A 57,671-nucleotide genomic window follows, 5' to 3' on the forward strand; every position below is an offset into this window, starting at 1 on the left:
CGTAACTTGCGAAGCCTTCCGTTAATTTGAATTCAGCACTACCGGTAGCCGAGAATTTTTGTTGATTGTTTTCACCAGAAGCGGCAAACGTTGCCGTTGTCCATGTATCAACGGCAAACTCAGAAAGATTCAAAGACACATCGTATAGCTTAGTGAATGAACCCGTTTGTTTGTCATCCATTTCAAACCGTGCATTCGAGACAGTGACACCTGCCAGGTTGATCGTCCAGCCAGATGCGTCTTTAGTCGCTGGCTCTTGAGGCGCAGGAGCAGATTCAGAACTTGCATCTTCAGCAGGTTCTTGAGGCGCAGACGATTGCGTGAGTGCATCAATGTTCTTACGACCATTTTTAAGCGTTTCTACATAAAATTCCGCACCGTCTAGAGTGATGTTGCCGATCTCTAGTTGGTTGCTAAATAGTGGAACAACCGAAACATCAACGCCAACCGTCTCAACCTTGAATAGGTTCGGCTGAGTAAAACCTTCGGGGTTGCGCAGTTCAGTTTGACCAAGCTCGAAACCAATAGATGGGAAAAATTGCCAATTGATATCACCCTCAATCACCAGGTCTAGGCCGGTCTGTTTTTGGGCTTGTTCGACAATTAATGGCTTAAATTGGTTAGGATTAACTAACAGCACCAGTGCCAGAATGGCTGCAATAACAACAAACACTGGTACAGCTATGAAAATGAGTAGTTTCTTCATTCGCATATTCCTTGCTTAGATTCCAAAAGAAAGTGGCACTATAAAAGTGCCACTAATTCGGTAAAAAATAAAGCTAAGTGAATCACTTAGGCAAAATTCTATTCGATTAAGACTTCAACAACTTAGCAATGTGTGCTTTGAGAACATCAATTGCAATACGGTTTTTACCACCACGAGGTACGATGATATCTGCATGTTGTTTTGAAGGCTCAATAAACTGCATAAACATTGGACGTACTGTCTGTTGATATTGCTTGAGTACGCTGTCCATTGTACGACCTCGTTCTTCTACATCACGCTTAACACGACGTAGTAAACAGATATCTAGTGGTGTATCCATAAACACGCTTGCATGCATAAGATTACGTAGACGTGGGTCTGTTAGTAGCAGAATACCTTCTAAAATAATCACTTTCTTAGGGGTAAGTGTAGTCGTTTCAGAAGTGCGTGTATGCTCGGTATAGCTGTATTCAGGAACTTCTACCGCTTTACCACTCATCAATTGCTGTAGATGTTCACATAATAGATCGTGATCTAGTGCATTTGGGTGATCGTAGTTAGTTTTAACACGCTCTTCCATACTCAAGTGGCTTTGGTCGCTGTAGTAGCAATCTTCCGTGATAACACCAATTTGATGGTCGCCCACTTTCTCGCGCAGTTCATTATAGATTGTACTCGCAATCAGACTTTTTCCTGATGCTGAAGCGCCAGCGATACCTACGATGACACATTGATTATTATCAGACATTAATTTTGCACCCGATATGGTTTAGTGGTGGGAAGAGATAAACCGCCTGATTATAGGGGCTAAACAACATAGATTCTAGTCGCCATTCCTGCTAATTGCAGTCAAATTGGTGTTCTCTCTATTTTTAATGAAGACAAACGTTTGCTTTCGAATGACGACGCTACAACCATGTGCTCAACGCAATAGCGCTTTGGTCCTAAATGGCAATTTTTCCCAATATCAGGCTATGTATTCTAAACCAAACACTGTTGACGAGATTTGAAGGCTTACTTACTCTATTCCACCATAGAAAAACGGATCGCTTCCGGTCTTGCTTTTCCCGTCCAAAACATTTTCGCCGCCACATTCTCTGCAAGCTCTAGATAGTGCCGCGTGTGTTCGCTTTCAGGTCTGCGTATCACGGTTGGGCACCCCACATCGATGTCTTCTCGCACATCAATATGCAGAGGGATCTGTGCCAAGATATCGAGATAAAACTCTTCTGACATGGCTTCTGCACCACCAGCACCAAAGATATGCTCTTTCTCGCCACAGTGACTGCAAATATGGTAGCTCATGTTTTCAACTAAACCTGCCACTGGCACGTTTACTTTATCGAACATCGCCACACCTTTACGTGCATCGGCTAACGCTAAATCTTGAGGCGTGGTCACCACAATCGCCCCGGTCACTGGAATCTGTTGCGACAACGTCAGTTGAATGTCCCCGGTGCCCGGCGGCATATCGATAACAAGATAATCCAACTCAGGCCATACCGTTTCATTAACTAGCTGCCCTAAAGCCTTCGCTGCCATAGGGCCGCGCCAGATTGCTGCATCGTCTTTCGACACAAGATAGCCAATAGAGTGAGTGAAAATGCCATGTGCCTCGATGGGCATCATCCACTTATTGTTCTGTACTTCTGGTTTTGCATCTAGTTGACCGAGCATCATAGGCACTGATGGGCCGTAGATATCCGCATCCAACAAACCCACTTTTGAACCTGACTGAGATAGCGCAAGCGCAAGGTTAACTGAAGTCGTCGATTTACCCACCCCACCCTTTGCCGACGTCACGGCGATAATATTCTTAACACCCTTCAATGGTGTCGCGACGGCAGTTTCCAGCGCAGACGGCTTCACTTTTACTTCAAACTGAAAAGCGCTAACCCGCTGTTGTTTAATCTGAGAGTGGATCCACTGTTCCAACTCAACCGCGAGCTGATTAGCCGCAAAAGGTAAAGTAATAACAAATGATCCACGCGGATCAACCGATACAATATTTTGGTGTAACGCCCACTCGGGGATGAGGATTGGTGACTCGAACTCATTCAACCATGAACAGAAGTCTTGCTTAGAAGTAAAGTTACGCATTGAAGCTCCTTTTTTATTTATGCTATCACCCACGAGAGGAAGACAGAACCCCTAAAAAACTAAGGGAATCCTTTGTCTGATACCTTGGCGTATCACACGTTATAAAGTAGTATTACCTCTCAAATTTATACCTATCAACAAAAAGCGAATTATTAAGTATGGCGACTGACCCAAGAAACGTTTCCTCAAGGAAATTACTGGTAACTTGTGCGCTTCCGTACGCTAACGGCTCTATTCACCTTGGCCATATGCTTGAGCATATCCAAGCGGATATCTGGGTTCGATACCAGCGTCTACGTGGCAACACTGTAAACTTCATCTGTGCTGACGATGCTCACGGCACGCCAATTATGCTTAAAGCTCAACAGATGGGTATCACGCCAGAAGAGATGATCGCGGCTGTTAGTGAAGAGCACCAAAAAGACTTCGCTGGCTTTGATATCAGCTTTGATAACTACCACAGCACACATAGCGAAGAGAACCGTGAACTGGCTTCTCACATCTACCTAGAACTTAAAAAGAACGGCTTCATTTCTAGCCGTACTATTTCTCAGCTTTTCGACCCTGAGAAAGAGATGTTTCTACCAGACCGCTTTGTAAAAGGTACTTGCCCTAAGTGTAAGTCAGAAGACCAGTATGGTGATAACTGTGACAACTGTGGTGAGACATACAGCCCAACTGAACTGATTAACCCTAAATCAGCGGTTTCTGGTGCAACTCCAGTAATGAAAGACTCTGAGCACTTCTTCTTCGACCTACCTCAGTTCGAAAGCATGCTTAAAGAGTGGACTCGTTCTGGCTCTCTACAGAATGAAACTGCAAACAAAATGCAGGAATGGTTTGAGTCTGGTCTGCAACAGTGGGATATCTCACGTGATGCCCCTTACTTTGGCTTTGAAATCCCAGGCGAAAAAGACAAGTTCTTCTACGTATGGCTAGACGCACCGGTTGGCTACATGGCTTCTTTCAAGAACCTATGTGACAAGCGTGACGATCTAAACTTCGATGAATACTGGAAGAAAGACAGCACAACGGAACTTTACCACTTCATCGGTAAAGACATCGTTTACTTCCACAGCCTATTCTGGCCAGCAATGCTAGACGGCGCAGGTTTCCGTAAGCCAAACAACGTATTCGTACACGGCTACGTAACCGTGAACGGTGCGAAGATGTCTAAGTCGAAAGGCACATTCATCAAAGCAAGCACGTACCTAAACCACCTAGACCCTGAGTGTCTACGTTACTACTACGCTGCGAAACTAAACAGCCGCATCGATGACTTAGATCTTAACCTCGAAGACTTCACTCAACGTGTAAACGCTGACGTAGTAAACAAGATTGTTAACCTAGCTTCTCGTAACGCTGGCTTCATCACAAAACGTTTTGAAGGCAAGCTAGCGGCTGAATTTGCAGAGCCTGAGCTATATAACGAATTCGTTGCTGCTGCTGAGCGTATCGGTGAGCTATACGAAACTCGAGAGTTCAGCCGCGCTATCCGTGAAATCACGGCACTAGCAGACAAAGCGAACCAGTACATCGACGAAAAAGCACCTTGGGTTCTTGCAAAAGAAGAAGGCAAAGAAGCTGAGCTTCAAGAAGTTTCTTCTGTCGGTATTAACCTATTCCGCGTACTGATGGCTTACCTGAAACCAGTGATGCCAGAGCTTGCAGCTCGCACTGAAGCTTTCCTAAACGAAGAGCTAACGTGGGAAGCGATTGCGACTCCGCTAACTGATCACGAGATCACTCAGTTCAAAGCGCTATTCAACCGTATTGATCCTAAGAAAGTGGAAGCAATGGTTGAGTCTTCTAAAGAAGATGCAGCCGCTGAAGCAGCAGCGAAAGAAAAAGCAGAAGCTGAAAAAGAGCAAGCAAGCCAAACTGAGCTAGACAAAGAGCCAATCGCAGACGAGATTGAGTTCGATGCCTTTGCAGCAGTAGACATGCGTATTGCTCGTATCATCTCTTGTGAAGAAGTACCAAAAGCGAACAAACTACTGAAGTTCCAACTGGACATCGGTGGTGAGACTCGCCAAGTATTCTCTGGTATCAAATCAGCATACAAACCTGAAGAGCTAGAAGGCAAGCTAACGGTAATGGTAGCCAACCTAAAACCTCGTAAGATGAAGTTTGGTATGTCTGAAGGCATGATCCTAGCAGCGGGCCCTGGCGGCAGCGACCTATGGATCCTTGAGCCACACGAAGGTGCTCAACCTGGTATGCGTGTAATGTAATTCTGACTCCAGTCAGATAACAAGCACCCATCACGAAATCCCTAATGCATTTTTGACTTGAAAGAGTTAATCAGCATTGGGGATTTTTTATATCTACCGAAAATTAACGTTCTCTGTTAGAGTCGCCGTCAACTATGCTATGTAGAGTAGAAATGAGTTCGTCGACGCTGATGGGCTAACCAACACCTCTTTACTCTAAAACCTTTTTTAGGAATCTCCTGTGACTAACAACGAAATCTTGCGTCGTATTCAACACGCACTAAACCTTAAAAATGCACAAATCATCAAAGCTATCGAACAAGCTGATGTGACCGTTGCTCATGATCAAGTGATTGACTGGCTAAAAGACGACAACGACAAGTCATGCTCTAAGATGAAAGATAAAGAGTTAGCGGTATTCCTAAATGGTTTCATCAACCTTAAGCGTGGCAAAAAAGAAGGTGAGCAACCTAAACCTGAAGTCGCACTGACGAACAACATGATCTTCATGAAGCTGCGTATCGCATTAAACATGAAAGCAGAAGATGTTTTGGACGTACTAGAAGTGGTTGGCATTAGCTTGAGCAAGTACGAAATCGGCGCTTACTTCCGCAAGCCAGAAAACAAAAACTACAAAGTGTGTGAAGACCAACTACTTTGCGATTTTCTAAACGGCGTGCAATTTACCAACCGTCCAGACTCAGAAGAGTTTGCGGGTTAAGTCGCTACTCCTCGATAAATGTTAAGTTACTACACATAGATAAATTACTCGTCATAGGTAAGTAACTGACCCACCGATAATTTTCTAGTAACGACAGATAAATAAAAAGCGGCGCGATAATTCAATTATCGCGCCGCTTTTTCATTTTCTTTACGTCACGGGCTCAATAAGAACAACAATAGTAAGCCTATGGACTAGCTGTCGTCTTCAGTGAAATTCGTTGGTAATGTCGTTTTCATTTCATTCCAGATTTGAGCACTTGCAATGCCGTAATTACGGATCACTAATGGCAAATTTTCACGTTGGCCGCTCTCACAAATAACAAACAACTCTTTATAAAACTCCATCGCTAAACGGCGGGCTTCTGGATTAGAGAAGTAATAGCTACCAACACGGTCATACAGTTTACGTACACCGTTAAAAATCAGGCCGTAAATTTGGTTGCCTGAATGGAACGCCAAACGTTGAAATAGCATATAATCATAAAAGTTAAATGTCTTCGCAATTAGGATTGTTTGACGTTTCTCTTCGTCTTTTTCTACGTTTTCTTTAACGGCTTGCTTAATCTTATCTGCATAAGGCGATGAGGCTAGAAAGTCATCCCATGTTGGTGCCGCAAGTAAAGCTTCACAAGATTCAATCACGTTAGTTATCGTACGCTCAGAGGCTTCTTTATTTGCTTTGAAAGCATAACGCATAAAGATCGGGCTGATATTCGTCCGAGCGGCCAGTAAGTCTTCTACCATTTTACTGGCATTATCAACATCCAACGTCATTAGTGTATCGAGAATATGAAGACCTGAAGTCTCCATAAATTGGTTCACTTTGGTTGGTTTGCCGTGTTGTATTGTCAACCAACCGTCACGAGCGAGACGCTGGAGTACTTCTCGAAGCGTCGTACGTGTAACACCAATCAGCTCAGAAAGCTCACGCTCTGCGGGCAAGATAGAACCTGGAGGGAAACGGCCATTCCAAATACTTTCAATGATATACTTTTCTGCAAATCCTGCCGGGCTCTTCGCCTTAATGACCATCTACACTTCAATCCAATTATTCTATTCTAATTACTCATCATACCACTAGTCGAACCGAGCGGAAACACCCTCAAAAACTTTACTCACCTCGAATAAGTTAGAGTTAAAACTCTAAAGTTAATCAAAAGTTTACATCTCGAGCTGAGAAAGCAAGCGACTATAAACAACCATCCCTAATAATCGCCCGATATAAAATTACATTGAAAGTCAATAACATAAATCACAATAACGGAGTAAATAAATTGCAAAATAACATTGCAATAAACACCTATAAAGCCTAGTTATCCCTGCGACTTTTAATCATTTCGCTGAAATATTGATTCTAGTCGGTTTTTATCACATTTTAAGTGGTATGCTTGCGCTACTTTGATCGCGTTTCTCAACAAAAAGCAGGTGTTTTTAGTACGACAAGGCTTTTCTTGTTGACTAAATGTTATCTAATAGTAAAGTTTCGCTCAAAAATAAGCACTGCTTGAGTTTCTAAGGGAGTGACTTGGCAAGACCACAGAACATTACATGGAATGTAGTTTTTCTAACTCACTGTTAGTTATAGCTTTTTTTAAAATATTTATAGCTCGATTCTCAAATGTTGTATTGCTTGCCTGTTTATCATCAACATAAAAGAGTATTAACATGCCGATGTCTCTCGGAAATGCTTTTATCAAGAACTTCCTTGGAAAAGCTCCTGATTGGTACAAACTTGCCATCATTTCCTTTTTAATCATCAATCCATTTATTTTCTTCCTCGTTGACCCATTTGTTGCGGGCTGGCTATTGGTGGTAGAATTTATTTTCACTCTCGCTATGGCGCTAAAATGTTACCCTCTTCAACCGGGGGGCTTATTGGCAATCCAAGCTGTCGCGATTGGCATGACCAAACCAGAAATGGTGTATCACGAGCTGCAAGCAAACCTCCCAGTATTACTCTTACTGATATTTATGGTTGCTGGCATCTACTTCATGAAAGAACTCCTTCTGTTCATATTCACGAAGATCTTGCTCGGTATCCAATCTAAAATTTTACTCTCTGTCGCTTTTTGTGTCGCAGCCGCTTTCTTATCAGCATTCCTCGACGCACTAACGGTCATTGCTGTTGTTATTAGCGTCGCGGTTGGCTTCTACTCGATCTACCATAAAGTAGCATCGGGGAAAGGCACTACGTCCGCACATGATCATACTCACGATGAAGAGATTTCTGAACTAACACGTGACGATTTGGAAAATTACCGCGCTTTCCTACGCTCACTACTTATGCATGCTGGTGTAGGGACGGCACTTGGTGGTGTGATGACCATGGTCGGTGAGCCACAGAACTTAGTGATTGCGAAACAAGCAGGCTGGGAATTCGGTGAGTTCATTATTCGTATGCTTCCAGTAACCCTGCCGGTCTTCTTTTGCGGTATTCTAACGTGTGCTCTCGTTGAAAAACTTAAAGTGTTTGGTTACGGCGCAGAGCTGCCAAATAATGTTCGTCAAATCTTAGTCGAATTCGATAACAAAGAACGCGCAAGCCGCACTAAGCAAGATATAGCAAGACTTTGGATTCAAGGCGCAATCGCCGTTTGGCTCATCGTGGGTCTTGCGCTTCACGTGGCTGAAGTCGGCTTGATCGGTCTATCCGTTATCATCTTAGCAACGGCTTTTACCGGCGTAATCGAAGAGCACTCTATGGGTAAAGCCTTTGAAGAGGCGCTACCATTCACCGCTCTGCTCGCGGTTTTCTTCTGTATTGTTGCTGTCATAATCGACCAGTCATTATTCAAGCCCGTTATCGATGCTGTACTTCACGTTGAAGATAAGGGCGTTCAGCTTGCACTGTTTTATGTCGCCAATGGAATCTTATCGATGGTGTCAGATAACGTGTTCGTCGGCACGGTGTACATTAACGAAGTGAAAACGGCACTGGTTGAGGGCATCATCAATCGTGACCAATTCGATCTTCTTGCTGTTGCAATAAACACAGGAACGAACCTTCCTTCTGTAGCAACACCCAACGGGCAAGCTGCATTTCTATTCTTATTAACATCGGCACTCGCTCCATTAATTCGACTATCTTACGGCCGTATGGTGTTCATGGCACTGCCATATACCGTGGTATTAGCGCTTGTCGGCCTTGTTGGCATCGTGTTCTTCGTAGAGCCGATGACAGCATGGTTTTATGACTTAGGTTGGATCGTTCAACGCACTGGTGAAGTGGTTGCTCCTATCTTGTCAGGAGAACATTGATATAACTTTATATGTACTTTTACGACGAACACTCTAACTAATCAAAAATATTAGTTGATCCGGAAACTTATCCAAGATAAAAAGCTCTGAGTAAACAGGGCTTTTTATTTTATAAACAGGATTAAATTCGTGAATTTTTTTGTCATTCTTAAAGACTTCTCTAAGCGACGTCTCTCTTGGCTTTTGCTACTGGCTTTTATTCTGTTTTTTGAGGCGTGTGCACTCTTCTTTCAGCATGTGGTGATGCTTGCGCCTTGTGTGATGTGTATCTATGAACGCGTCGCGATGCTGACTATCGGCGGCGCAGCAATCGTTGGTGCAATTGCCCCTAACAATCCAATATCACGTTGGCTTGGCCTTGTGGGTTGGGGATTTGGTGCTTACAAAGGTTTAACGTTAGCGTTGCAGCATGTCGACTACCAGTTCAATCCTTCCCCCTTCGCAACTTGTGATTTATTTGTCACTTTCCCTAGCTGGGCGCCTCTAAATCAATGGGCTCCATGGATGTTTGAGGCTTACGGAGACTGCAGTAAGATCGTGTGGCAGTTCTTGAACCTATCCATGCCGCAATGGTTAGTGATTATCTTTGCCGGAAATCTAATTGCTTTTGGATTGATTGTTATTGCTCAATTTGTTAAATCAAAAAAAGACTAACGATACACCATTAAAATTTGAACAATAAAAAAGTCGATCATGAGATCGACTTTTTTATTGCTTAAACTCTAAGGCTCACTCTAGCTAATACCAATCACAGTAAGTAAGTAAGTGATCAGAAATAGCGTAGAGAGAAAGATTAAGAACAAGGCCGCTCTTTTCGATAAGAAGTTTCGATAAGTAGTTATTCTACATCAAAAATTCTAACGAAGTTATCGAGCTTTTTAACAAGCTAGGGTGACCAGTTATTTACTACGATTGGTATAAGTATCTCACAAGCCGACATTAGGCGCTTTTTCCACAGCATTGCTTAAACTTTTTACCACTTTCACATGGGCAACTGTCATTACGGCCGATGCCTTTGAATGGGTTAACGCTTTGTGACTTATTACCAAGCATGACTTCGTCTGCCGCCAACGCCACTTCAGCAATCATCAGATCGACCTGACCCACTAGGTCTTCAAGTCCCGGGGGATTTTCAAACCCAGCGGCAATCATCTGCTGCTGAGTCAACTCTTCATCAATCCCTAACATGAGTGTTGTCAGAAGCGCTTGCAACATACGCAGCGTACCATCTGCCATCGTCACGGTTTGCCACTGTTCTTCTACTGTCGGCCAAACCATCATAAAGCCTTCTGCGAAATCGGCGAATTGCTCATTGAAGTCACCGTCAGCAAATACCTCTGTCAGTAAAAATTCACTCCGCTGAATCAAGTTATGCTGACGATTGATTTGCTCAGTTACAGCTGACACCAATTCGGGTGGCGCATCAGGAACAATAACAGCAAGCCAAGCTTGAGGATCTAATGGTTTAGTTGCTAAGTTCGACGCCAAAATAGCACCTTCAATAAATTGAGGCGTGCTCTCTTCAGTTAATACTGTTTGATCCAATAATTGATATTTCATGAAAACTCGAGTGTTTAAATCATTTTGCTCATTATAGCGTTATCAAGCCCAACCGTCGCCATTAACCGCTCAAGCAAGCGGATAACAAGAACACCATACTCATAGTGACAATCCAGTGTTCAAACCGTACAATCACGCCTCCTAATTTTAGGGTGACAACTTTGGAAAAAACATGCGCGTAATACTTGGCCCTATGGAGGGCGTTCTAGACCACCTAATGCGTGAAATTCTCACAGAGATTAATGATTACGATCTCTGTGTGACAGAGTTTGTGCGCGTCGTGGACCAACGTCTTCCTCCGCATGTGTTCCACCGTATTTGCCCAGAGCTACATCAAGGGTCTCAAACCCTTGCGGGTGTGCCGATCCATCTCCAACTACTCGGACAGCACCCAAATTGGATGGCAGAAAATGCCTTCCAAGCCGCCGACCTAGGCGCGAAAGGCATTGATCTAAACTTTGGGTGTCCTGCGAAAGCGGTCAATAAAAGTAATGGTGGAGCTTCACTACTCAAAGAGCCCGAGCTGATCTATCAAGTGGTGAAGTCTTGTCGAGAAGCGGTACCTGCGCACATTCCTGTGTCCGCAAAGATTCGATTAGGTTGGGAGCATCCGGAAGAGTGCTTTGAAATCGTCGATGCCATCGAGCAAGCCAAAGCTGACGAACTCACCGTGCATGCAAGAACCAAAGTGGGCGGCTATAAAGCCAGCGAAATAAAATGGGATTACATCAATCAAATAAGAGAAAAAACCTCTCTGCCGTTGATTGCTAATGGGGAGATCTGGAACTATCAAGATGGTCAAGATTGCATAGAAGCAACTGGCGTCGATTCATTGATGGTCTGCCGCGGTGCTTTTAACATTCCAAACCTAGGCAATGTCGTTAAGCACAACCACCCGAAAATGCCGTGGGAGAAAGTAATCGCACTTTTGCTACGCTACTCCGAATTTCAAATTAAAGGGGATAAAGGCATGTACTACCCCAATAGAGTAAAGCAGTGGTTTGTCTATTTAAGTAAAGGCTACCCTGAAGCGAACGAACTATTTAAAGAAATTCGAACTTTCAAGAAAGCGCCGCCTATCGTAGAACGCCTACAACGTTATCAACAGGAGCATTTCCGTTGAGCTTAACTATCCTTACCCCTGTAGAGTCCCCCCTCTCTCCATTGCATCATGAGATCTAAGAGATCTCAAAACGTGGTTAAAACTCGATTCGGTCTTTACCCATGCTCTTAGCCACGTACAGTTTCTCATCGGCGTACTTAAATATCTCTGTAAAACTAAGCTTCCGCCCGCCCGCTTCAACAATACACACACCGCCAGAGACGGTAAAGCCAGTCGGGATAATATCGACTGATCTTGTGCAAATGGTCTCTTTGACGCGGTGTAGGGTCTCAACCAAAGATGTACGATCATCGCCTTTTATATAAACAACAAACTCTTCACCGCCAAACCTTGCAACGACGTCACTGCTTCGAATACTACTATTGAGTTGTTGCGCCATATAACGAATAACATCATCACCAATATCATGACCATAGGTATCATTAATCAACTTGAAATTGTCGATATCAAATATCGTCAAAGCAAACAATTTGTCGTGTTCTACTCGGCGCCAAAAAGCTTCTAAACCACGTCGATTCAATAGGTTTGTCATTGGGTCCTTGGCTGCAAGATCTTTAAAATAACCACGTTCAATATTTGAATTGACGTAAAAGAAGATAGTTACAGAGAACAAATAGACAATAATGGCGACAATTAAACCGTCTTTTTCATAAATAAAGAAATTCTCGATTTCCTTCGTCAGATCCAACTCATAGTAAATAGCATGATGTGATGTGACACCCTCTAGATGAATTTCCTCGTAAAAAATACTGGTATCACTTGGAGTCACTAATGTTGTATCAATGATGTCCACTTTTCCGGCTAAAAGGGGATTGGAAACCTCAAGCAATTTGTCCACGTTAATGTCGACCGAGAGTATGCCTTGGTATACCCCTTGGTGAAACACAGGGCTTGTCATGCTAATAATACGATCTAGTGAATCAAATCGGTGCATGGGCCCATTTAATGTCAGTTGTTCTGGGCTATTCGCCGTTGCTTGCCAATAAGGGCGACTCTTGATAGTCGAAAGCTGTTCTTTACTTAAGCCTTTAGCAAAACTTTCTGGTGATGAAATAACATAACCATGTCGGTCTATAAAGTGTACACCGTTGTGAAATTCATCCAGTTGCGATAAGAATGAAAGGATCGGTGCTAAAGATATCTTCTCTGATGCACCTTTGTATTCATCGCTGGTTTCAGAACAAAGCGACTCTTCACCGACCAACATATAATCAATATCCACAGATGGAATATCCGCTATTTTGCTATCCGCAAGAAGCTTGGCCTCGATAGGCCAAATTCGACATAAGCCGTTAATAACCTGCTTATTATGGTCAAGAGTCAGCGTGCTACCTGATCGATAGTAATTAGTAAAACTATAATCCAAGGCAGTGACAACTTTAGTGGTTCGGTTAAATGCCTCTTCAACACGATGAAATTCGGTTTCGATGTCTTTCTTTACTGCATCCAAATGGTTCTTTGCAATTAGGCCAATCAGTATCACACCAATCACAGCAGGAAAGCCAAAAACAAAGGTGAGACTAAAATGCCTGTTTACTTTCATATTTGTCTGATCTTAGCAATTTCTTACATACACTGTTCATATTATGACATCATTTGCATTATTTTTCGACATAAAATACTGTAAGTCGGCATAAAGTTCATATGGTTGTTTAACCGCATAATCATTCATTGCAAACCCATACCCCCAAAAAATGGGGGCCGTAAATAACCTCGTTTCAGCCATTACTGCAACAGATAAACACCCTATGTTTCGTAGAAGTCATTCAGGATGAGAGATAAAAAGAAAGGGCGCCAACACGATAATAAAAACCATTGAGCGTGAAGTTTTTCGATCAATGAATGATTATCGCACGGTCAACCACCGACTGAGGCAATGTAACTCCTAGCTTACGAGCCGCAACCAAATTGACCACAAGGTGAGAACTCTTCGCTGTTTTTACGCTCAACTCTCCCGGTTTTTGTCCATTAAGAATGGCTACGACATAATCAGCTGTTTGCAATCCAACATCATAATAATCTAGACCAATGCCTGCGATAGCGCCTTTCCCAATATAAGATGTTGTACCAGCAACCACAGGTATGCCCGCTTGGTTAGCCGCTTCTATAAGTCCTTCAATACCGCTTGCAACTGTGTTGTCAGTCAACGCATAGATAACATCAGATTTTTTAGCCACAGACTCTGCTTTCGACTCAATATCATCGATAGTGAGCGCTTTTTCAGTATACAGACTGAGCCCAAGTTCTTGTGTAGCCTTCTTCAACAACCTAACTAAAGCAACCGAGTTTGCCTCTGCTGGGTTGTAAACCACACCGATAGACGTTGCCTGAGGAAGAAGCTCTTTAATTAACTTCACATGTTGGGATATCGGGGATAAATCAGAAAGGCCCGTAACATTTCTCTCAGGTTTATCCAGGTGTTTAACCAGTCTGGCACCGATAGGGTCAGTAACCGCGGTAAAAACAATAGGTATTGAGCGAGTCGCTGAGACCAAAGCTTGCGAAGTTGGTGTAGCAATGCCGACCAATACATGAGGATTTTCGCTAACCAACTTTCTGGCGATTCTTGCTGCTTTGGCTGGACTTCCATCCGCCATCGCGTAAGAAAACTCTAGGTTTTTACCGATTTCAAAACCTTTCGCGCGTAATCCGTCTATAAGCCCAGCACGTGTCGCGTTTAAATCTGGATGGTCGACAACTTGTGAAACTGACACCTTGGCCATATTGGCCATGGCATTGCCAGTCCATAGCAATAGAAAAACACTCAAAATAGCTGTGTATCGTTTTATTATAGAACCCATCAATAATCCCTTAATCAAGCTCCCATCGTTATTGCTCGATCAAAGAGAACAACATCAAAATACTGTTGACATTAATACCAGTAACGGTTCAGAAGTTGAAGTAATATATAACAAAAAAACAACATCTCTCTAATTGTGCGAGGAAAGGCAAATTTGTGTGTCGGGAGAAAGTAAGAAACTGAATGAATAAGTGATATCAATGAATCTGAGAGCAAGCGAATAGTGTATGGCAGCTCTCAGGTTATAGGGGAAAAACAAGGGATGATCTCGAAATTGTGCTTCTTTCGTTAAAACCAACGTTCCATGGAAGACTTGTCGAGCTGGCGAAATGCGCGATTTAAGATTATCGCTAATTCTTTATAGCGGGGGCGCGACTTCATAGGCTCTAACGCAAAACCCGTTTCAGTGATCTTTTCATGCAGTTCGCGGTACCACGAAACCAACGCGGGTGGAAGTTGAGTCTTTGAGCGGTTACCCAACCACCACATGCCTTGAAGCGGCAAACTTAAAGCGAACAAAGCCATAACTACGGCTTGCGGTATCGCTTGATAATTATTAAAGACCATTTGTGTCAAGACACTAATCGCAGCTATCGCTGGCATCACTTTCACACCAAAACGGGTCGCTTTAATAATGCGCTGCTCAGGGAAAATAGCGTTTAACTCTTTTCGAACAGGCCAGAGATCCATGTACTTTTGACCATCTTTTAAACTGCTCGCTAAACCAACTCTATTACTCATATGAGCCTCCCATTAAAAAAAAGTTGAAACCATCAACTAAAAACACAAAAAATTGACGAAAAATAATATTCTTTCAAATTTTTTTGTTATATTTGTACAATATCGCTATTATTTGCAGACCTCAATCTCATTGTTGCCCTTATTTACAATTTAAGCAACTTTGTGACGACTTCTGCAGGGAATGCATAGGCCTCTTTCTTAAAAAAGTGCGCTTTCACTTTAAATACGGAAATTAACGTTTTTTTGACCAAGGTTAGTGCGTAAGCCGCGATGCTTCGTCTATTCTTGAGATTAATTTTCATTCTAAACTGATTTCGATCAGAAAAATAAACAGGTAGTCATTAATGTCTAAGCTAGTTTTAGTTTTAAACTGTGGTAGTTCTTCTCTTAAATTTGCTGTTGTTGATGCAGAAACAGGTGCAGAGCACCTAACTGGTCTTGCTGAGTGTCTAAGTCTTCCAGAAGCTCGTATTAAGTGGAAACTTGACGGCAAGCACGAAGCACAACTAGGCGCAGGCGCAGCTCACGTTGAAGCACTATCTTTCATGGTAGAAACTATTCTTGCATCTAAGCCTGAGCTTAAAGCTAACCTTGGCGCTATCGGTCACCGTATCGTACACGGCGGCGAGCAGTTCACTCAATCTGCACTGATCACGGATGAAGTACTTAAGGGCATTCAAGACGCTGCGACTTTCGCACCTCTTCACAACCCAGCTCACCTAATCGGTATCGAAGCGGCTAAAGTAAACTTCCCTGGTCTACAAAACGTTGCTGTATTTGACACGGCGTTCCACCAAACAATGCCTTCTGAGTCTTACCTATATGCTCTACCGTACAACCTGTACAAAGAGCACGGTATCCGTCGTTACGGCATGCATGGTACTTCTCACCTATTCATCACTCGTGAAGTGGCAGGCCTACTAAACAAGCCAGTTGAAGAAGTTAACATCATCAACTGTCACCTAGGTAACGGCGCTTCTGTATGTGCAATCAAGAACGGTCAATCTGTAGATACTTCTATGGGTCTTACTCCTCTTGAAGGTCTTGTAATGGGTACTCGTTGTGGTGACCTAGATCCTGCAATCATCTTCCACCTGCATGACGCTCTTGGTTACTCTGTTGAAGAAATCAACAACATGCTAACTAAAGAATCAGGTCTTGCTGGTCTGACTGAAGTGACTTCTGACTGTCGTTTCGTTGAAGACAACTACGGTGAGAAAGAAGAAGCAACTCGTGCAATGGACGTATTCTGTCACCGTCTAGCTAAGTACGTTGCTGGTTACACTGCAACTCTAGAAGGTCGTCTAGACGCAATCACTTTCACTGGCGGTATCGGCGAAAACTCTGGTCCTATCCGTGAAATGGTTCTAAACCGCCTAGGTATCTTCGGCATCGAAGTTGACGGTGAAGCGAACCTTAAAGCACGTTTCGGCGGCGAAGGCACTATCACGACTGCAAACAGCCGTATCCCAGCAATGGTTATCTCTACTAACGAAGAGCTAGTTATCGCTGAAGACACTGCACGTCTAGCAGGTCTTTAATTGATTTTCCTGACTGGCTTCACTCGAAGCCAGTCAGTTTGTCATATCAAGAAAATGGGGCTCAACTTCTATTCCTACCCCAATTTAGATATCGGTAGGAATAGCGGTTGAGCTTTTTTATATCCAATAGTTAAAGGTGTTCATCAATGTCACGTACTATTATGCTTATCCCTACAAGCGCTGGTGTTGGTCTTACTAGTGTTAGCATGGGTGTTCTTCGCGCGATGGAGCGCAAGGGCGTAAGTGTTTCTTTCTATAAGCCGATCGCTCAACCTCGTAGCGGTGGTGATCAACCCGATCTAACGTCTACTATTATCAGCGCAAACAGCGATATTATGATTGGCGAGCCAATCGCAATGACTAAAGCTGAAGCTTTGATTGGTAGCGAGAAAATGGACGAGCTTCTTGAGTCTGTTGTTGAGCAATACAACAAAATCAACAAAGACGCTGAAGTCACGCTAATCGAAGGCCTAGTCCCTACTCGTAAGCACCCATTTGCGAACCAAGTAAACGCGGAAATCGCGAAAACACTCGGCGCAGAGATCGTATTCGTTGCGACTCCTGGTACTGACAACCCTACGCAACTTAAAGAACGTATCGAAGTAGCATGTTCTAACTTCGGCGGAACTAAAAACAAGAACATCAAAGGCGTAATCATCAACAAGCTTAACGCTCCTGTTGATGAAGCTGGCCGTACTCGCCCTGACCTATCTGAAATCTTTGATGATGCAGACAGCGCTCAGCAAGCGAACCTTGAAGTGATGCAAATCTTCAACTCTAGCCCTATCCGTGTCCTTGGCTGTGTGCCATGGAGCATCGACCTAATCTCAACGCGTGCGGTTGATATGGCTAAGCACCTTAACGCTGAAATCGTTAACGAAGGTGAAATCTCAACGCGTCGTATTAAGAGCATCACTTTCTGTGCACGTTCTCTACCGCACATGATTGAGCACTTCAAACCAGGTTCACTGCTAGTAACTTCTGCAGACCGTCCTGACGTTATCGTTGCTGCGGCTCTTGCGGCGAAAAACGGTGTTGAGATTGGCGCAATCCTACTGACTGGCGGTTACGACATTCCAGAAAGCATTGCTAACCTTTGTGCACCAGCATTCGCTTCAGGTCTACCGATCTTCAAGGCTCAAGGTAACACTTGGCAGACGTCTCTAAATCTACAGAGCTTCAACCTAGAAGTACCTGCAGACGATAAAGAGCGTATCGAGTTCGTTAACGATCACGTTGCAAGCCACATTGATGGCCCTTGGATTGATTCTCTATCTGAAGGTACTCAAGGCATCCGTCGTCTAAGCCCACCAGCATTCCGTTACCAGCTAACTGAATTTGCTCGTAAAGCGGCTAAGCGCATCGTTCTTCCTGAAGGTGATGAGCCACGTACAGTGAAAGCTGCGGCTATCTGTGCTGAGCGCGGTATCGCAACGTGTGTACTTCTAGGTAACCCTGAAGAAATCCGTCGCGTTGCTGCACAGCAAGGTGTTGAGCTTGGCGCTGGCGTTGAGATCATCGATTCTGCATCCGTTCGCGAAAACTACGTCGCTCGTCTAGTCGAACTTCGTGGCGCGAAAGGTATGACTGAAGTTGTTGCTCGTGAGAAGCTAGAAGATTCCGTATTCCTAGGCACTATGATGCTTGAAGCTGGCGAAGTTGACGGCCTAGTTTCTGGTGCTGTTCACACAACGGCGAACACAATCGTTCCTCCGTTCCAGATCATCAAGACTGCACCTGATGCTTCTATCGTATCTTCAATCTTCTTCATGCTTCTGCCTGATCAAGTTCTTGTATACGGTGACTGTGCGATCAACCCAGATCCAACAGCAGAACAGCTTGCTGAAATCGCTATCCAATCTGCAGATTCTGCTGCGGCATTCGGTATCGACCCACGCGTTGCTATGATCTCTTACTCTACGGGTGAATCTGGTAAAGGTGCAGACGTAGATAAAGTACGTGAAGCAACGAAACTTGCTCAAGAGAAACGTCCTGATCTCGTGATCGACGGTCCTCTACAGTACGATGCTGCAATCATGGAAAACGTAGCCGCTTCTAAAGCGCCTAACTCTCCAGTTGCAGGTAAAGCGACAGTATTCGTATTCCCAGACTTAAACACGGGTAACACGACTTACAAAGCGGTACAGCGTTCAGCAGATCTAGTCTCTATCGGTCCAATGCTTCAAGGTATGCGCAAGCCAGTAAATGACTTGTCTCGTGGCGCTCTAGTAGACGACATCGTTTACACAGTCGCTCTAACGGCTATCCAAGCAGACCAAGCGGCTCAAGCGGAAGAAAAAGTAATTAACTAATTTTTCTTTTGTAGAAAGCAAAAACCCTAGATTTTTATCTAGGGTTTTTTTATATCTGACCGATATCTTTGTTTTGATTTACGCAGGTTTGGTCATCGTAAAATTAACCCAAGTTTTCTCGACCGTGTGCTGATTCGAGATCTAACTCAGGCCCTTTGGGTACCACTTGAGTCGGATTGATACCGGTGTGGCTGTAGTAGTAGTGACGCTTGATATGATAGAAATCGGTCGTCTCTTTAATACCCTCTATTTGATACAACTCTTTTAAGTAACCTTGAATGTGTGGGTAGTCAGCAATTCGCTGCTTATTACACTTAAAGTGCCCAACATAAACCGCATCAAATCGAACCAGAGTGGTAAACAAACGCCAATCCGCTTCTGTAATCTCGTTACCCGCTAAATAGCGATGTTCGCTAAGGTGAGCATCGACTTTGTCTAACGCCTCAAACAACGCGTCATACGCTTCTTCGTACGCTTCTTGTGTTGTCGCAAAGCCAGTTCGATAAACGCCGTTGTTGATGTTCGGGTAAATATAATCATTCCACTCATCAATTTTGTTCGCTAATTCCCACGGATAGTAATCATCGGTGTTGCCTGTTAACTCATTAAATTCTGAATTAAACATACGGATAATCTCAGACGACTCGTTACTCACGATGGTGTTGGTTTTCTTATCCCACAATACAGGCACCGTTACTCGGCCCGAGTAATCAGGCTTGGCTTGGGTGTAGAGTTGATGCATTCGCGTATGACCGAATAGGGGTTCAGGTAACCCCATTTGCCAACCTTCACTCATCATATCTGGGCAAACAATGGTCACATCAATGTGATCGGTTAAGTCTTTCAGCTCACGGAAGATAAGGGTTCGGTGCGCCCAAGGGCAAGCTAACGATACGTATAAGTGGTAACGGCCACTTTCTGGCTCAAACTTCGCGCTCGGTTTGTTCTCTACCCAGTGACGAAAGCCAGCATCTTCGCGAATGAACTTACCTCCGTTTACTTTGGTGTCGTACCACACATCGTGCCAAATACCTTCAACTAACTTACCCATATCCAAACCTCTGTCATCTATACTTTTCTCTAGTATAAAAAAAGCCAACTTTTTCAAAACTAGAAGAAGTTGGCTTAGTTATTCGAATTATTTGAAGAATGTTATTTTAGCTGGACCTTTGAATAGAAAAAAAGCGCAACTCATAACAAGTTGCGCTTAAGCCTGTCACAGGCCGAACTGGTGTAAATCAGGCCTAGGCTTGCACGTGCAAGCAAGATACGGCGTGTACCTCATTACCTTGAATCGTTGGTCTAGTTTGCGCGCATGCCTCTGTCGCTTGAGGGCAACGAGTACGGAATACACAACCTGATGGTGGATTAATTGGTGATGGTAGATCACCTTCCAGCATTTGTATGGTTTTACTACGCTCTAAACGAGGATCTGGAATTGGTACAGCCGACATCAACGCTTTGGTGTATGGATGCTTAGGCTCTGAGAACAAGGCATCAGACTCCCCAAGCTCAACTGCGTTACCTAAGTACATGACCAAGACTCGATCAGAAATGTGTTTCACAACCGACAAATCGTGGGCAATGAAGACCAAAGACAAACCTAATTCTTTTTGTAGTTCCTTAAGAAGGTTAACGACTTGAGCTTGGATAGACACATCCAGCGCCGATACGGGTTCATCACAAATGATCATCTTAGGTTTCAAGATAAGCGCACGTGCGATACCAATACGTTGACACTGCCCACCCGAGAATTCATGTGGATAACGGTTAATTACGTTTGGTAGTAGACCTACCTTCGCCATCATCTCTTTGACTCGGTCTTTCACTTCCTGTTTAGAAAGCTCTGGATAAAAAGTTTGCAAAGGTTCAGCAATGATGTCACCGACGGACATACGCGGGTTGAGCGATGCCAATGGGTCTTGGAAGATCATCTGGATCTCTTTACGAGTCTCACGACGTTTAACTTCCGACATTTTAGTCAGGTCTTGACCTAACCACATCACTTCCCCTTCAGTCGCTTCAACCAAACCGATAATCGCGCGTGCGAACGTCGATTTGCCACAACCAGACTCACCAACAACACCTAGCGTTTCGCCTTCATAAAGGCGTACATCAACACCATCAACCGCTTTGAGGTTTGATGGCTTCGCCCAAGGCCAAGCAGACTTAGCCGCGATGCTAAAGTGAACTTTTAAGTTTTTAATATCTAATAGTAATTCTTTGCTCATTTTGTCCAAGTCTCCCAATCTGAAAAACAAGCACGCTGACGATCTTGACCAAATGGCTGCAAAATCGGTGCTTCTTGCTTACAACGGTCCATTACACGGTGACAACGGTCTTGGTAAGGACAACCCGGCGGTAGGCGAAGTAAGTTAGGTGGGTTACCTGGAATCGTCGGTAGAATTTCACCTTCAGTATCCAAACGAGGGATCGCTTTAAGCAAGCCTTCCGCATAAGGGTGGCTTGGCTCGTAGAAGATTTCATTAACGGAGCCATACTCCATGGTACGACCCGCGTACATCACGAGTACTTTGTCACATGAACCAGCAACCACACCCAAATCGTGAGTGATCATAATGATCGCTGTGTTGAACTCATCTTTCAACTCGTTGAGCAGATCCATGATTTGCGCTTGAATGGTTACATCCAGTGCCGTGGTTGGTTCATCAGCAATCAGCAATTTAGGACGACATAGCAGAGCCATTGCAATCATTACACGCTGACGCATACCGCCAGAGAATTCGTGTGGATACATGGTAATACGCTTACGGGCCTCAGGGATTTTAACTGCTTCAAGCATGCGTACTGATTCTTCAAACGCTTCAGCTTTACCCATGCCTTTATGCAGCATAAGTACTTCCATCAACTGATCACTAACTTTCATGTAAGGGTTCAGTGAGGTCATTGGGTCTTGGAAGATCATTGCGATCTGTTCAGCTCGCACCTTGTTCAGCGCTTTTTCAGGCAGATTGAGGATCTCATTGCCTTCAAATTTTGCACTGCCCGAAATAATGCCATTCTTAGCCAACAGCCCCATCAGCGCGAATACCGTTTGAGATTTACCTGAACCTGACTCACCAACAATACCAAGCGTTTCGCCTTGGCTAAGTGAGAAGTTCAGGTCATTAACTGCGGTAACAATACCATCTTGTGTGGTGAATTCGACACGCAGATCTTTGACATCTAATAAGCTCATTATTACTTCCTTAATCTTTTATAGCTTTTATTGCTATTTCGTTATCTGTCTTTTGGATCAAGCGCGTCGCGCAGACCATCACCTACATAGTTAAAGCAGAACAGCGTAACAACCATGAATGCCGCAGGGAATGCCAGTTGCCAGATTGCAACTTCCATTGTTTGCGAACCTTCTTGAAGCAATGCGCCCCAGCTCGTCATAGGCTCTTGAACACCAAGACCAAGGAAAGATAAGAATGATTCAGTCAGGATCATGCTTGGAATAAGTAACGTTGAGTAAACTGCAACAATACCCAATACGTTCGGTACGATGTGACGAGTGATAATTTTCCATTTGCTTACGCCACAAACATGTGCCGCCTCAATGAATTCTTTACTACGTAAACTCAATGTTTGACCACGTACAATCCGCGCCATATCTAACCAAGCAATCGCACCGATAGCGACAAAGATGAGTATGATATTTCGACCAAAGAATGTCACTAATACGATAACGAGGAACATAAAAGGAACCGCGTACAAAATCTCGAGAATGCGCATCATCACTCGGTCAGTGCGTCCGCCAATAAAGCCAGAAGCTGCACCGTAAAGCGTACCAATTAGCACGGCTACGAATGCACCCATCACACCGACCATGAGAGAGATACGGCCGCCAATCATCGTACGTACGTAAAGGTCACGACCTAAACTATCAGTGCCAAACCAGTGATCCGCATTGGGTGCAGCGTGCATTGCATACCAATCCGTATCATCGTATGTGTACTGCGCTATCATCGGCAAGAAAATCACCGCCAGTACCATAACCGTCAGAATACACAAGCTGACCATTGCTGCTCTGTTTCGCATGAAACGAATTCGTGCATCCTGCCACAAACTGCGACCTTCAATTTCCAGATTCTCTGAGAATTTTTCGATCGCTTCTAAGTTTTCTTTTTTCTTCAACATAACCATGCGTCCCTGTTAGTAGCGAATTTTCGGGTCAATCAGCGCTAGCAAAATATCAACGATCGCGTTGAACAAGATAAATAGGAAACCAATCAAAATGGTCACACCCATAACTAACGAGTAATCACGGTTAAACGCGGCGTTCACAAACAACTTACCGATACCAGGCAGGCCGAAGATGGTTTCAACAACAACAGAGCCTGTAATGATACCGACAAACGCAGGCCCCATATAAGAAACAACAGGTAGCATTGCTGGTTTAAGAGCATGTTTAAGCACAATGTAACGATAACTTAAGCCTTTTGCGCGAGCCGTACGAATAAAGTTACTATTGAGAGTTTCGATCATGCTACCGCGAGTGATACGAGCAAACGTTGCTACATATAATAAAGACATCGCAATAACGGGGAGGACAACGTATATGTACGTTCCTCCGTGCCAACCGCCCGCTGGGAATATATGCCAATGCAACGAGAAGAGATAAATGAGTGCTGGGGCCAATACGAAGGAGGGCATGACTACCCCGATCATGGCGGTCGACATTATGGTGTAGTCGACCCATGTGTTGTGCTTCAAGGCGGCAATGGTTCCGACCGATACCCCCATAATCAAAGTAAAGATAAAGGCAATAACCCCTACCTTAGCAGAAACTGGAAGCGCAACTGCGATCAACTCATTCACCGTATAATCTTGATACTTGAATGATGGGCCAAAGTCACCCTGAAGTATGTTTGTTAGATACGTGGTGTACTGTTCAAATACAGGTTTATCTAAGCCGTATTTAGCTTCGATGTTAGCCATAACTTCTGGCGGTAGCGGACGCTCGCTTGAAAACGGGTTACCCGGAGCGAAACGCATAAGAAAGAAAGATATTGTAATCAATACCAACATGGTTGGAATTGCTTCAAATACCCTTTTCATTATGAATTTAAGCATAAACTCACTCTTTCAGTCTGTGACAATTAAGAATAAAAATAGACACTGCGCGCGCTATACCGCGCACGCAGGCCTGAGGTGGTTATTTTTTTTATAGGTGGTTATTTTGCTTTGATATAAAGATCTTTTGAATAGATCTTATCTTCTGCATTACCAGATGGGTAACCACCGAGTTGAGGTGATACTAGACGAGCTGTAACGTACTGATAAAGTGGTGCTATCGGCATATCTTTCGCCAACAACTTCTCGGCATCAGTATAGAGCTGAGTACGCTCTTTTTCTGAAGTCGAGTGTAGCGCTTTATCAATGATTTGGTCGTACTCTGCACTCTTATAGTGTTGACCACCCGTTGTATTTTTGCTGACCATCAACGTTAGGAATGAAGACGCTTCATTGTAGTCACCACACCAACCAGCACGAGCAACATCGAAGTCGCCAGCATCTTTACTGTCTAGGTATGATTTCCACTCTTGGTTTTCAAGTTTCACGTTCACACCAAGCTCTTTTTTCCACATAGATGCGATTGCTACCGCAAGCTTCTTGTGATTTTCAGAGGTGTTGTAAAGTAGACTGAACTCTAGAGGATGTTCCTTAGTGTAACCTGCTTCTTTAAGAAGGCGCTTCGCTTCAGCAACTCGCTCTTTTTGGGATAGTTTACCGTACGCTGGAACCTCTGGATTGAAGCCCGCTGTAATTTCAGGAGTCAAGAAGTAAGCCGGTTTTTGACCTTGCCCAAGAATGGCTTTAGTCAAGACATCACGGTCTACCGCGTAAGACATCGCTTTACGTAGTCGTACGTCGTTAAAAGGCGCTTTCTGTGCGTTAAACTGATAGTAATAAGTACACAAGTTACCCTTAACGGCAACATCTTGCGGGTACTCTTTTTGTAGACGACGGAAGTGCTCATTTGATACTTCATACGTGAAGTCTAGCTCACCAGATAGGAAGCGGTTCATTTCAGCCACTTGGTTCTCGATAGGTAAGAACGTGACTTTATTAAGAACGGTATGGTCGTTATCCCAGTAGTTTTTATTACGTACAAGCTCAAGACGCTCGTTAACTACCCATTTATTTGGAACAAACGCACCGTTACCGACAAAGTGCTCTGGCTTCGTCCATTGTTCACCGTACTTCTCAACCGTTGCCTTGTGCACAGGCATCATAGTTGTGTGACCCATCATCATGACGAAATAAGGTACAGGTGCATCCAATGTAACAACAAGAGTATGTGCATCTACGGCTTTAACGCCTAGTTCACTCTTATCTTTCTTACCCTCGACGATGTCTTTCGCGTTCGCCATCTTGGTGTATTCTACGTACCAAGAATATGGAGAACCTGTCGCAGGATCGACGGCACGTTGCCAGCTGTAAACGAAATCCTCAGCAGTGACAGGATCGCCGTTAGACCATTTTGCGTCTTCACGTAGGTGGAAAGTGTATGTTTGGTTGTCTGTCGTTTCCCAGCTTTTCGCAACACCAGGGACAGTGTTACCGTCAGCATCTTGGTTTACTAAGCCTTCTAGCAGATCACGAATTACATTTGACTCGGGAACGCCTTGAGATTTGTGAGGGTCAAGCGTTGCTACTTCAGTACCGTTACCACGAACAAGTTCCTGAACTTTGGCTAGTTCCGTACCAGCAGGAACTTGAGCAGCGATAGAAAGAGTAGAAGTGGCAGCCAATGCCAAACCAGCACCTAGAAGAAGGGCCTGAGTGATTTTATTCTTATACATTCAATAAACTCCAAGTTTTTTTGTTGCATCCATGACTTCTTTGTTAAGTTCACTGAACGGCAGTGATTTAGATTTATTTAGCTAGGAAGTTAAGCATAAAAACCTAAAACCTTACAAAGATTGAGGCACACACTATCAACCATTGAAGTAATTTTCCATAAACAAGTCACAAAAAATCGAATAATTCTTCGAAACAATCAAGGTATCAGTGTAATACTCTATTAAAAAACCAATAAGCAGTGGGTTACACATAAGGAGTCACACAAATGCAGCCTTTAGTGTTGACACGTCTTTACTGAAACTTTTTTTTAGCATCTTATGCTAAAATACGGCGACCAAGTTAACATTACCGACACATCAAATCTAATTACACGTCACATATCGTCTAAATAGACCGCTCTATTCGTGATCACTATCACCTTATATAGAGCAGCATAATACTCTGCAGTAAAGTGGACAATTCATAACATTAATACACGCTCGACAGCGGCTGAAATGAACATTCACCACAGTGATTAACGGTCCGTTAAAAATCCTTTTTCCTCAATACCTTTTTATCGCAGACATAAAAAAGCCGACTTTAAAAGTCAGCTTTTTATGTTTGATATAGGGTCACGACTTTACAGCGAAGTGAAATATTGGATAGATTATTCTCCCCAACGCTCCGCTGCCTTATTATCTGAATCTCGAGAATCTACCCACCGAGTTTCCTTAGTTGTCCTTTCCTTTTTCCAAAACGGTGCTTTGGTTTTCAAAAAATCCATAACAAACTCGCAGGCCTCAAAAGCAGCGCCTCGGTGTGCACTGGATACACCAACGTAGACAATCTGGTCACCAGTATCGAGATCACCAACGCGGTGGATCACTCGCATCTTCTGGATTGGCCAACGCGCCTCTGCTTGATCACAGATCTCGCTCAGAGACTTCTCTGTCATACCCGGGTAATGCTCTAAAGACAAACCAATCACGTTGTCACCAAGGTTCATGTCGCGAACTTTACCAACAAACGTTACAACCGCTCCCGCCGCGGTACCTTGGGCTAAATAATCGTATTCGTCAGCCACAGAAAAATCTTCAGCAGTAACGAATACTCTTGAATCAATAGCTCGAGAGTCACTCATTGCTAGCCTCCAGTAACGGGTGGGAAGAAAGCCACTTCGTCGCCGTCTTTCACTTCAGTCGTCAAAGGTACGATTGATTGGTTAAGTGCTGCCAGAAGCTTCCCCTCTTCCAATGCAATATCCCATTTGCCTTCTTGTGTTACAAGGTGGCTGCGAATCGCTTCGATGGTACTGAAGTGCGCGTCGACTTCTAGGCTGTCAACACCGACAAGTTCGCGAGTTTGAGCAAAGAAAAGTACCGTAATCATGATTCCACCTTAAAGTGTCCTGATTTACCACCCGTCTTCTCTAACAGGCGTACGTTCTCGATAACAATATCTTTCTGAACAGCTTTACACATATCGTAAATCGTCAGTGCAGCAACAGAAGCCGCCGTGAGCGCTTCCATCTCTACGCCTGTCTTACCAGCAAGCTTACATACCGACTCGATACGTACCTTGTTTTCAGACTCGATCGCTTCAAGCTGCACTTCTACTTTCGTCAGTAGTAGAGGATGACACAGTGGAATCAGATCCCAAGTCTTCTTAGCCGCTTGGATACCCGCAATACGTGCCGTTGCGAAAACGTCGCCTTTATGGTGACTACCAGAAACAATTAGCTCAAGTGTTTCTGCCGACATTTGAATGAATGCTTCCGCTCTCGCTTCGCGTACCGTTTCCGCTTTAGCCGATACATCGACCATGTTCGCTTCGCCCGACGCGTTAATGTGTGTAAATTGGCTCATACTCAAACCACCTTATACCGAAAGATGTGGCATGAAGTTACAAGGACGGTGGCTCGCATCCATCTGTTGCTTGATGATCTTAGTCCAACCGGTACGGCAAGCGCCTGTCGAGCCTGGCATCGCAAAGATAACGGTATGGTTAGCAAAACCCGCAATCGCACGCGATTGAATCGTCGAAGTACCAATCTCTTCGTAAGACACTTGGCGGAATAGCTCACCAAAGCCTTCAACTTCTTTGTCGAACAGTGGCTTAAGCGCTTCTGGCGTGCTGTCACGAGAAGTGAAACCCGTACCACCAGTGATCATGATAGCTTGTACGCCCTCATCAGCGATCCATTTAGAGACGATCGCACGGATCTTGTACATGTCATCGATAACAATTTGTTTATCAACCACGTTGTGACCCGCTTCTTTAGCATGCTCTGCGAGGTAACCGCCTGACGTATCGTTTTCTTCTGTACGAGTATCTGAAACGGTTAGAACTGCGATGTTTGCTGCTTGAAATTTGCTTTCTGCGTGACCCATTTGTTCACCTATATAAATGTTTCATTAGACTGATTCGCCCAACCTAAATAGGCTGAGCGATAAAATGCTTTAGAGTGTGTAGCGGGTTAACCGCCGATTGACGCCAAGTTTGGAGTCATGCCGCTGTTGCCATCATGTAAGAAGTGACTAACGGACTTGGTTTGAAGCTGAGCCTGAATTCGATCAATGAGCTCTTGCTCTTGGTGATCTTCTTGAATCAGATCTCTCAGTTCGACACCACGGTCGCCAAACAGACATAGATGAAGTTTTCCGGTTGCAGAAACACGCAGTCGGTTGCAACTCTCACAAAAGTCTTTCTCGTAAGGCATGATCAAACCAATTTCACCCTTGTAGTTTGGGTGGACAAACACTTGCGCAGGACCATCATTAATGGCTTTGACTTTTAACAGCCAACCATTAGCAATCAGCTGGTTGCGAATCGCAACACCCGATACGTGATGTTTATCGAACAACTCGTCCATCTCGCCGGTTTTCATCAGCTCGATAAAACGCAATTGAATGGGCTTGTCTTGAATCCAATTAAGGAAGGCTGGTAATTCCTGACTGTTGAGGTCTTTCATCAATACGACATTAACTTTGACTTGTTCAAAGCCAACCTCAAACGCTTTATCAATACCTCGCATAACCTCAGTAAACTTGTTCTCACCAGTGATCTGATGAAACATACGTGAGTCTAAACTATCTACGCTAACGTTTATGTGGGTTAAACCAGCATCACGCCATTGCCCTACTTGTTTCTCCATGCGATAGCCATTCGTTGTCGTGGCTACTTTTTTGATGCCTGGAGTAGAAGCAACAGTATGGATGATTTCAGGAAAGTCTTTACGTAGGCTCGGCTCTCCGCCAGTAATACGGATCTTAGAGGTACCACAATCGGCAAACGCTTTAACAATACGTTTGATCTCGGGAACACTTAAAAAAGACGAGTTTTTTTGGCCAGACGGTCTATAGCCATCTGGCAAGCAGTAAGTACATTTAAAGTTACAGACGTCTGTAACCGACAATCGCAAATAATAAAATTTGCGATTGAATCTATCTTCGAATTGTTGCGCCACGGAACACCTTTCCAAACACGGGAGGCATAATCATTTCCAATTAAGCCCTTGTGACAACATGTCACTGGCTCTTGATGCGTATCGGTACAGCAAATTCCACTGTGCGACTTAGCATGCGAGAGCTCGGAGTTATGGCAACTGCACGTTATATTTACACGCGCAGTAGCTGAGTAATAAAATACTTAATATTCGTACGTGAATCTAGCATGGATGACCAAAAACAGGTCACATAGGCAAAAAAAACGCATCAACGCCTCAAATTAACGCTTATTGAGTATCTGATGAGAAGCATTTGACCTAGATTATAGTCGGCAATAACCTAACAAGAAAATAAAGATGAATATTTACTCTTCAAAGAAAGTCGTAGCAGTCGGTGGTGGTCATGGTTTAGGTCGTATGCTAGCAGCACTAAAAGACTTTGGCAGCAACGCCACAGGCATCGTTGCGACTACAGATAACGGTGGTTCAACGGGTCGAATTCGTGATTGCCAAGGCGGTATTGCTTGGGGCGATACTCGCAACTGTATCAACCAGTTGATTACCGAGCCTTCGATCAGTTCTATGATGTTTGAATATCGCTTTCGCGGGCAAGGTGAACTCGATGGACATAACTTAGGTAATCTAATGCTCACGGCGCTAGATAACCTCTCCGTTCGCCCATTGGAAGCAATTAATCTGATTCGAAACATGCTGAAAGTTGATGTGAATATCGTCCCGATGACAGAGCATCCTTCAGACCTCACTGCACTATCGATGGATGGGTGCTGGGTAACCGGTGAAACCAACGTTGATGATATGACAGAAAAGCTACGTATGATGGACTTGTCACCGGAAGTACCGGCCACCAAAGAAGCCGTTGCGGCCGTTGAGCAAGCCGACTGTATCATCCTTGGTCCAGGAAGCTTTTTGACCAGCGTTATGCCTCCGTTGCTACTTCCTGAAATTGGCAAAGCCATCGCTGAGAACACTAAGGCCAAGGTCATCTTTGTCGAAAATCTTTCACCCGAGCATGGCCCGGCAGGCAAAATGACGCTTCAAGAACAATTGGAATGGTGTGAACGAACCTGTAAAGCAAGAAAGATCGACATTGTGTTAGGCAACGCACCACACCCCGAACTTGAGGGAAAATGGAACTGTGTAACCAGGGATCTTGCCTCGCCAAACCGTGATTGGCGTCACGACCGCGTGAAGCTTCAGCAAGCGATTGAAGCGCAACTGGCCTAACTAGCAAACTCTCTGAATTGAGTAAAAAAGGAGTACCATACTCCTTTTTTGCTATCGCTCGACACCTGCTGTTTTAGAGCTGTGTCAACAACCGCTGATATTCTTGGTAAGTTGATAGCAGAAGCTCCTGCATGCTTTGAAAATCAAGCTCTGTCACCGGTAACGGTTGTTTCACTTTAGCGTCCAAGCTAATGGCAAAACAACACAAAGAATCGGCTCCAAAGCTGGCGGCACTGCTCTTAAGGGCATGACTGATATAAGCCAAATACTGAGAGGTATCGGTATCTTTGTTTTGTTCTAGGTGCTCGTAATATCCTTTCAATTCACCTAAAAAAATCTCCAGTAATACAGGGACATTCTCTTGCCCTATTTCACAGGCAAGTTGATCCACTTTTTGTTGATTGAGTACTTTCATCATGGCGCTTTTCTTATTGTTAAGTCGTTACGGCTTTGCATTCCACACTTGCAACTTGCGGTATATTGTTGATGGGCTGACATCCAAAAACCCCGCTGCGCGAGGAATGTTACCATCACATGCTTTTATGGCCTGTTCGATAGCTGTTTTCTCCGTGATCCATAATGGAAAAATATCTTTTACTGTAATCTCTTCATCCCGTTTTTCTGCCGTTCGTAAGCGGCTTTCAATCGGCTGATTCAATGGCGGTGGAAGCATGTTCAGCGTAATTTCTTTACCATTATTTAACACCACTACATTGCGTAATACGTTTTGTAGTTGACGCACGTTACCTGGCCACTCGTATTGATTGAATCGGTCAAGCACTTCTTGAGCAAAATGAACAAACGCTTTGCCTTCTTCAACAGACATGTAACCCAGTAGCGAATATGCGATTTCAATAACATCTTCACCACGCTCACGCAGTGGCGGCAAGTGCAAAGGAATCACATATAAACGGTAGTATAAATCTTCTCTAAAACGGCCTTCTTGTACCTCTTTCCATGGATCACGGTTAGTCGCACATACGAAGCGAACATCCACACTCTTCATCTTCGAAGAACCCACTTTTTGAAAAGTACCGGTTTGGATAAAGCGCAAAAGCTTGGTTTGCAACTCCAAATCCATCTCACACAACTCATCGAGGAACAGTGTGCCACCATCAGCAAGTTCCGCCGCACCTTGACGATCGGTTGCAGCACCGGTGAAAGCCCCTTTTACGTGACCAAACAGTTCGCTTTCGATGAGATCTTTCGGAATGGCTGCACAGTTAATCGCAATGAATGGCTTGTCACCACGTTTACTCGCGGCATGAATAGCTTCTGCGCACACCTCTTTACCTGTGCCGCTTTCACCTGTGATGAAGATACTCGCTTTACTCGATGCCGCAGAATCGATAATTCGATAAACCTGCTGCATGGTTTGGCTACTACCAATGAATCCTTGGTAGTTTTGATTTCCCGGATGTTCTGCGCTGTTCTTTAATTTAGTCGCTTTACGTATCGCATTATTCACCGTAATACGGAGTCGATCGGCTTCACACGGTTTGATAAGGAAATCTTGAGAACCATGACGCATTGCTTCTACGGCCGTATCGATAGAGCCGTGAGCCGTCATGAAAATAACGGGAACTTCAGGGTATTTTTGTTTTACAGCAAACAGAACGTCCATGCCCGTCATATCGGGTAAACGCAGATCCAATAAAATAAGATCGGGAATTCGATGATTCAAACTCTCAATGGCATCACGACCTGTGCCGACAATATTAATATCAATTTCAAGCGGTGTAAGATACGAGCGATATAAAGCCGCTACCGAAGCCGTATCCTCCACCATTAACAAATACTTTGATTTGTTATCTAGTGTTTTTGATTGCATATTCTAACCATTTACAATTTGCATATCTCATTATAGTTGCATTCCGCCTTGCATTATGCAAATTAACCCCACTATTTACATCACCCCTCCGTATCTGTTGCAAAGAATCAATGCATTAACGATATGGCACGAACGATGCAATATTATGTTTGACCTTCGGGTCACCTAGCCAACTGACGTTGTTAGTGGACTTGGTGTTCACAAACGTAGGCCAGTAGAACGTTTACTACTGGCTGTTTTTTTGTCTTAAACACTCCCAATTCTTGTATTGAAGGGAACAATTTTTTGAGTGCAAAGTGAGATTAGCTGTTGGTAATAAACTGCTTTCTCAATTGCTCTATCTCATCCCGCTTTTGCGCCGCTAATTCAAACTCAAGATTTTGAGCATGTTGATACATCGCAGCTTCTAGCTTGCTGATCTCTTTATCAAGCTGTTGCGGCGTAAGTACTACATAACTTTCAGAAGGCTCAGCCACCTTAGACAGTGGAACTTGTTTCGATTGGCGCTGCTGCTTCGACTTGGTTAGATCACCCAGTTCCATAATGTCTTTGATATTGCGTTTCAACGCTTGCGGCGTGATACCTTGCTCTTCGTTGTAGGCTTGCTGTTTCTCGCGACGACGATCGGTTTCATCAATCGCTTTTCTCATCGACTTAGTAATCGAATCACCATAAAGGATCGCTCGACCTTCCAAGTTACGCGCAGCACGACCAATGGTTTGGATCAGAGAACGCTCAGAACGCAAGAAGCCCTCTTTATCTGCATCAAGAATCGCCACCAGCGACACTTCAGGCATATCCAAACCTTCACGAAGTAAGTTAATGCCCACTAACACATCAAACTCGCCCAAACGTAGGTCTCGGATGATCTCTACACGCTCAACGGTATCAATATCCGAATGCAAGTAACGCACTTTAACGCCGTGCTCACTTAGGTATTCGGTTAAGTCTTCCGCCATTCTCTTCGTTAATGTAGTGACCAACACGCGCTCTTCTTTGACTGAACGGATTCTGATTTCAGACAGTAAATCATCAACCTGAGTTGCGACAGGCCTAACTTCAATAATAGGATCAAGCAAACCCGTTGGACGAACCACTTGATCCGCTATTTCACCGTCTGATTTTTCAATCTCGTAATTCCCCGGGGTTGCTGATACAAAAATCGTTTGCGGAGCGATCGATTCAAACTCTTCAAACTTCATTGGTCGGTTATCCAACGCAGAAGGTAATCTAAAACCAAACTCAACCAAGGTCTCTTTTCGAGAACGGTCACCTTTATACATCGCCCCTATCTGAGGAACCGTCACGTGCGACTCATCGATAATCAGCAAGCCGTCATCCGGAAGATAGTCAAACAAGGTTGGCGGCGCTTCCCCTTCCGCACGGCCACTCAAGTACCGTGAATAGTTTTCGATACCCGAACAGAAGCCAAGCTCAGTCATCATCTCGATATCAAATTGCGTTCTCTGAGAAATACGTTGCTCTTCCAACAACTTATTGTGGTCTTGCAGGTATTGCGCACGTTCTCGTAGCTCAACCTTAATTTTTTCAATGGCCTCAAGGATTTTTTCTCTTGGCGTGACATAGTGAGTTTTGGGATAAACCGTAAAACGTGGCAAATCCCTTTGTTTAATGGCTCCAGTCAACGGGTCGAAGATACTGATGCAGTCCACCTCATCATCGAACATCTCAAGTCGCACCGCATCTTGGTCAGATTCAGCAGGGAAAATGTCAATCACTTCACCACGAACCCGAAACTGACCTCGTTCAAAGGCGACGTCGTTTCTCGAATATTGCAGCTCAGCCAAGCGGCGTAAGATGTCGCGCTGATCCATCACCTCACCGCGACTCAAGTGAAGCATCATTTTCAAATATGATTTAGGATCACCAAGACCGTAGATAGCCGATACCGAAGCGACAATGATGGCGTCTTTTCGTTCGAGTAAGGCTTTGGTTGCCGAAAGTCTCATCTGTTCAATATGGGCATTCACAGATGCGTCTTTCTCGATGAACGTATCCGTGGTTGGCACGTAGGCTTCAGGTTGGTAGTAATCGTAGTAAGACACAAAATACTCAACAGCATTATTCGGAAAGAAAGATTTCATCTCACCATAAAGTTGAGCTGCTAATGTCTTGTTCGGCGCCAACAGAATAGTCGGCCTTTGTGATTGAGAAATGACATTGGCAAGAGTAAAAGTTTTACCCGACCCCGTTACCCCGAGTAAAGTTTGATGCGCCAAACCAGAATCAAGTCCATCTAATAATTTGGTGATCGCCGTCGGCTGATCACCGGACGGGCTGTAGTCCGATACCAAGTCAAAAAGTTTACTCATAGGTCGCCATTTCCATACTGTGTTTTTAATCAGGTCATTGTCACTCTAGGTGCCATCTCGTTGCAACTACTATCGGGAGAAACACGCCTTAATATTGAAGAGCTGTGATAGCTTTTATGGTTAGAACTTGATATTATTCGTGCCCGTGTAATATTCCCCCTGTGATATGACTCGAACTTTAATCCACGACTTTTCCCCAAAAAGTCTAAAAATAGCACTTTTTCTACTATTTTCAGTATAACCACAAAAAATCACATCATCGTAAAATATCAGCACTTTTCCTTTGAATACATCGTTTTAGATATAAATAAAGCATTTTGAAATTCACCTCAACTCTTGTTGTTAAAGTTTCGAACACAAACTTATCCACAAATTTGGTGGATAACTAAAGCAAAAGCAAATCGGATAAGGTGTTCGAGAAAGTAAAGTTTTTTATCTTACTTTTTTCTACTATTTTTTATTGACAGAAAATCGGACTATTATTAAAATCTGCGTCGCTAACAAGCAATTCCCCTTTAGTTCAGTTGGTAGAACGGCGGACTGTTAATCCGTATGTCGCAAGTTCAAGTCTTGCAAGGGGAGCCAAATTTAAAAAAGCCGCATCACTCGATGCGGCTTTTTGCGTTTTGGCTACAACAGAAATCAATAAGCTCGTTGTTCATCGACCAAGACCCATAAAAAACGCCTCACAAGGAGGCGTTTAGGCTGAGTGACTAAACTGAGCTTTACTCTAGGTTAAACGTCGCTTTAGCGGTTATGCTTCTGCTGTAACGACATTTGTTTGAGTCCCTTTACCCGCTTGATCTTTATCAAACCCTTCATGCAAGTGGTAGTAACGCTTATAAACAAGAGCACTTACCGTCATTAAAATTGCGGGAACTCCAACCATCATAAACTGCAGTCCCATGATAGTGCTGTCAGACTGTGCCACGTTTGGCACGTAGCCCACAACCGTTAAGCCAATACCGACAATGAAACCACCTGCCGCACCTGCAAACTTAACAAGCATAGTCTGAACAGAGAAGATCACACTCTCACTGCGACGACCTGTTTTATGCTCACCGTAATCCACGACATCAGCCAACATAACGGTTTGTAGTGCGTTTGCGATACCGACACCAAACTTGATTGCTGCACCTGCGATACCGATTAGAATCGCGTCACCTGGGGCGATAAAGCCCATGATAAGTAGCGTGATACAAGACAGCACAGGGAAACCACAAGCGATAACCCATAGATGCTTACGTGGCAACGCTGAAGCGATACGAGGGAATAAGAATACACCAGCAACTTCAGCAACACCTGCCACCATCATATATACTGGGAACAAGTCAGCATTGCCTAATGCGTAAGAGAAGTAGTAAATCGCAAAACCACCCACCAGCAAGTTAGCAATTTGGAACGACAATACCGTACCAATCAATGCTTTTAGTTGGTCATTTTTACCAATGATAACCAACACATCTTTAAAGCTGAAACGTTCCGCTGGTTTAGCATTCGCGGGTGCAGCTTTTTCTTTTACATTACGAGCAATCAAAAACGCGCTCATCACGAACAGTACTGCAATCAACATAGCGACGTTGAAGAAGCCTTGTCCTTGGTCACCGTCACCCAATTTACCCACAATGTGTAAGCCATAAGTACCAGTAACAAACCAAGCTAAACTAGCAAACAATCGAGGCCAAACAACCAGCTTTTCACGTTCTTGACGAGAACTAGATAGCGCAGGAATCATAGACCAGTATGGAATATCCATAATGGTGTAAGTAAGGCCCCATAAAATATAAGCTGCTGCGGCATAAATGTATAACGTCGTGCCTTCAAACATGTGTGTACTGAAAAGACCAACTAACACCACCGCATTTAACAGGGTACCAATCACAATCCAAGGTCGGAACTTACCAAACTTAGAGCGGGTGTTATCTACGATGACCCCCATCATTGGATCGGTAACCGCATCGATAATACGCGCAGCTAAAAAAATAGTCCCCACGAACGCGGCAGAAAGCCCAGCGACATCAGTAAAGTAAAACATCAAGAAGATGTAGATTGGAGCACAGGCAAAATCTTTTCCAAGAGCGCCGAGCCCATAGGATAATTTGGTTTGTAGCGTAATTTTATCAGACATAATATTTCCTTAAGGCGCATAACTTCATCTCCTAACAGACGTTGAAACGCTCACCTTTTATTTATAATAATTCATCCACTTAAGCTCTATTTGGGAGTGACTCTGTGGTCATTTCTTAAAACGCTCAAGTATCAAGTCCGACGCTAATGTAACCATTCATGTTAACGGATGCTGTGATCACCGATCACTTTATGGAAACGTTTTCACTTCAACTTTAAAAGTGAGAACTTGAACAATAAAAATCAGCTACATTCGGGGGAAAACCTCGATTTAACGGATTAAAAGCCTATGCCCCATCACTATTTAGTTGGTAACGATTACAGAGACTCCGTATTCAACACCATTATTAGCGTTCGTCATCAATCCAAAAAACGTATTGCCGTTTATAAACACAATGACCGGGCTAAAGACCATAAAAAAAACCGCGTCAGTCTCCTTACGCGGTTCACTCAATTCCAATATCAATACAAAAGCTTAACCAAGGCGCTCAAACTTAATCAACATCGCAGTTTCAGCATCGAGTATCGGCATTGTTAAACCCACCTCCGCGCACCAAGAACCCGAAAGATCGCAACCCGATTCCGTCCAAGGTGGTTGATAGTTCACAATATCATCGTAATTGGCCGGCTTATCGATCACAGAGACCTTGTATAGGCTTTGTGGATCGAGTCCAGGTATACGTAAATGACCACTCAACGAATTTGTTGGCATCTTCAGTTGTGCCACGATAACAACAGCCTCGGATTTATCTTCTGACACCACTGCATGTATTTGATGAGCGTTGTCCTCTGTCGGAATTCGCCATGTTCGTCCTGAGTGCAACAATGGACGTAACGTCTTATGCAGACGTATATAGCGTTCAAAGCCCAGTTTCTCTTCTTGAACTTCTTTCACTGGGTCTAATTCAATCCCCATATGGCCAAACAATGCGGTTAAACCTCGAAACTCAATACTATGACGGCGACGAGTACTGTGGCAGTGACTCGCACCAATATGGCTTCCCATGACCTCAGGAGGGAAGAAGTAACTCATCCCACGCTGGATAGTTTGCCTTTCCAGAGCATCATTGTTATCAGAAGCCCAAAAACGCTGCGTTCGCTTAAGTACTTCAAAGTCAATACGTCCACCACCCGCCGCACAAGATTCAATATCCACGGTTGGATGCTTCTCGCGTACTTTATCAACTAACTCATAATAGCGAACAGTTTGTTGATAAGCCGCTGCCCTGCCTAAATGCGCGGGTTGTACAACTTCTCGGTTCATGTCCCACTTGATGTACGCGATATTATATTGGGTCAAAAAGTGATCGAGACGCTCAAATAAGAAATCGAATGCCTGTTGATTCTGAAGATCGATAACATATTGGTTGCGGCCAGTAGGTTGGTCATAACCGTCCACCGCGAGCAACCAGTCAGGATGAGCTCGGTACAAGTCGGAATCCTTATTGATCATCTCTGGCTCAAACCACAACCCAAATTCCATGCCCAACTGATTGACGTGTTCAACAATAGGTTCTAAACCATTGGGATATTTTTCTTCATCCAAGAACCAATCGCCTAATGCCGCCTTATCTCCGCCACGTCCTTTAAACCAACCATCATCAATGATAAAGCGCTCTACACCCATGCCAGCGGCTTGACTGGCCATCGATATAATATAATCAGGATCATGGTCAAAATAGATGCCTTCCCAAGTATTAAGATGAATAGGTCGAGGCTTTTGTACGAAAGACTCTGGCAAGATGCAATGGCGCACATGAGAGTGGAATTGGTGACTCATCCCATTTAGACCTTGCGAACTGAAGCTTGCATATAACCAAGGTGTCGTTATGCTTTCACCTTCATCCAACGCAACCTCACCCGGTAGATAAATCACTTCCGCTTGCACGTAGCGACGACCGTCTGCTTTTACATCCGCGCGCAGTCTGTGGTTACCACTCCAAGCGAAGTGAATACCCCATACATCACCTGACATTTCATTAAAGTTAGCCGTACCGACAACCATCGCAGGATAGTGTTCATGAGACGTTCGTCCACGACGGTTTTCTTGTTGATAGCCTCCTTGCAGTAAAGATTGACGTACGGTTTGGAACTCATGCACCCAACGACCGTAGTACGTCATCAACTCATTGGCTCTTGCGGGTAACGGTAAGGTATTCGCCAAACGATTCACCTGATAAAGACCAGATTTAATATTGGTTAAGGTGTGACGAGATTTCACAACATCATGTTTATCAAGGCACAACTCGGTGGTTAAACGTAAGCCTGCACGTACATCTTCACTCTCAATGAGTAAACTCGATGGGGTTTGTTGCACATCCGTTATCGAAAAAACAGGCGCCCAGCCCAATCCATTTCGGTGCCCTTCCAATGCTGGGCTGCTGAAAAGCCCCCGCCCGAGTTCAGGGCTCAGCGACAGAGCAACATCATTATCAAGACGCCCGTAAGGAACGGGTCTTTGAAGAGATACACGAAAGTTGGCTAGTTCGCCACGAACGGGCACTCCCCAATGCAAAATTTCGGCGAAATCACCAAGTTCAACGATCAGTTGCGAGTCGGTACCCGTAATTTCTACTAGGGATTTATTCGTCATTTTATTTAACCTTAACGCTTTTAATTACCCCTTATCATAATTATTGAGCTGAGAGTTTCTGTGATCAAACCCAAACCATGAAAACGTTTCCAATAAATGTTTTTAGATTCAACGATGACTCCCTAATCCAAGATTTACACCTACAGCCATAGAATCCAACAACGAAAAAATCGAACTATCGTACATAAAATGAAGCGCCATAACGTGATAAAAACAGAAGACAAAAAGATAATAAAAATATAAAATTCAATAAATTACATAAAATCTGCACTTTAGAAATGCGTTCAAGCATATTTCCCCTTGAACTCACCACACCACACTCGTATTCTTAGCCTTTAGAGTACAATTATGAAGTGTCTCCTGGGTCCTAACTTTTACACTCCAGCTTGACGGTATAGAACGCAATGCTTTTAGCCTAGCTTCGCATTGACGTTAATACTTACTTCCTTGTCTCACATGCCCAGTTATCCTTTTAACTGGGCTATTTTTACCTGCAGAAATCACCTCAAATCCCGTCAGGGCATAGCCTCGCGCCACCATTAACTCTATTCAACCACTAACACCAAAAGCTAACATAATACCAACAATAGTAAATAACGAGTCATCCTCTTCAACATCCCCAAAATAGAAAACGATTCCATTCAAAACCCACCTAAAACCACGACAACGCCTTCAATAATCAGATCAAAATCACACAAAACAACCGTACACTCACCAGAAACACAAAAATGCCAACTCCATCATGGAAACGTTTCCATGATTTATTTACACTCTCGATCGAGTTAGGACTCAAGCATAGAAATAACTCATCGGTAAAAAATAGAGGCACTTCATAAAGCAAGACACGAGTAACAAGATTCGCTGTCACAGCTTAAAAAACCGATGACTTACTAGAATTATGACCAATATTGAACACTTTAAGAGTAGGAATACCATGAAGGCATTTTCAAACATCATCCAAAGACGCGATTGGGAAAACCCACAGTCTGTGAATATCCACTGCCTTAATGCGCACAGCCCATTATCAAGCTACCGCAACCTCAAGCACGCTCGCGACGGCAGTGAATCACAACGTAAATCTCTTAATGGACAATGGAAGTTCAAATACTTTGATGCACCTGAACAAGTTGACGGTGAATTTATCGAAACAAGTTTCAATGACTCACAATGGGACGAGATTACCGTACCATCGAACTGGCAAATGCAAGGCTACGATAAACCTATCTACGCCAACGTAAAATACCCATTTGAAGTGAACCCTCCGTTTGTACCGGCAGAAAACCCAACCGGTTGTTACCGCACTCAAATTACGTTGACTAAAAATGACCTAAAGAACACCCAGCGTATTATCTTTGATGGCGTCAATTCCGCTTTTCATCTTTGGTGTAATGGCAATTGGGTTGGATACAGCCAAGATAGCCGCTTACCTGCCGAGTTCGACTTAACTCAGTATCTAACTGTTGGCGATAATACGCTGTCTGTTATGGTGATACGTTGGTGTGATGGTAGCTATTTAGAAGACCAAGATATGTGGTGGCTAAGCGGTATTTTCCGTGATGTGACCTTACTAGCCAAACCAAAGCAGTGTATTGAAGATGTGTTCGTTACGCCTGATTTAGACGCATGCTATCGCGATGGTTCACTGTCTATTGTCACCAAAATTACGGCACCAGACACTTACCAAGTTCAGGTTCAACTGTTTGACGGTGAAAACGCGGTGACTGAACCGCTTATCGATCGCCCTCATAATCGCCGCATTGACGAGCGTGGCACCTACGATGATGTGGTATTCCAAACTCTTCATGTTCGAGAGCCAAAGAAATGGAGCGCAGAAGTTCCTAACCTTTACCGAATTGTCGTGTCATTGCTTGATGAGCAAGGTCACCACATAGAAAGTGAAGCTTATCAAGTTGGGTTCCGTAAAGTCGAAATGACAGACGGTCAGCTAAAGCTAAACGGCAAACCGCTATTGATTCGCGGCGTCAACCGTCATGAGCATCACCCAGAGTTGGGGCATGTGATGACAGAAGAAGACATGATCGGCGATATCTGTCTAATGAAGCAGTACAACTTCAATGCTGTGCGCACCGCTCACTACCCTAACCATCCACGATGGTACGAGCTGTGTGACGAATACGGTTTATACGTGTGTGATGAAGCGAACATCGAGACCCATGGCATGCAGCCGATGAATCGCTTGTCTGCCGACCCACAATGGGCACACGCTTACATGAGTCGTTACACGCAAATGGTCATGCGTGATAAGAACCACCCTTCTATCATCATCTGGTCTTTGGGTAACGAGTCGGGACACGGCAGCAGCCACAATGCGATGTATGCTTGGTCGAAACAGTACGACCCTTCTCGCCCGGTACAATATGAAGGTGGAGGTTCAAATACCACAGCTACCGATATCATTGCGCCAATGTACGCACGCGTTAACAGTACAATCGAAGACGATGCTGTTCCAAAATGGTCTATCAAGAAATGGGTTTCTCTGCCTAACGAGCAACGCCCGCTGATTCTTTGCGAATACGCACACGCAATGGGTAACAGTTTAGGTAGCTTTAATGATTACTGGGATGCATTCCGAGAATACCCTCGCCTACAAGGCGGTTTCATCTGGGATTGGGTTGACCAAGGAATAAGCCAGTGGGATGAAAACGGTGAACACTTCTGGGCCTACGGTGGTGACTTTGGCGACACAATCAACGACCGTCAGTTCTGTATCAACGGTTTGATCTTCCCAGATCGCAGCATACATCCGACCTTAGAAGAGGCGAAATACTGCCAAAGAATGATCAGTGTTACGTTAGCAGAGCAAACTGAAAATCAATGTCGCCTGACTGTCACCAATGAAAACCTATTCCGCGCAACTGACAATGAAACACTGAATTGGCAATTGCTGGAAAACGGCATCGTGATTCAATCGGGGCAACAAGTGTTATCCGTTGCTGAAGAGAGTAAACAAGAGCTGGTCATTGACCTCGCTTTCACACCAAAAGCACAAGCCGAATATCACCTCAACACCGATATTACTCTGACTCATTCAACCAAGTGGGCGAAAGAAGGCCATGTTTGTGCAACGGAGCAGTTTGCTTTACGTAACCATGCAGGCTTGCAACTCCCTAGCATTGCACATGCTTTGGCTCCTCAGTTAAATCAGCAAGACAATAAAGTCGTCGTGTCTAGCCTAGATGAAACTCATCAATGGCAATGGGATACACAGAGCGGCCTGTTGACCCACTGGACCGTGGATCGGCAACCACAAGTCATTAAAGCACCCATCGATAATTTCTATCGCGCACCACTTGATAACGATATTGGTATCAGTGAGATAGACAACATCGACCCAAATGCATGGGCTTGTCGCTGGGAACTTGCAGGCATTGGTCAATGGGAACGTCAGTGTACAAGCTGTGTCGTGCAAGCACTCGCAGACTCAGTACAAGTGACGTCAGTATTCGCCTACCAATTTAATGGCCAAATCCAAGCGATTACAAAATGGCAATACACCTTAAATAACCTAGGTGAAATGAAGATCGCGGTTGATGTCACCTTAGCCAATCACTTACCACCGATGCCGCGCATTGGCCTTGAAATGGAGCTGCCTTTACCACTCGAAACAGCCAATGAAACTCCGATTTCGTGGCAGGGATTAGGGCCATTCGAAAACTATCCAGACCGTTTGGCCGCGGCTCGATTCGGTTTACACAAACAAACACTGGATCAGATGCACACGCCGTATATATTCCCAACCGATAGCGGGTTACGTTGCGGAACCAAAAACTTAAATGTGGGAAATATCGGGATCGAAGGCGATTTTTCATTCAGTGTGAGTCAGTACAGCCAACAACAATTAACGGAGGCGAAACATACTAATGACCTGACTCATGAAGAGAAAATCTATGTGCGCATTGATCACCAACATATGGGCGTTGGTGGTGATGATTCTTGGAGCCCAAGTGTTCACCAAGAGTTTCAACTCACCGACCATCAATATCGTTATCAGGTTACGCTAACAAGCGCAGCGTAAGTCAGTTCGGGCCAAGCCGCTTATTTTGAAGCCACTTGGTTCCTCTATTACTTTGGGTTACCTGTGATGACCTGACTTCACACGACAACAGCGCACACGCCAATGTGACTCAAAAGCCAAGCTCAACCTAGAGCTTGGCTTTTTATTTTCAAACAATAACCCAATCAAAAAATAAACCATCAAAACTCATCATATTTGAAGTTTAGTATTTGAATTGCCTAACTATCCGTTGTTAAATCAACACACAGCGTATATTCAGTATAAGAGAATGAAATGGCTACCATTAAAGATGTTGCGAAGGAAGCTGGCGTATCAATCGCAACCACATCTCGAGTCATCAACAACGCACCTCACACCAGTGAAACCGCAATTGCGGCGGTAAAATCCGCCATGGAAAAACTCGGCTATCGCCCAAATGCCAACGCACGAGCATTGGTCAGCAAGTCTTCAAACGCGATTGGAGTACTGGTTAATGATGTCTCCGCCCCGTTCTTTGGCTCGATGATTAAAGCCATCGATACCGTTGCAAGTGAGCAAGAAAAGCAGTTACTGATTGGCAGCGGTTACCATGACGCCACCAAAGAGCGCAATGCCATTAATCTACTGATCAACAGCCGCTGCGAATCACTCGTCGTTCATAGCAAAGGCATTAGCGATGAAGAGTTAGTCAAACTGGCCAATGAAGTGCCCGGAATGGTACTGATCAATCGTATTGTTCCCGATATCGAAAACCGCTGTATTGCTCTCGACAACCGCCGCGGCTCTTACATTGCCACCGAGTACTTAATTAAAAATGGTCACCAACACATTGGCTACATCTGTTCAAGTCACGATATTGAAGATGCTCACGACCGCTTAGCCGGCTATTTGGATGCATTAAAAGATAATGGTATTGAATCGAACGATGAGTACATCGAATATGGTGAACCTGACGAGTTAGGCGGTGAACAAGCCATGGTTAACTTAATGGCAAAAAACACAGATATCACGGCCATTGCAACGTATAACGACTACATGGCAGCAGGCTGTTTGGCGTTATTACAAGAAAATGGCGTTCGTATTCCAGAAGATATATCCGTTATTGGTTTTGATGACGGCCACATTGCTCGCTTCATTTACCCAAGGTTAACCACCATTCGTTACCCGATCCAAGTCATGGCAAACCAAGCGGTGAAACTCTCTCTGCAACTTGCAAGTGACGAACCAAAAGAGCACGCGGAACATAAGCTATTTATGCCTATTTTGGTGCGCAGAGCCTCTGTTCGAAATATTAATTAGCAACGTTCTGGTTCATAAAGGCTGAGTAATTTCGTTCCTCGATACTTTTTACAGAAAAGGAAATAGGATTGATTTGATGTGTTGTCATTCGGTTAATCTTATTTTTCATTCCCATCAAATACCCACCTATACTTAATCGGAGGCATCTTAATCAAACGGTTACTCGTTGATTTTTTCACCAAGCGTCTAAATCCCTAGTGATCCTTGGTTGTTATTAGGTGAGCAAAGCAGGATAATATCGGGATCGGAATCTCAAGAATTAATCCATTATGACCGAATACCTTTTGTTGTTGGTTGGCACAGTACTGGTCAATAACTTTGTGCTAGTGAAATTTTTAGGACTATGTCCATTTATGGGAGTCTCCAAGAAACTGGAGACTGCGATTGGCATGGGACTCGCGACGACTTTCGTTCTGACGTTAGCGTCGGTCTCTGCATACCTAGTGGAAACCTACGTCCTTACCCCTCTGGGTATTGAATACCTGCGCACCATGAGCTTCATCTTGGTTATCGCGGTGGTGGTTCAATTTACCGAAATGGTCGTACACAAAACCAGTCCAACCCTATATCGCCTATTGGGCATCTTCTTACCCCTTATCACCACCAATTGCGCAGTGTTAGGTGTGGCACTTTTGAACATCAATGAAAATCACAACTTCATTCAATCGATCATCTATGGTTTCGGCGCTGCGGTTGGATTCTCGCTCGTTTTGATCCTATTTGCAGCGATGCGTGAACGTATTGCGGTAGCCGATGTTCCAATGCCATTCAAAGGCGCATCGATTGCGATGATTACAGCAGGCCTAATGTCTCTGGCATTTATGGGCTTTACCGGATTGGTGAAGTAAGCATGAGTACCATCTTAATTGCAATCATGGCACTCGCCGTATTAGCCGCCGTTTTTGGTGCCATTTTGGGCTTTGCATCCATCCGCTTTAAAGTAGAAGCCGATCCGATCGTCGATCAAATCGACAGCATATTGCCGCAAACTCAATGTGGTCAGTGTGGTTACCCTGGTTGTCGCCCATACGCAGAAGCGATCGCTAACGGAGACAAAATCAACAAATGTCCGCCCGGCGGCCAAGCAACCATTGAGAAGCTTGCCGACTTAATGGGTGTAGAAGTTGAAGACTCCGCCCATGACTTAGATAACAAAGTAAAAACCGTTGCCTTCATTCATGAAGATATGTGTATCGGCTGTACCAAGTGTATTCAAGCCTGCCCTGTTGACGCCATTGTTGGTGGTACCAAGGCACTGCACACCGTCATTAAAGATGAATGTACAGGTTGTGACCTCTGTGTTGCACCATGCCCAACCGACTGCATCGAAATGATTCCAGTGGCAACAACAACGGACAATTGGAAATGGCAAATGAACATCATCCCTGTTACTGATATCACTAACCAAGCAACTGATGCGACCGCGTCAGAGCCTAAAGCATAGGGTTAGTATGATCTCTTTAATTGAACAAATTCGCACGGGCTCTATTTGGAACTTTCCAGGCGGTGTGCACCCAGCTGAAAACAAAACACAGTCCAACACGACTGATATCATTCATGCAAGGCTCCCACAACAAATCATTCTTCCGGTGAAACAGCACATCGGTAAATCGGGTAACCTGTTGGTTACTGTGGGCGATACTGTACTAAAAGGCCAACAACTGACCGCCTTAGACACGGGTTTTACTTTACCAGTACACGCACCAACATCGGGTGTGATTACCGCGATCGAACCGCGAACCACCGCTCACCCTTCAGGCTTGAGTGAATTGAGTGTCGTGATTAAACCAGATGGCTTTGACACTTGGATTGAAAAAAAACCAGTTGACGATTTTTCGACAAAGACTTCTGACGAATTGCTTGATGTGATTCGCCAAGCTGGTATTTCAGGCATGGGCGGCGCAGGCTTCCCTACGGCTAAGAAGCTTCAATCCGGCTTAGGTCGTACTGACATTTTGATCGTCAATGCAGCGGAATGTGAACCTTACATCACCTCTGATGACAAGTTACTTCAAGAACATGCCGACGAAATATTAAAAGGCATCGAAGTGGTTGAACACATCCTTCAACCTAAGTTGACGGTTATCGGCATTGAAGACAACAAACCAACGGCCATTAAAGCACTTGAGATAGCAGCAAAAGACAAAGATATCGTCATTCGTGTTATCCCTACCAAATACCCTTCTGGTGGTGAAAAACAACTGATCAAGATCCTCACCAATAAAGAGGTGCCTGCTGGCGGCATTCCTGCGGATATTGGCGTGTTGGTTCAGAACGTCGGCTCTCTCTACTCGATTAAGCGAGCGATAATCGACGGCGAACCTGTGATTAACCGCGTTGTGACATTAACTGGCAACACTTTCAAGCAACCTCGTAACGTGTGGGCGCTACTTGGCACACCAGTACATGAGTTACTTGAAGAGTTTGATTACAAAGCCGATAAAAAACTGCCGCGTTTGATTATGGGCGGCCCAATGATGGGCTTCACCTTGCCACATACCAATGTGCCCATTACCAAAACGTCGAACTGTATTTTAGCGCCAACACGTCGTGAAATTGCACCAAGCACTTACGAAATGGAGTGCATTCGATGCAGTGCATGTGCCGAAGCTTGTCCAGCGTCACTGTTACCTCAACAATTGCAATGGCATGCAAAAGCCAATGAGCTAGACAAGTGTGAAGAGCTCAATATCAAAGACTGTATTGAATGTGGTGCATGTGCATTTGTCTGCCCAAGCGAAATCCCGCTTGTTCAGTACTATCGCCAAGCGAAAGCCGAAATCAAAACAAGAAAAGACGAAGCAATGGCGGCTGAGCGCGCCAAGATTCGTTTTGAAGAGAAGAACGCTCGTATGGAGCGTGATAAAGCTGAACGTGAAAATCGTTTCAAAAAAGCTGCTGATAACCGTCGTAAGGACATGAAGTCAGCGAACGGTGATGATGCGATAGCCGCTGCGATTGCTCGCGTTAAAGCGCAAAAAGCCGCGGCTGACCAAGATACGTCAGCAGAACCCAACGTAAAACCCGCAGTCGCCGCTGCCATTGCTCGAGCGAAAGCCAAACAAGCTGCGGCTCTGAAAGCAAATGACGCAGAGCCAGACAACTCTGAAATGTCTAAACTGCGTGAAGAGCGTAAGAAGCTAGCTCGAGAGCGTAAGGCCCAGCAAGCAGAACCCGCTTCTGAGGCTCCGGTTGAAAGTTCCGGCGATGCTAAGAAAGACGCTGTTGCCGCGGCTATTGCTCGCGCGAAAGCCAAGAAAGCGCAGCAAGCTGAACCCGCTTCTGAAGCTCCAGCTGAAAGTCGTGGTGATGCTAAGAAAGACGCTGTTGCCGCGGCTATTGCTCGCGCGAAAGCCAAGAAAGCGCAGCAAGCAGAATCCGCTTCTGAGGCTCCATCTGAAAGTCGTGGTGATGCTAAGAAAGATGCCGTTGCCGCGGCTATTGCTCGTGCGAAAGCCAAGAAAGCGCAGCAAGCAGAGTCAGCTTCTGAGGCTCCAGCTGAAAGTAGTGGTGATGCTAAGAAAGACGCCGTTGCCGCGGCTATTGCTCGTGCGAAAGCCAAGAAAGCGCAGCAAGCAGAGTCAGCTTCTGAGGCTCCAGCTGAAAGTAGTGGTGATGCTAAGAAAGACGCCGTTGCCGCGGCTATTGCTCGCGCGAAAGCCAAGAAAGCGCAGCAAGCAAAGTCGACCGAAGCATCTGATGTCGCGCCTGTAGACAAAATCAAGGCTGAGGCTCAACAAGAGCCCGTCGATCCTAAAAAAGCAGCCGTTGCTGCCGCTATTGCTCGCGCTAAAGCGAAGAAAGCGCAGCAAGAGCAAGACAAAAAGAATAATGAGGAGAAAGAGTAGTGGCCTTCTTTATCGCCAGCTCACCGCACGCGCACAGTCGTAGAAGCACCCCAGATATAATGAAGTGGGTCGCTATTTGTGCCTTGCCAGGTCTGTTAGCTCAAACCTACTTCTTTGGATGGGGTACACTCATTCAATTAGTCTTTGCTATTGTACTTGCTATTGCCTTTGAAGCCGCTGTCATGCTGCTCAGAAAACGCCCACCCATGATGGCGCTGCGTGATTACAGTGCTGTTGTGACTGCATGGCTGCTGAGTGTCGCAATTCCTCCACACTCTCCGTGGTGGATATTAGTGATAGGTATGTTCTTCGCAATTATTATCGCCAAACATCTATACGGCGGGCTGGGGCAAAACCCATTTAACCCAGCGATGGTGGCTTACGTTGTTTTGCTGATCTCATTCCCAGTTCAAATGACCAGTTGGAATCCACCGACCAGCTTAGCGGCTAACGCAACGAGCTTTGTTGACTCATTCTTGATGATCTTTACTGGCTTCAATAATGAAGGGCTGTCTCTACAACAAGTCCGTTTAGGTATTGATGGCACCACAATGGCAACACCACTCGATGCATTTAAAACTGCATTAACGGCAGGCAATACAACGTCAGAAGCTCTATCCCAACCTCAATTTAGCTGGTTAGCTGGCGTGGGTTGGGAATGGGTAAACCTTGCTTACCTTGTTGGTGGCCTAGTACTGATCAAACAGCGTGTGATTCAATGGCATATCCCGGTGGCGTTTCTGAGCAGCTTGACCCTATTTAGCCTAGTATTCTTGATGCTCACTCCCGGTGAAACCGCGTCGCCAACCATTCATCTCTTGTCTGGTGCGACTATGCTCGGCGCATTTTTTATTGCGACCGACCCAGTTTCCGCCTCAACCACAGTCAAAGGTCGTTTAGTATTTGGTGCTCTGATCGGTGGGCTTGTATTTATCATCCGCAGTTGGGGTGGCTTCCCTGATGGCGTCGCGTTTGCTGTATTGTTAGCCAACATGTGTGTTCCACTGATTGACTACTACACCAAACCTCGTACATACGGCCATTAAGGAGCGGATACCATGCTAAAGACAATTAAGAAAAACGGCCTTGTTCTTGCGATTTTTGCATGTGCTTCAACGGGGTTAGTTGCAGTGACTGACTACCTGACTAAAGACAAAATCAAGCAACAAGAGCAAGCTCAATTACTCTCTATACTTAACCAAGTGATCCCGCTTGATCTGCACGACAATCAACTGTTTTCAGCCTGTACTCTGGTTCAAGCAGAAGAGCTCGGCACAGACCAAGCAATGCCCGCTTACATTGCTCGACTTAATGGTGAACCAACCGCGATTGCGATCGAAGCAATTGCACCAGATGGCTACAACGGCGCGATTAAAGTGATTGTTGGGATGAAAATTGATGGCACAATTTTAGGAACTCGTGTTCTTTCCCATCAAGAGACTCCGGGCTTAGGGGATAAGATTGATCTAAGAGTGAGTGATTGGATTCTCTCATTCACGGGTAAACAAGTGACGGAATCGAACCTCGACCATTGGAAGGTTCGTAAAGATGGGGGTGACTTTGACCAGTTTACTGGCGCAACTATTACACCAAGGGCTGTCGTAAAATCAGTGAAACAAGCGGTTCAATACGTCAACCAAAACAACCAAGCATTGCTTGCTCAACCTCTCAATTGCGGTGGTGAATAATGAATGACCATAAAACACTAATTAAAAATGGCATGTGGGCGAATAACCCTGCCCTGGTACAACTTCTTGGGTTATGTCCGCTGCTGGCCGTATCATCAACGGTAACGAACGCACTTGGGCTCGGGATTGCGACATTAATGGTCTTAGTCGGTTCGAACGTATCTGTCTCTTTGGTTCGTAACCACGTGCCAAAAGAAGTGCGAATCCCAGTTTTCGTCATGATCATTGCATCGCTAGTCACGTGTGTTCAACTTCTGATGAACGCTTACGCGTATGGGCTTTACCTCTCTTTAGGTATCTTTATCCCGCTTATCGTTACCAACTGTATCATCATTGGTCGTGCGGAAGCCTTTGCTTCTAAAAACGAAGTGCTGCCTGCGGCTCAAGATGGATTCTGGATGGGCCTTGGCATGACCTCGGTGCTGGTTGTACTAGGTGCGATGCGTGAGATTATTGGTAACGGAACCCTATTTGATGGCGCAGACCTGCTCCTTGGTGACTGGGCTTCGGTATTACGAATCCAGATATTCCAATTTGATAACAGCTTCTTGTTAGCCCTGCTTCCACCGGGTGCCTTCATCGGTGTCGGCTTTTTGATTGCCTTGAAAAACATCATAGATGACCGAACAAAATCTCGACTACCAAAACAAGAGAAACCTGTCATTGAACGCGCTCGCGTGACCAATGCCTGATAAGTGAAATTTGCTTAAACCCCGCAGAGTTAGCTCAACCACTCAACGGGAAAATTTGATCTAAATAGTACCTATAATAATGACGCTCATCAGAGCGCGTAAACGATATTAAAACAGAAGCAATCCAAACTTCATGCCCTAACTATTTGAAAGTAATGTCGCTATGAACAATGTAAAACGAGTAGAAATACTTAAGCGTTTAAGAGAAAACAACCCGAAGCCTGAAACTGAGCTTAACTGGAACAGCCCTTTCGAGTTGCTGATCGCCGTGCTCTTATCTGCGCAAGCAACCGATGTCAGCGTCAATAAAGCCACTGATAAGCTTTACCCAGTTGCTAATACGCCGCAAGCGATTTTCGACCTAGGTGTTGATGGCTTAAAAGCGTACATCAAGACCATTGGTCTGTTTAACTCGAAAGCAGAAAACACCATTAAGACCTGCCGCATGCTACTTGACCTACATAATGGTGAAGTGCCGGAAGATCGCGCTGCATTAGAAGCCCTTCCCGGTGTAGGCCGCAAGACAGCCAACGTCGTATTGAATACCGCTTTCGGTTGGCCAACCATCGCCGTTGATACTCATATCTATCGAGTATCAAATCGCACTAAGCTGGCGATGGGTAAAACCGTCGACGATGTCGAAGCAAAGCTGCTTAAAGTTATCCCAAAAGAATTCAAACTGGATGTCCACCATTGGCTCATTCTTCATGGACGCTACACCTGCGTTGCGCGCAAACCCCGCTGTGGCAGCTGTATCATTGAAGACCTGTGTGAGTTCAAGGAAAAAACTGACGTCTAGGCTAACTCTAAGCGAAAGAAGCTAAGAAGCTAAGAAGCTAAGAAGCTAAGAAGCTAAGAAGCTAAGAAGCTAAACAATGTCGCACTTTTCTAGCGGCATTATGCAAGAATGACAAAAACCTATACACAGTTAAAGCTAGGAGCAAATCATGTCAAACGGCCGTATTTTACACACCATGCTACGCGTTGGTGATCTAGATAAGTCTATCGCGTTCTACACAGAAGTAATGGGCATGCAGCTATTACGTAAGAACGAAAATAAAGAGTACGAATACACACTGGCTTTCGTTGGCTTTGGTGACGAGTCTCAAGGTGCTGTCATTGAGCTGACTTACAACTGGGGCACGACTGAGTATGACCTAGGCTCTGCTTTTGGACACATTGCGATCGGTGTTGATGACATCTACACAACATGCGATGCGATCAAAGCAGCAGGCGGTAACGTAACTCGTGAAGCGGGTCCAGTTAAAGGTGGTTCGACACACATCGCATTCGTTAAAGACCCTGACGGCTACATGATCGAATTGATTCAGAACAAGCAAGCAAGCGCAGGTCTAGAAGGTTAATCCTTCCACAACCCTCTAAATCCGGATGTTAAAAACATAAGAAGCGAGCACTATGCTCGCTTCTTTTTTAATGTGTGCACTAATGATGGGGACCGTGAACAATCGAAAGAGGGTTACTCACATCCGCTTCAGAGTCTACTCAAATAATAGCTTAAACCTGTGTACGGCCTAAAGAAATGACAACACGTCGGTTCATGTCTTTACCCATTGGCGAGTTATTGTCGGCAACAGGACGACGCTTCCCATAACCTTGAACTTGAATACGGTCTTCATGTAAGCCCAGTGATTTAAAGTACTCTCGCAACGATTCCGCTCTTCGCTCCGAAAGATTTTGGCTAATATCTTTGCTATCTGTAGAGTCGGTATACGTTGCCACTAACACAAGGTCGATATCTTTATTGTAGCGAATATACTCAGCAATCTGACTTAACCTTTTTCGAGACAACTTGTTCAGTTGGTCACTATTACGCTCATAGTGCAAGATAGTAAAAGAGATATCTTCAAAGCTGTATGGTAATAAGTTGGCTATACAATCACTGAATACATTATATTTTTCTTGGAATAATACAGAAGACAACGACACCTCAATACGTTGATCTCGGCTTTGCCATTCTTGGTAACTGAATGTCGGGTAGCGCCCTTTCTCCAACTCACTCAAAATGCCCCAAGCCGTTTGGCCACCAACATACCCATCAAATTGTTGGAAGAACTTAATGGTTGTTATGCGATCGGCTCTCTCTCCAGGACGCCAAGGCGGTGGCATAGAAACCAAACTTACATTACGCGTGGCCCCCATTGGACGGCGCATTTTAAGTTCAAAGTCCAACAGGATTTTTTTACTCGCATGAGATGAAAACTCTGCTTCACCAAAGTTAGGGATTGGATGAACCAAGCGACATTCAAGTGGCGTGTTAGTGACCATCTCCCATTTCGATTGTTGAGGCGATGCTCCGTAGTGCTTTTCTTGCGCTAAAACCGTTGAGGATATCAGTAGCGAGAACAGCAATGAGCCTGTTAGGAGTCGTTTCTTCATAGAGTGGAGTATCTCTTAAGCAATTCGTTTAACAATGCGAACAATTGCCGCACCTTTCTGTCCCATTTGAATATGCAAATATCAAGCCGAAATTGATTGGCTAATTTATCTATTATTGCCACTCGCTGGTTTTTATCATTTCTATTTTCTGCAATAATGCAGCCTCAATCACACTTATTGGGCTAACATGACTGTAGAAAACGAAGCTCTGACTCTAAAAAATCGCTTTCGCGGCTATTTTCCAGTAGTCATCGACGTGGAGACCGCCGGTTTTAACGCAAAAACCGATGCATTATTAGAGATCTGTGCCATTACATTAAGAATGGATGAAAACGGTGATCTGCACCCGGCGTCAACGCTTCATTTTCATATTGAACCTTTTGAAGGCGCCAATATAGAGCAAGCAGCATTAGACTTTAACGGTATTAAAGATCCATTTAGCCCATTACGTGGTGCTGTATCGGAGCAAGAAGCCCTTAAAGAAATCTATAAGCTAGTGAGAAAAGAACAAAAAGCTTCAGATTGCAGCCGTGCAATTATGGTCGCTCATAATGCTACATTCGATTTAAACTTCGTCAATGCAGCAAGTGAGCGTTGTAAGCTTAAACGCGTCCCTTTCCACCCATTTGCCACTTTTGATACGGCAGCTCTTAGTGGTCTTGCCTACGGTCAAACCGTTTTGGCTAAAGCTTGCCGCACTGCTGGGATGGAATTTGACAACAAAGAAGCACACTCTGCTTTGTATGACACACAAAAAACCACAGAGTTATTTTGTGGCATTGTAAACAAATGGAAAGCCCTTGGTGGTTGGCCTCTTGTTGACGAATAACATAAATAGACTAGGTAAATACTCGTTGGTATTGCCTTCATAAAAACACAACATCTCGAGAATTATATGAACCCTGTTGTAATTTCAGTTTGCATCATGCTTGTTTTAGCTTTGATGCGCGTAAACGTCGTCGTTGCTCTCACGTTGAGCGCAATTATCGGTGGCGTATCCTCTGGTATGAGTGTCAACGATACTGTCGCGGCTTTCGAAAGCGGATTAGGTGGTGGTGCGGAAATCGCGCTTAGCTATGCAATGCTTGGCACTTTCGCGGTGGCAATCTCTCGATCTGGTATTACAGACTTACTTGCTCAAAGCGTCATAAAACGCATCCACGGCCAAGAAAATAGTGCCGCATCAAATGGTCTAAAATATGGCATGCTTGTCTCTTTAGTCCTAGTGACGATGTCTTCACAAAACGTAATCCCAGTACATATCGCCTTCATCCCAATCTTAATCCCACCTCTGTTAGGTGTATTCGCAAAAATGAACCTAGATCGTCGTCTCGTTGCGTGTGTGCTGACTTTTGGTTTGATTACTCCCTACATGGTACTGCCGATAGGTTTTGGTGGCATTTTCCTAAACAACATCCTGCTTAAGAACCTTCACGAAAACGGGCTTGAAAGCGTGGTAGCAAGCCAAGTACCAATGGCCATGTTATTACCTGCAGCCGGTATGCTCTTTGGCCTACTAACAGCAGTATTTTTTACTTATCGTAAACCACGTCAATACAAAGAAACGTCTCATACTGTTGTTTCAACAGAAGTCAAAAAGATCAATAAGAAGCACGTTCTTGTTGCAGGCGTTGGCATTGTTGCAGCCTTGACCGTTCAGTTGTCTACAGGTTCTATGATCATCGGTGCTCTAGCTGGCTTCATGGTATTTACATTTGGTGGCGTAATTGCGTGGAAAGAGACGCAAGATGTCTTCACCAAAGGCGTTCACATGATGGCAATGATCGGCTTTATCATGATTGCAGCGGCAGGTTTCGCAGCGGTTATGAAGCAAACTGGTGGTGTTGAGTCTCTGGTTTCAGCACTGTCAACCAGCATTGGCGACAACAAACCTCTCGCAGCCCTGCTTATGCTGGTTGTTGGTCTACTCGTAACCATGGGCATTGGATCTTCATTCTCAACTATTCCAATCATCGCAACAATCTACGTTCCGCTTGCGGCAGCATTTGGTTTCTCGCCAATGGCAACTATCGCGCTAGTGGGCACCGCAGCCGCGCTAGGCGATGCAGGTTCTCCCGCTTCTGACTCAACATTAGGCCCAACATCAGGGCTGAATATGGATGGTCAACACGAACACGTATGGGACACGGTGGTACCGACATTCTTGCACTACAACATACCGCTGGTTGTATTCGGTTGGATTGCAGCGATGGTTCTGTAGCACCGAGACACAATAAGTAACCTATTTTAAAGGCCGCCTCGCGCGGTCTTTTTTGTTTCTGGATTCGTTGCCCTATCCCATCATTCTCAGCCTCAATAAACCTGTTACATCGGATAAAAAAAGGCTTACTCTTATAAGTAAGCCTTTGTTTAAGCGAAAAGAAACAGAGTTCGCCGAATTATGCCGCGGGGGGAGTATTCACAAGAATTTGGCGAATAGACTTGAGCGTTGCTTCCGTTGAGTGGTAATTCAATTCAACTTCAGTGAAGATACCATTAACTTCAAGCATTAAAGTCGGGTAAGAGTGCACACCGATCGCTTCTTTAAAGCCTAACTGGTCATCTAACTCACTTTCCAACAATTTGCTAGAAAGGTCATTTTCAAACTGTTGCACATTCATACCTAACTCTGCAGCTAACTGCAAATGCGTCTCTTGGCTGTGTGGCAACATCGCACGCAAATAGTAAGCGTGTTGAATCGCTTCAAGCATCGCTTCGTAGTGATCTTGAAAACCGGCGGCAATCACAGCACGGCACGCAGGGTAAGTACTGCGAACTGGTTGGCACTCAGTCCAAAACTCATGGTTAAACTCAGTACCCAATTTAGTTTCGATCTGCTTCCAAATCGCTTGCAGCTTGCCTTTCATCTGTTCTGACATGGGCTCATCAGAATCCGGTGCCAAACCGCCTACTACGTAGTTAAACCCAATGCTTGCGGGCAATTGCTGTTTCAATAACTCAAGTGTTGGCTTATATCCCCAACACCAGCTGCACATTGGATCATGTACATAATGAAGTTTTACGTCCATTGTTCGTTCCTTATCGAGTCGACTCTTCGACCAATTCCGACAAAAAAGGAGCCCGATTAAGGCCCCTCATTTTTTACTGTTCAGCGTATAAACTAGAACTTACTCAGCATCATCGCCAGCAACTTTCGCAGCCGCTTCTTTGATGATTGGCTGAAGCTCACCTTTCTGGAACATTTCAAGAATGATGTCACAACCACCGATTAGCTCACCTTCAACCCAAAGTTGTGGGAAAGTTGGCCATTGTGCGTAAGCAGGAAGCTCTGCACGGATGTCAGGGTTTTGTAGGATATCCACATAAGCAAATTTTTCGCCACACGCCATTAGAGCTTGAGATGCTTGAGAAGAAAAACCACAGCTTGGCAGCTTAGGAGACCCTTTCATGTAAAGTAGAATGGTGTTTTCTTCAATTTGCTGTTTGATTTTATCGATAGTTTCCATTGCTTCCTCGTTAATGGATGACGGCTTGTATTGCCTTTATTCTACCCCAAACCAACAGAATAAAAACCATATAAAAAAAGCGGTTAACACACTGAACTAACAATTCACACAAAAGTGATCAATTAAGCTTTTAATAAAGTAAAAACTTGCTAAACTATATCGCAAGTCAGCAAATTGACCATGGTTGGCCGTACAGCGAACTATGAATAATAATATCACTGGAAGCAATCGAAAGAGTTAACTCTTTCATATCAATGGAGAATTGAGCAATGGCATTTGAACTACCGGCTCTTCCTTACGCGAAAGACGCGCTAGAACCACACATCTCAGCTGAAACGCTAGATTTCCACCACGGTAAGCACCACAACACTTACGTTGTTAAGCTAAACGGCCTTATCCCAGGTACTGAGTTTGAAGGAAAAACACTAGAAGAGATCGTTAAGACTTCTACTGGTGGTGTTTTCAATAACGCTGCTCAAATCTGGAACCACACGTTCTACTGGCACTGTCTTGCTCCTAAAGCAGGCGGCGAACCAACTGGCGCTGTTGCAGAAGCTATCAACGCTGCATTCGGTTCTTTCGAAGAATTCAAAGCGAAATTCACTGATTCAGCCATCAACAACTTCGGTTCTTCTTGGACTTGGTTAGTTAAGAAAGCTGACGGTTCTCTAGACATCGTTAACACTTCTAACGCTGCTACTCCTCTAACAGAAGAAGGTGTTACGCCACTTCTCACGGTTGACCTATGGGAACACGCTTACTACATCGATTTCCGCAATGTTCGCCCTGACTACATGGCTGCATTCTGGAACCTAGTAAACT

48 protein-coding genes, 1 tRNA gene and 1 riboswitch (2 of these 50 cut by a window edge) are annotated in these 57,671 nt (G+C 44.5%); of the genes, 22 read left to right on the top strand and 27 right to left on the bottom strand.

Features of this window, described 5'->3' with window-relative positions:
- The 3 genes from OCU36_RS08755 to apbC all read right to left on the bottom strand — a co-directional run.
- A protein-coding gene (locus tag OCU36_RS08755; protein ID WP_261837653.1) for an AsmA family protein crosses the window boundary here: on the bottom strand, window positions 1-706 show its 5' end (the start). The gene continues 1,421 nt to the left of window position 1, outside the view; only the first 706 of its 2,127 coding nucleotides appear in the window; its start codon is at window positions 704-706; the stop codon falls past the left edge of the window.
- Window positions 707-812: 106 nt separating this feature from the next.
- Window positions 813-1,454, bottom strand: coding sequence for a uridine kinase (gene udk, locus OCU36_RS08760; protein WP_261837654.1), 642 nt, complete (start codon window positions 1,452-1,454; stop codon window positions 813-815).
- A gap of 275 nt (window positions 1,455-1,729) precedes the next feature.
- The gene (gene apbC, locus OCU36_RS08765) at window positions 1,730-2,806 is read right to left on the bottom strand and encodes an iron-sulfur cluster carrier protein ApbC (RefSeq protein ID WP_261837655.1); all 1,077 of its coding nucleotides are present in this window, start codon (window positions 2,804-2,806) and stop codon (window positions 1,730-1,732) included.
- A 158-nt stretch (window positions 2,807-2,964) separates the two neighbouring features.
- On the opposite strand from apbC, the gene metG reads away from it, so the two are divergent.
- Both metG and OCU36_RS08775 read left to right on the top strand, forming a co-directional pair.
- The gene (gene metG, locus OCU36_RS08770) at window positions 2,965-5,040 is read left to right on the top strand and encodes a methionine--tRNA ligase (protein ID WP_261837656.1); all 2,076 of its coding nucleotides are present in this window, start codon (window positions 2,965-2,967) and stop codon (window positions 5,038-5,040) included.
- 220 nt (window positions 5,041-5,260) lie between these two features.
- Entirely contained in the window at window positions 5,261-5,740 is a 480-nt protein-coding gene (locus tag OCU36_RS08775) for a YehS family protein (RefSeq protein WP_261837657.1), read from the top strand.
- Between the two features lie 194 nt (window positions 5,741-5,934).
- On the opposite strand, the gene fadR is transcribed toward OCU36_RS08775, so the two are convergent.
- Complete coding sequence (fadR, locus tag OCU36_RS08780; RefSeq protein WP_261837658.1) at window positions 5,935-6,774, bottom strand: fatty acid metabolism transcriptional regulator FadR; 840 nt, start codon at window positions 6,772-6,774, stop codon at window positions 5,935-5,937.
- Between the two features lie 633 nt (window positions 6,775-7,407).
- Between fadR and nhaB the strand changes: the two genes are divergently transcribed.
- On the top strand, window positions 7,408-9,000 hold the full coding sequence (gene nhaB / locus OCU36_RS08785; RefSeq protein WP_261837659.1) for a Na(+)/H(+) antiporter NhaB: 1,593 nt from the start codon (window positions 7,408-7,410) through the stop codon (window positions 8,998-9,000).
- 129 nt (window positions 9,001-9,129) lie between these two features.
- On the top strand, window positions 9,130-9,654 hold the full coding sequence (gene dsbB, locus OCU36_RS08790) for a disulfide bond formation protein DsbB (protein WP_261837660.1): 525 nt from the start codon (window positions 9,130-9,132) through the stop codon (window positions 9,652-9,654).
- Between the two features lie 285 nt (window positions 9,655-9,939).
- On the opposite strand, the gene OCU36_RS08795 is transcribed toward dsbB, so the two are convergent.
- Entirely contained in the window at window positions 9,940-10,560 is a 621-nt protein-coding gene (locus OCU36_RS08795) for a YecA/YgfB family protein (protein ID WP_261837661.1), read from the bottom strand.
- Between the two features lie 172 nt (window positions 10,561-10,732).
- Here OCU36_RS08795 and dusC point away from each other — a divergent pair, with 172 nt between their 5' ends.
- Window positions 10,733-11,683 (top strand): tRNA dihydrouridine(16) synthase DusC, encoded by a 951-nt coding sequence (gene dusC, locus OCU36_RS08800; protein WP_261837662.1) that lies wholly within the window; start codon window positions 10,733-10,735, stop codon window positions 11,681-11,683.
- Between the two features lie 76 nt (window positions 11,684-11,759).
- On the opposite strand, the gene OCU36_RS08805 is transcribed toward dusC, so the two are convergent.
- The 3 genes from OCU36_RS08805 to yfbV all read right to left on the bottom strand — a co-directional run bounded on the left by OCU36_RS08805 (window position 11,760) and on the right by yfbV (window position 15,224).
- Window positions 11,760-13,226: a GGDEF domain-containing protein gene (locus OCU36_RS08805; protein ID WP_261837663.1), complete on the bottom strand. Its 1,467-nt coding sequence runs from the start codon at window positions 13,224-13,226 to the stop codon at window positions 11,760-11,762.
- Window positions 13,227-13,518: 292 nt separating this feature from the next.
- Entirely contained in the window at window positions 13,519-14,484 is a 966-nt protein-coding gene (locus OCU36_RS08810) for an ABC transporter substrate-binding protein (RefSeq protein WP_261837664.1), read from the bottom strand.
- Window positions 14,485-14,771: 287 nt separating this feature from the next.
- Window positions 14,772-15,224 (bottom strand): terminus macrodomain insulation protein YfbV, encoded by a 453-nt coding sequence (gene yfbV / locus OCU36_RS08815; RefSeq protein ID WP_261837665.1) that lies wholly within the window; start codon window positions 15,222-15,224, stop codon window positions 14,772-14,774.
- Between the two features lie 344 nt (window positions 15,225-15,568).
- Here yfbV and OCU36_RS08820 point away from each other — a divergent pair, with 344 nt between their 5' ends.
- Both OCU36_RS08820 and pta read left to right on the top strand, forming a co-directional pair.
- A complete protein-coding gene (locus OCU36_RS08820) occupies window positions 15,569-16,765 on the top strand; it encodes an acetate kinase (protein WP_261837666.1) in 1,197 nt (398 codons plus the stop codon).
- 146 nt (window positions 16,766-16,911) lie between these two features.
- Window positions 16,912-19,077, top strand: a complete 2,166-nt coding sequence (gene pta / locus OCU36_RS08825) for a phosphate acetyltransferase (RefSeq protein ID WP_261837667.1) — start codon at window positions 16,912-16,914, stop codon at window positions 19,075-19,077.
- 103 nt (window positions 19,078-19,180) lie between these two features.
- Here pta and OCU36_RS08830 read toward each other — a convergent pair whose 3' ends face one another.
- The 11 genes from OCU36_RS08830 to moaA all read right to left on the bottom strand — a co-directional run bounded on the left by OCU36_RS08830 (window position 19,181) and on the right by moaA (window position 29,335).
- Complete coding sequence (locus tag OCU36_RS08830) at window positions 19,181-20,128, bottom strand: glutathione S-transferase family protein (RefSeq protein ID WP_261837668.1); 948 nt, start codon at window positions 20,126-20,128, stop codon at window positions 19,181-19,183.
- 193 nt (window positions 20,129-20,321) lie between these two features.
- Window positions 20,322-21,308: a murein tripeptide/oligopeptide ABC transporter ATP binding protein OppF gene (gene oppF / locus OCU36_RS08835; RefSeq protein ID WP_261837669.1), complete on the bottom strand. Its 987-nt coding sequence runs from the start codon at window positions 21,306-21,308 to the stop codon at window positions 20,322-20,324.
- Window positions 21,305-22,276: an ABC transporter ATP-binding protein gene (oppD, locus tag OCU36_RS08840; RefSeq protein WP_261837670.1), complete on the bottom strand. Its 972-nt coding sequence runs from the start codon at window positions 22,274-22,276 to the stop codon at window positions 21,305-21,307. Before oppD ends, oppF begins: the two co-directional genes overlap by 4 nt.
- 41 nt (window positions 22,277-22,317) lie before the next feature.
- A complete protein-coding gene (gene oppC / locus OCU36_RS08845) occupies window positions 22,318-23,220 on the bottom strand; it encodes an oligopeptide ABC transporter permease OppC (RefSeq protein ID WP_261837671.1) in 903 nt (300 codons plus the stop codon).
- A 15-nt stretch (window positions 23,221-23,235) separates the two neighbouring features.
- Window positions 23,236-24,156 (bottom strand): oligopeptide ABC transporter permease OppB, encoded by a 921-nt coding sequence (oppB, locus tag OCU36_RS08850; RefSeq protein WP_261837672.1) that lies wholly within the window; start codon window positions 24,154-24,156, stop codon window positions 23,236-23,238.
- A 101-nt stretch (window positions 24,157-24,257) separates the two neighbouring features.
- Window positions 24,258-25,889: an ABC transporter substrate-binding protein gene (locus tag OCU36_RS08855; RefSeq protein ID WP_261837673.1), complete on the bottom strand. Its 1,632-nt coding sequence runs from the start codon at window positions 25,887-25,889 to the stop codon at window positions 24,258-24,260.
- A 647-nt stretch (window positions 25,890-26,536) separates the two neighbouring features.
- Window positions 26,537-27,010, bottom strand: a complete 474-nt coding sequence (moaE, locus tag OCU36_RS08860) for a molybdopterin synthase catalytic subunit MoaE (RefSeq protein WP_261837674.1) — start codon at window positions 27,008-27,010, stop codon at window positions 26,537-26,539.
- A gap of 2 nt (window positions 27,011-27,012) precedes the next feature.
- Window positions 27,013-27,258 carry a molybdopterin synthase sulfur carrier subunit gene (gene moaD / locus OCU36_RS08865; RefSeq protein WP_261837675.1) on the bottom strand — a complete coding sequence of 82 codons (246 nt, stop codon included), beginning with the start codon at window positions 27,256-27,258 and terminating at the stop codon, window positions 27,013-27,015.
- The gene (moaC, locus tag OCU36_RS08870; RefSeq protein ID WP_261837676.1) at window positions 27,255-27,734 is read right to left on the bottom strand and encodes a cyclic pyranopterin monophosphate synthase MoaC; all 480 of its coding nucleotides are present in this window, start codon (window positions 27,732-27,734) and stop codon (window positions 27,255-27,257) included. Before moaC ends, moaD begins: the two co-directional genes overlap by 4 nt.
- Window positions 27,735-27,746: 12 nt before the next feature.
- Window positions 27,747-28,259, bottom strand: coding sequence for a molybdenum cofactor biosynthesis protein B (gene moaB, locus OCU36_RS08875; protein WP_151417043.1), 513 nt, complete (start codon window positions 28,257-28,259; stop codon window positions 27,747-27,749).
- A gap of 86 nt (window positions 28,260-28,345) precedes the next feature.
- Complete coding sequence (gene moaA / locus OCU36_RS08880) at window positions 28,346-29,335, bottom strand: GTP 3',8-cyclase MoaA (protein WP_261837677.1); 990 nt, start codon at window positions 29,333-29,335, stop codon at window positions 28,346-28,348.
- Window positions 29,324-29,476, bottom strand: a riboswitch (molybdenum cofactor riboswitch). Its footprint overlaps the gene before it by 12 nt.
- Before the next feature lie 195 nt (window positions 29,477-29,671).
- Here moaA and OCU36_RS08885 point away from each other — a divergent pair.
- The gene (locus OCU36_RS08885) at window positions 29,672-30,559 is read left to right on the top strand and encodes a YvcK family protein (protein WP_261837678.1); all 888 of its coding nucleotides are present in this window, start codon (window positions 29,672-29,674) and stop codon (window positions 30,557-30,559) included.
- A gap of 73 nt (window positions 30,560-30,632) precedes the next feature.
- Here the strand turns inward: OCU36_RS08885 and luxU are convergent, their stop codons facing one another.
- The 3 genes from luxU to uvrB form a co-directional block, all read right to left on the bottom strand.
- On the bottom strand, window positions 30,633-30,977 hold the full coding sequence (gene luxU, locus OCU36_RS08890; RefSeq protein WP_261837679.1) for a quorum-sensing phosphorelay protein LuxU: 345 nt from the start codon (window positions 30,975-30,977) through the stop codon (window positions 30,633-30,635).
- Between the two features lie 24 nt (window positions 30,978-31,001).
- Window positions 31,002-32,390, bottom strand: coding sequence for a quorum-sensing sigma-54 dependent transcriptional regulator LuxO (luxO, locus tag OCU36_RS08895; RefSeq protein ID WP_261837680.1), 1,389 nt, complete (start codon window positions 32,388-32,390; stop codon window positions 31,002-31,004).
- 302 nt (window positions 32,391-32,692) lie between these two features.
- Window positions 32,693-34,723 (bottom strand): excinuclease ABC subunit UvrB, encoded by a 2,031-nt coding sequence (gene uvrB / locus OCU36_RS08900; protein ID WP_261837681.1) that lies wholly within the window; start codon window positions 34,721-34,723, stop codon window positions 32,693-32,695.
- Between the two features lie 509 nt (window positions 34,724-35,232).
- Between uvrB and OCU36_RS08905 the strand changes: the two genes are divergently transcribed.
- A tRNA-Asn gene (locus tag OCU36_RS08905) sits at window positions 35,233-35,308 on the top strand.
- Between the two features lie 169 nt (window positions 35,309-35,477).
- Here OCU36_RS08905 and melB read toward each other — a convergent pair.
- Both melB and OCU36_RS08915 read right to left on the bottom strand, forming a co-directional pair.
- Window positions 35,478-36,851: a melibiose:sodium transporter MelB gene (gene melB / locus OCU36_RS08910; protein ID WP_261837682.1), complete on the bottom strand. Its 1,374-nt coding sequence runs from the start codon at window positions 36,849-36,851 to the stop codon at window positions 35,478-35,480.
- A 474-nt stretch (window positions 36,852-37,325) separates the two neighbouring features.
- Window positions 37,326-39,443 (bottom strand): alpha-galactosidase, encoded by a 2,118-nt coding sequence (locus OCU36_RS08915; RefSeq protein WP_261837683.1) that lies wholly within the window; start codon window positions 39,441-39,443, stop codon window positions 37,326-37,328.
- A gap of 934 nt (window positions 39,444-40,377) precedes the next feature.
- Here OCU36_RS08915 and OCU36_RS08920 point away from each other — a divergent pair.
- The 10 genes from OCU36_RS08920 (at window position 40,378) to gloA (ending at window position 52,349) form a co-directional block, all read left to right on the top strand.
- A complete protein-coding gene (locus OCU36_RS08920) occupies window positions 40,378-43,479 on the top strand; it encodes a beta-galactosidase (protein ID WP_261837684.1) in 3,102 nt (1,033 codons plus the stop codon).
- A 273-nt stretch (window positions 43,480-43,752) separates the two neighbouring features.
- Window positions 43,753-44,757 (top strand): substrate-binding domain-containing protein, encoded by a 1,005-nt coding sequence (locus tag OCU36_RS08925; RefSeq protein WP_261837685.1) that lies wholly within the window; start codon window positions 43,753-43,755, stop codon window positions 44,755-44,757.
- A gap of 269 nt (window positions 44,758-45,026) precedes the next feature.
- A complete protein-coding gene (gene rsxA, locus OCU36_RS08930; protein WP_261837686.1) occupies window positions 45,027-45,605 on the top strand; it encodes an electron transport complex subunit RsxA in 579 nt (192 codons plus the stop codon).
- A gap of 2 nt (window positions 45,606-45,607) precedes the next feature.
- Entirely contained in the window at window positions 45,608-46,201 is a 594-nt protein-coding gene (rsxB, locus tag OCU36_RS08935; protein WP_261837687.1) for an electron transport complex subunit RsxB, read from the top strand.
- A gap of 7 nt (window positions 46,202-46,208) precedes the next feature.
- Entirely contained in the window at window positions 46,209-48,605 is a 2,397-nt protein-coding gene (gene rsxC / locus OCU36_RS08940) for an electron transport complex subunit RsxC (protein ID WP_261837688.1), read from the top strand.
- Window positions 48,605-49,651 (top strand): electron transport complex subunit RsxD, encoded by a 1,047-nt coding sequence (gene rsxD / locus OCU36_RS08945; RefSeq protein ID WP_261837689.1) that lies wholly within the window; start codon window positions 48,605-48,607, stop codon window positions 49,649-49,651. The genes rsxC and rsxD overlap by 1 nt, the downstream gene beginning before the upstream one ends.
- Before the next feature lie 12 nt (window positions 49,652-49,663).
- On the top strand, window positions 49,664-50,293 hold the full coding sequence (rsxG, locus tag OCU36_RS08950; RefSeq protein WP_261837690.1) for an electron transport complex subunit RsxG: 630 nt from the start codon (window positions 49,664-49,666) through the stop codon (window positions 50,291-50,293).
- On the top strand, window positions 50,293-50,985 hold the full coding sequence (locus OCU36_RS08955) for an electron transport complex subunit E (RefSeq protein WP_261837691.1): 693 nt from the start codon (window positions 50,293-50,295) through the stop codon (window positions 50,983-50,985). Before rsxG ends, OCU36_RS08955 begins: the two co-directional genes overlap by 1 nt.
- A gap of 163 nt (window positions 50,986-51,148) precedes the next feature.
- On the top strand, window positions 51,149-51,784 hold the full coding sequence (gene nth / locus OCU36_RS08960) for an endonuclease III (RefSeq protein ID WP_261837692.1): 636 nt from the start codon (window positions 51,149-51,151) through the stop codon (window positions 51,782-51,784).
- A gap of 148 nt (window positions 51,785-51,932) precedes the next feature.
- The gene (gene gloA, locus OCU36_RS08965) at window positions 51,933-52,349 is read left to right on the top strand and encodes a lactoylglutathione lyase (RefSeq protein ID WP_261837693.1); all 417 of its coding nucleotides are present in this window, start codon (window positions 51,933-51,935) and stop codon (window positions 52,347-52,349) included.
- A gap of 151 nt (window positions 52,350-52,500) precedes the next feature.
- Here the strand turns inward: gloA and motY are convergent, their stop codons facing one another.
- A complete protein-coding gene (motY, locus tag OCU36_RS08970) occupies window positions 52,501-53,382 on the bottom strand; it encodes a flagellar protein MotY (protein WP_261837694.1) in 882 nt (293 codons plus the stop codon).
- Window positions 53,383-53,569: 187 nt separating this feature from the next.
- Here motY and rnt point away from each other — a divergent pair, with 187 nt between their 5' ends.
- On the top strand, window positions 53,570-54,211 hold the full coding sequence (gene rnt / locus OCU36_RS08975; RefSeq protein ID WP_261837695.1) for a ribonuclease T: 642 nt from the start codon (window positions 53,570-53,572) through the stop codon (window positions 54,209-54,211).
- A 66-nt stretch (window positions 54,212-54,277) separates the two neighbouring features.
- Complete coding sequence (locus tag OCU36_RS08980; RefSeq protein WP_261837696.1) at window positions 54,278-55,603, top strand: Na+/H+ antiporter family protein; 1,326 nt, start codon at window positions 54,278-54,280, stop codon at window positions 55,601-55,603.
- A gap of 178 nt (window positions 55,604-55,781) precedes the next feature.
- Here the strand turns inward: OCU36_RS08980 and OCU36_RS08985 are convergent, their stop codons facing one another.
- Together OCU36_RS08985 and OCU36_RS08990 are read right to left on the bottom strand one after the other, a co-directional pair.
- Window positions 55,782-56,411 carry a DsbA family protein gene (locus OCU36_RS08985; protein ID WP_261837697.1) on the bottom strand — a complete coding sequence of 210 codons (630 nt, stop codon included), beginning with the start codon at window positions 56,409-56,411 and terminating at the stop codon, window positions 55,782-55,784.
- Window positions 56,412-56,510: 99 nt separating this feature from the next.
- A complete protein-coding gene (locus OCU36_RS08990) occupies window positions 56,511-56,849 on the bottom strand; it encodes a Grx4 family monothiol glutaredoxin (RefSeq protein ID WP_004741702.1) in 339 nt (112 codons plus the stop codon).
- 269 nt (window positions 56,850-57,118) lie between these two features.
- On the opposite strand from OCU36_RS08990, the gene sodB reads away from it, so the two are divergent.
- Window positions 57,119-57,671 carry the 5' portion of a superoxide dismutase [Fe] gene (gene sodB, locus OCU36_RS08995; RefSeq protein ID WP_004734050.1) on the top strand. Its footprint extends 32 nt past the window's final position, so only the first 553 of its 585 coding nucleotides appear in the window; the start codon lies at window positions 57,119-57,121; its stop codon lies beyond the right edge, outside the window.

Source organism: Vibrio artabrorum (assembly GCF_024347295.1).
Taxonomy (GTDB): domain Bacteria; phylum Pseudomonadota; class Gammaproteobacteria; order Enterobacterales; family Vibrionaceae; genus Vibrio; species Vibrio artabrorum.

Excerpts from the sequence above, each read along its gene's own strand:
- udk (WP_261837654.1), bottom strand. The coding sequence starts at position 1,454 with ATGTCTGATAATAATCAATGTGTCATCGTAGGTATCGCTGGCGCTTCA.
- apbC (WP_261837655.1), bottom strand. The coding sequence starts at position 2,806 with ATGCGTAACTTTACTTCTAAGCAAGACTTCTGTTCATGGTTGAATGAG.
- metG (WP_261837656.1), top strand. The coding sequence starts at position 2,965 with ATGGCGACTGACCCAAGAAACGTTTCCTCAAGGAAATTACTGGTAACT.
- fadR (WP_261837658.1), bottom strand. The coding sequence starts at position 6,774 with ATGGTCATTAAGGCGAAGAGCCCGGCAGGATTTGCAGAAAAGTATATC.
- nhaB (WP_261837659.1), top strand. The coding sequence starts at position 7,408 with ATGCCGATGTCTCTCGGAAATGCTTTTATCAAGAACTTCCTTGGAAAA.
- OCU36_RS08795 (WP_261837661.1), bottom strand. The coding sequence starts at position 10,560 with ATGAAATATCAATTATTGGATCAAACAGTATTAACTGAAGAGAGCACG.
- dusC (WP_261837662.1), top strand. The coding sequence starts at position 10,733 with ATGCGCGTAATACTTGGCCCTATGGAGGGCGTTCTAGACCACCTAATG.
- OCU36_RS08805 (WP_261837663.1), bottom strand. The coding sequence starts at position 13,226 with ATGAAAGTAAACAGGCATTTTAGTCTCACCTTTGTTTTTGGCTTTCCT.
- OCU36_RS08810 (WP_261837664.1), bottom strand. The coding sequence starts at position 14,484 with ATGGGTTCTATAATAAAACGATACACAGCTATTTTGAGTGTTTTTCTA.
- yfbV (WP_261837665.1), bottom strand. The coding sequence starts at position 15,224 with ATGAGTAATAGAGTTGGTTTAGCGAGCAGTTTAAAAGATGGTCAAAAG.
- OCU36_RS08820 (WP_261837666.1), top strand. The coding sequence starts at position 15,569 with ATGTCTAAGCTAGTTTTAGTTTTAAACTGTGGTAGTTCTTCTCTTAAA.
- pta (WP_261837667.1), top strand. The coding sequence starts at position 16,912 with ATGTCACGTACTATTATGCTTATCCCTACAAGCGCTGGTGTTGGTCTT.
- OCU36_RS08830 (WP_261837668.1), bottom strand. The coding sequence starts at position 20,128 with ATGGGTAAGTTAGTTGAAGGTATTTGGCACGATGTGTGGTACGACACC.
- oppF (WP_261837669.1), bottom strand. The coding sequence starts at position 21,308 with ATGAGCAAAGAATTACTATTAGATATTAAAAACTTAAAAGTTCACTTT.
- oppD (WP_261837670.1), bottom strand. The coding sequence starts at position 22,276 with ATGAGCTTATTAGATGTCAAAGATCTGCGTGTCGAATTCACCACACAA.
- oppC (WP_261837671.1), bottom strand. The coding sequence starts at position 23,220 with ATGTTGAAGAAAAAAGAAAACTTAGAAGCGATCGAAAAATTCTCAGAG.
- oppB (WP_261837672.1), bottom strand. The coding sequence starts at position 24,156 with ATGCTTAAATTCATAATGAAAAGGGTATTTGAAGCAATTCCAACCATG.
- OCU36_RS08855 (WP_261837673.1), bottom strand. The coding sequence starts at position 25,889 with ATGTATAAGAATAAAATCACTCAGGCCCTTCTTCTAGGTGCTGGTTTG.
- moaE (WP_261837674.1), bottom strand. The coding sequence starts at position 27,010 with ATGAGTGACTCTCGAGCTATTGATTCAAGAGTATTCGTTACTGCTGAA.
- moaD (WP_261837675.1), bottom strand. The coding sequence starts at position 27,258 with ATGATTACGGTACTTTTCTTTGCTCAAACTCGCGAACTTGTCGGTGTT.
- moaC (WP_261837676.1), bottom strand. The coding sequence starts at position 27,734 with ATGAGCCAATTTACACACATTAACGCGTCGGGCGAAGCGAACATGGTC.
- moaB (WP_151417043.1), bottom strand. The coding sequence starts at position 28,259 with ATGGGTCACGCAGAAAGCAAATTTCAAGCAGCAAACATCGCAGTTCTA.
- OCU36_RS08885 (WP_261837678.1), top strand. The coding sequence starts at position 29,672 with ATGAATATTTACTCTTCAAAGAAAGTCGTAGCAGTCGGTGGTGGTCAT.
- luxU (WP_261837679.1), bottom strand. The coding sequence starts at position 30,977 with ATGATGAAAGTACTCAATCAACAAAAAGTGGATCAACTTGCCTGTGAA.
- luxO (WP_261837680.1), bottom strand. The coding sequence starts at position 32,390 with ATGCAATCAAAAACACTAGATAACAAATCAAAGTATTTGTTAATGGTG.
- uvrB (WP_261837681.1), bottom strand. The coding sequence starts at position 34,723 with ATGAGTAAACTTTTTGACTTGGTATCGGACTACAGCCCGTCCGGTGAT.
- melB (WP_261837682.1), bottom strand. The coding sequence starts at position 36,851 with ATGTCTGATAAAATTACGCTACAAACCAAATTATCCTATGGGCTCGGC.
- OCU36_RS08915 (WP_261837683.1), bottom strand. The coding sequence starts at position 39,443 with ATGACGAATAAATCCCTAGTAGAAATTACGGGTACCGACTCGCAACTG.
- OCU36_RS08920 (WP_261837684.1), top strand. The coding sequence starts at position 40,378 with ATGAAGGCATTTTCAAACATCATCCAAAGACGCGATTGGGAAAACCCA.
- OCU36_RS08925 (WP_261837685.1), top strand. The coding sequence starts at position 43,753 with ATGGCTACCATTAAAGATGTTGCGAAGGAAGCTGGCGTATCAATCGCA.
- rsxA (WP_261837686.1), top strand. The coding sequence starts at position 45,027 with ATGACCGAATACCTTTTGTTGTTGGTTGGCACAGTACTGGTCAATAAC.
- rsxB (WP_261837687.1), top strand. The coding sequence starts at position 45,608 with ATGAGTACCATCTTAATTGCAATCATGGCACTCGCCGTATTAGCCGCC.
- rsxC (WP_261837688.1), top strand. The coding sequence starts at position 46,209 with ATGATCTCTTTAATTGAACAAATTCGCACGGGCTCTATTTGGAACTTT.
- rsxG (WP_261837690.1), top strand. The coding sequence starts at position 49,664 with ATGCTAAAGACAATTAAGAAAAACGGCCTTGTTCTTGCGATTTTTGCA.
- OCU36_RS08955 (WP_261837691.1), top strand. The coding sequence starts at position 50,293 with ATGAATGACCATAAAACACTAATTAAAAATGGCATGTGGGCGAATAAC.
- nth (WP_261837692.1), top strand. The coding sequence starts at position 51,149 with ATGAACAATGTAAAACGAGTAGAAATACTTAAGCGTTTAAGAGAAAAC.
- gloA (WP_261837693.1), top strand. The coding sequence starts at position 51,933 with ATGTCAAACGGCCGTATTTTACACACCATGCTACGCGTTGGTGATCTA.
- motY (WP_261837694.1), bottom strand. The coding sequence starts at position 53,382 with ATGAAGAAACGACTCCTAACAGGCTCATTGCTGTTCTCGCTACTGATA.
- rnt (WP_261837695.1), top strand. The coding sequence starts at position 53,570 with ATGACTGTAGAAAACGAAGCTCTGACTCTAAAAAATCGCTTTCGCGGC.
- OCU36_RS08980 (WP_261837696.1), top strand. The coding sequence starts at position 54,278 with ATGAACCCTGTTGTAATTTCAGTTTGCATCATGCTTGTTTTAGCTTTG.
- OCU36_RS08985 (WP_261837697.1), bottom strand. The coding sequence starts at position 56,411 with ATGGACGTAAAACTTCATTATGTACATGATCCAATGTGCAGCTGGTGT.
- OCU36_RS08990 (WP_004741702.1), bottom strand. The coding sequence starts at position 56,849 with ATGGAAACTATCGATAAAATCAAACAGCAAATTGAAGAAAACACCATT.